Source organism: Bosea sp. Tri-49 (assembly GCF_003952665.1).
Lineage (GTDB): Bacteria > Pseudomonadota > Alphaproteobacteria > Rhizobiales > Beijerinckiaceae > Allobosea.
The window spans coordinates 1,513,088-1,567,176 of the sequence record NZ_CP017946.1 but is presented as its reverse complement, the minus strand read 5'-3'; the positions used below and the strand labels follow the sequence as shown (position 1 = coordinate 1,567,176).

At 63.2% G+C, this 54,089-nt stretch carries 65 protein-coding genes (2 of these 65 running past the window's edge); 43 read left to right on the top strand and 22 right to left on the bottom strand.

What is annotated here, in order from left to right:
- The 4 genes in view from BLM15_RS07675 to BLM15_RS07660 are tightly spaced (each overlapping or abutting the next) and all read left to right on the top strand, a layout consistent with a single transcriptional unit that may run on beyond the window.
- On the top strand, positions 1-989 hold the 3' portion of the coding sequence (locus tag BLM15_RS07675) for a phage portal protein (RefSeq protein WP_126111872.1). It extends 391 nt beyond the left edge of the window; 989 of the gene's 1,380 nt are visible here — the last part of the coding sequence; its start codon lies off the left edge, out of view; the stop codon is at positions 987-989.
- A complete protein-coding gene (locus BLM15_RS07670) occupies positions 964-2,241 on the top strand; it encodes a collagen-like domain-containing protein (RefSeq protein ID WP_126111870.1) in 1,278 nt (425 codons plus the stop codon). The genes BLM15_RS07675 and BLM15_RS07670 overlap by 26 nt, the downstream gene beginning before the upstream one ends.
- Positions 2,241-2,825 carry a head-tail connector protein gene (locus tag BLM15_RS07665; RefSeq protein WP_126111868.1) on the top strand — a complete coding sequence of 195 codons (585 nt, stop codon included), beginning with the start codon at positions 2,241-2,243 and terminating at the stop codon, positions 2,823-2,825. The genes BLM15_RS07670 and BLM15_RS07665 overlap by 1 nt, the downstream gene beginning before the upstream one ends.
- Positions 2,825-3,178 (top strand): head-tail adaptor protein, encoded by a 354-nt coding sequence (locus BLM15_RS07660; protein WP_126111866.1) that lies wholly within the window; start codon positions 2,825-2,827, stop codon positions 3,176-3,178. The genes BLM15_RS07665 and BLM15_RS07660 overlap by 1 nt, the downstream gene beginning before the upstream one ends.
- On the opposite strand, the gene BLM15_RS07655 is transcribed toward BLM15_RS07660, so the two are convergent.
- Complete coding sequence (locus BLM15_RS07655; protein ID WP_126111864.1) at positions 3,179-3,979, bottom strand: putative phage abortive infection protein; 801 nt, start codon at positions 3,977-3,979, stop codon at positions 3,179-3,181.
- Between the two features lie 157 nt (positions 3,980-4,136).
- Between BLM15_RS07655 and BLM15_RS07650 the strand changes: the two genes are divergently transcribed.
- From BLM15_RS07650 to BLM15_RS07625, 7 genes are all read left to right on the top strand, one after another.
- The gene (locus tag BLM15_RS07650) at positions 4,137-4,514 is read left to right on the top strand and encodes an HK97-gp10 family putative phage morphogenesis protein (protein ID WP_126111862.1); all 378 of its coding nucleotides are present in this window, start codon (positions 4,137-4,139) and stop codon (positions 4,512-4,514) included.
- On the top strand, positions 4,507-4,905 hold the full coding sequence (locus BLM15_RS07645) for a DUF3168 domain-containing protein (RefSeq protein ID WP_126111860.1): 399 nt from the start codon (positions 4,507-4,509) through the stop codon (positions 4,903-4,905). The genes BLM15_RS07650 and BLM15_RS07645 overlap by 8 nt, the downstream gene beginning before the upstream one ends.
- Before the next feature lie 40 nt (positions 4,906-4,945).
- Positions 4,946-5,407 (top strand): phage tail tube protein, encoded by a 462-nt coding sequence (locus tag BLM15_RS07640; RefSeq protein ID WP_126111858.1) that lies wholly within the window; start codon positions 4,946-4,948, stop codon positions 5,405-5,407.
- Positions 5,404-5,811 carry a gene transfer agent family protein gene (locus BLM15_RS07635; RefSeq protein ID WP_126111856.1) on the top strand — a complete coding sequence of 136 codons (408 nt, stop codon included), beginning with the start codon at positions 5,404-5,406 and terminating at the stop codon, positions 5,809-5,811. The genes BLM15_RS07640 and BLM15_RS07635 overlap by 4 nt, the downstream gene beginning before the upstream one ends.
- Positions 5,812-5,840: 29 nt before the next feature.
- Positions 5,841-5,981, top strand: coding sequence for a hypothetical protein (locus BLM15_RS31290; RefSeq protein WP_164547425.1), 141 nt, complete (start codon positions 5,841-5,843; stop codon positions 5,979-5,981).
- A 79-nt stretch (positions 5,982-6,060) separates the two neighbouring features.
- The gene (locus BLM15_RS07630) at positions 6,061-6,570 is read left to right on the top strand and encodes a DUF4365 domain-containing protein (protein ID WP_126111854.1); all 510 of its coding nucleotides are present in this window, start codon (positions 6,061-6,063) and stop codon (positions 6,568-6,570) included.
- Complete coding sequence (locus BLM15_RS07625; protein ID WP_126111852.1) at positions 6,567-7,685, top strand: hypothetical protein; 1,119 nt, start codon at positions 6,567-6,569, stop codon at positions 7,683-7,685. The genes BLM15_RS07630 and BLM15_RS07625 overlap by 4 nt, the downstream gene beginning before the upstream one ends.
- A 59-nt stretch (positions 7,686-7,744) precedes the next feature.
- Here the strand turns inward: BLM15_RS07625 and BLM15_RS07620 are convergent, their stop codons facing one another.
- Entirely contained in the window at positions 7,745-8,305 is a 561-nt protein-coding gene (locus tag BLM15_RS07620; RefSeq protein ID WP_126111850.1) for a hypothetical protein, read from the bottom strand.
- 352 nt (positions 8,306-8,657) lie between these two features.
- Positions 8,658-9,047 (bottom strand): ribbon-helix-helix domain-containing protein, encoded by a 390-nt coding sequence (locus tag BLM15_RS07615; RefSeq protein WP_164547339.1) that lies wholly within the window; start codon positions 9,045-9,047, stop codon positions 8,658-8,660.
- Positions 9,048-9,151: 104 nt separating this feature from the next.
- On the opposite strand from BLM15_RS07615, the gene BLM15_RS07610 reads away from it, so the two are divergent.
- The 3 genes from BLM15_RS07610 (at position 9,152) to BLM15_RS07600 (ending at position 10,862) form a co-directional block, all read left to right on the top strand.
- Complete coding sequence (locus BLM15_RS07610) at positions 9,152-9,571, top strand: hypothetical protein (protein WP_126111847.1); 420 nt, start codon at positions 9,152-9,154, stop codon at positions 9,569-9,571.
- A 125-nt stretch (positions 9,572-9,696) separates the two neighbouring features.
- Positions 9,697-10,359, top strand: coding sequence for a hypothetical protein (locus tag BLM15_RS07605; protein WP_126111845.1), 663 nt, complete (start codon positions 9,697-9,699; stop codon positions 10,357-10,359).
- The gene (locus tag BLM15_RS07600; protein WP_126111844.1) at positions 10,356-10,862 is read left to right on the top strand and encodes a hypothetical protein; all 507 of its coding nucleotides are present in this window, start codon (positions 10,356-10,358) and stop codon (positions 10,860-10,862) included. The genes BLM15_RS07605 and BLM15_RS07600 overlap by 4 nt, the downstream gene beginning before the upstream one ends.
- A 246-nt stretch (positions 10,863-11,108) precedes the next feature.
- On the opposite strand, the gene BLM15_RS07595 is transcribed toward BLM15_RS07600, so the two are convergent.
- Complete coding sequence (locus tag BLM15_RS07595) at positions 11,109-11,429, bottom strand: hypothetical protein (protein WP_126111842.1); 321 nt, start codon at positions 11,427-11,429, stop codon at positions 11,109-11,111.
- Positions 11,430-11,449: 20 nt separating this feature from the next.
- On the bottom strand, positions 11,450-11,743 hold the full coding sequence (locus BLM15_RS07590) for a hypothetical protein (protein WP_126111840.1): 294 nt from the start codon (positions 11,741-11,743) through the stop codon (positions 11,450-11,452).
- A gap of 30 nt (positions 11,744-11,773) precedes the next feature.
- Here BLM15_RS07590 and BLM15_RS07585 point away from each other — a divergent pair, with 30 nt between their 5' ends.
- Both BLM15_RS07585 and BLM15_RS07580 read left to right on the top strand, forming a co-directional pair.
- The gene (locus tag BLM15_RS07585; protein ID WP_126111838.1) at positions 11,774-13,723 is read left to right on the top strand and encodes a hypothetical protein; all 1,950 of its coding nucleotides are present in this window, start codon (positions 11,774-11,776) and stop codon (positions 13,721-13,723) included.
- A 2-nt stretch (positions 13,724-13,725) separates the two neighbouring features.
- Entirely contained in the window at positions 13,726-14,100 is a 375-nt protein-coding gene (locus tag BLM15_RS07580) for a hypothetical protein (protein WP_126111836.1), read from the top strand.
- On the opposite strand, the gene BLM15_RS07575 is transcribed toward BLM15_RS07580, so the two are convergent.
- Entirely contained in the window at positions 14,101-14,319 is a 219-nt protein-coding gene (locus BLM15_RS07575) for a hypothetical protein (RefSeq protein ID WP_126111834.1), read from the bottom strand.
- Positions 14,320-14,503: 184 nt separating this feature from the next.
- Here BLM15_RS07575 and BLM15_RS07570 point away from each other — a divergent pair, with 184 nt between their 5' ends.
- A complete protein-coding gene (locus tag BLM15_RS07570) occupies positions 14,504-15,226 on the top strand; it encodes a DUF1833 family protein (RefSeq protein ID WP_126111832.1) in 723 nt (240 codons plus the stop codon).
- 18 nt (positions 15,227-15,244) lie between these two features.
- Here the strand turns inward: BLM15_RS07570 and BLM15_RS07565 are convergent, their stop codons facing one another.
- Positions 15,245-15,511 (bottom strand): hypothetical protein, encoded by a 267-nt coding sequence (locus BLM15_RS07565; protein WP_126111830.1) that lies wholly within the window; start codon positions 15,509-15,511, stop codon positions 15,245-15,247.
- A gap of 39 nt (positions 15,512-15,550) precedes the next feature.
- Here BLM15_RS07565 and BLM15_RS07560 point away from each other — a divergent pair, with 39 nt between their 5' ends.
- The 7 genes from BLM15_RS07560 to BLM15_RS07530 all read left to right on the top strand — a co-directional run bounded on the left by BLM15_RS07560 (position 15,551) and on the right by BLM15_RS07530 (position 22,918).
- A complete protein-coding gene (locus BLM15_RS07560) occupies positions 15,551-15,778 on the top strand; it encodes a hypothetical protein (RefSeq protein ID WP_126111828.1) in 228 nt (75 codons plus the stop codon).
- Positions 15,775-16,179, top strand: a complete 405-nt coding sequence (locus BLM15_RS07555; RefSeq protein ID WP_126111826.1) for a glycoside hydrolase — start codon at positions 15,775-15,777, stop codon at positions 16,177-16,179. Before BLM15_RS07560 ends, BLM15_RS07555 begins: the two co-directional genes overlap by 4 nt.
- A 1-nt stretch (position 16,180) precedes the next feature.
- Positions 16,181-19,492, top strand: coding sequence for a host specificity factor TipJ family phage tail protein (locus BLM15_RS07550; RefSeq protein ID WP_126111824.1), 3,312 nt, complete (start codon positions 16,181-16,183; stop codon positions 19,490-19,492).
- A complete protein-coding gene (locus BLM15_RS07545; RefSeq protein WP_126111822.1) occupies positions 19,492-19,779 on the top strand; it encodes a hypothetical protein in 288 nt (95 codons plus the stop codon). Before BLM15_RS07550 ends, BLM15_RS07545 begins: the two co-directional genes overlap by 1 nt.
- A 38-nt stretch (positions 19,780-19,817) precedes the next feature.
- On the top strand, positions 19,818-20,420 hold the full coding sequence (locus BLM15_RS07540) for a hypothetical protein (RefSeq protein WP_126111820.1): 603 nt from the start codon (positions 19,818-19,820) through the stop codon (positions 20,418-20,420).
- 72 nt (positions 20,421-20,492) lie between these two features.
- The gene (locus BLM15_RS32185; RefSeq protein WP_164547424.1) at positions 20,493-22,115 is read left to right on the top strand and encodes a collagen-like protein; all 1,623 of its coding nucleotides are present in this window, start codon (positions 20,493-20,495) and stop codon (positions 22,113-22,115) included.
- Positions 22,112-22,918: a sialate O-acetylesterase gene (locus tag BLM15_RS07530; protein WP_126111818.1), complete on the top strand. Its 807-nt coding sequence runs from the start codon at positions 22,112-22,114 to the stop codon at positions 22,916-22,918. Before BLM15_RS32185 ends, BLM15_RS07530 begins: the two co-directional genes overlap by 4 nt.
- A 363-nt stretch (positions 22,919-23,281) precedes the next feature.
- Here BLM15_RS07530 and BLM15_RS07525 read toward each other — a convergent pair whose 3' ends face one another.
- Positions 23,282-23,638 (bottom strand): hypothetical protein, encoded by a 357-nt coding sequence (locus BLM15_RS07525; protein WP_126111816.1) that lies wholly within the window; start codon positions 23,636-23,638, stop codon positions 23,282-23,284.
- A gap of 16 nt (positions 23,639-23,654) precedes the next feature.
- Entirely contained in the window at positions 23,655-25,235 is a 1,581-nt protein-coding gene (locus BLM15_RS07520) for a glycosyltransferase family 2 protein (protein WP_206438616.1), read from the bottom strand.
- Positions 25,236-25,325: 90 nt separating this feature from the next.
- On the opposite strand from BLM15_RS07520, the gene BLM15_RS07515 reads away from it, so the two are divergent.
- From BLM15_RS07515 to BLM15_RS07475, 9 genes are all read left to right on the top strand, one after another.
- The gene (locus BLM15_RS07515) at positions 25,326-26,153 is read left to right on the top strand and encodes a peptidoglycan-binding protein (RefSeq protein ID WP_126111812.1); all 828 of its coding nucleotides are present in this window, start codon (positions 25,326-25,328) and stop codon (positions 26,151-26,153) included.
- A 43-nt stretch (positions 26,154-26,196) separates the two neighbouring features.
- The gene (locus tag BLM15_RS07510; RefSeq protein WP_126111810.1) at positions 26,197-26,511 is read left to right on the top strand and encodes a hypothetical protein; all 315 of its coding nucleotides are present in this window, start codon (positions 26,197-26,199) and stop codon (positions 26,509-26,511) included.
- Between the two features lie 187 nt (positions 26,512-26,698).
- Positions 26,699-26,962 carry a Pam3-gp28 family putative phage holin gene (locus BLM15_RS07505; RefSeq protein WP_126111808.1) on the top strand — a complete coding sequence of 88 codons (264 nt, stop codon included), beginning with the start codon at positions 26,699-26,701 and terminating at the stop codon, positions 26,960-26,962.
- Positions 26,963-26,973: 11 nt separating this feature from the next.
- A complete protein-coding gene (locus tag BLM15_RS31600) occupies positions 26,974-27,456 on the top strand; it encodes a hypothetical protein (protein WP_126111806.1) in 483 nt (160 codons plus the stop codon).
- On the top strand, positions 27,443-27,808 hold the full coding sequence (locus BLM15_RS07495) for a hypothetical protein (RefSeq protein ID WP_126111804.1): 366 nt from the start codon (positions 27,443-27,445) through the stop codon (positions 27,806-27,808). The genes BLM15_RS31600 and BLM15_RS07495 overlap by 14 nt, the downstream gene beginning before the upstream one ends.
- Positions 27,809-27,977: 169 nt before the next feature.
- Positions 27,978-28,277 carry a PepSY domain-containing protein gene (locus tag BLM15_RS07490; RefSeq protein ID WP_126111802.1) on the top strand — a complete coding sequence of 100 codons (300 nt, stop codon included), beginning with the start codon at positions 27,978-27,980 and terminating at the stop codon, positions 28,275-28,277.
- A 35-nt stretch (positions 28,278-28,312) separates the two neighbouring features.
- Positions 28,313-28,855: a hypothetical protein gene (locus BLM15_RS07485; RefSeq protein ID WP_126111800.1), complete on the top strand. Its 543-nt coding sequence runs from the start codon at positions 28,313-28,315 to the stop codon at positions 28,853-28,855.
- Between the two features lie 1,015 nt (positions 28,856-29,870).
- The gene (locus tag BLM15_RS07480) at positions 29,871-30,134 is read left to right on the top strand and encodes a DUF6894 family protein (RefSeq protein ID WP_126111798.1); all 264 of its coding nucleotides are present in this window, start codon (positions 29,871-29,873) and stop codon (positions 30,132-30,134) included.
- A 598-nt stretch (positions 30,135-30,732) separates the two neighbouring features.
- Entirely contained in the window at positions 30,733-33,339 is a 2,607-nt protein-coding gene (locus tag BLM15_RS07475) for a hypothetical protein (protein WP_126111796.1), read from the top strand.
- A gap of 12 nt (positions 33,340-33,351) precedes the next feature.
- Here BLM15_RS07475 and BLM15_RS07470 read toward each other — a convergent pair whose 3' ends face one another.
- The 11 genes from BLM15_RS07470 to BLM15_RS07420 all read right to left on the bottom strand — a co-directional run bounded on the left by BLM15_RS07470 (position 33,352) and on the right by BLM15_RS07420 (position 41,454).
- Positions 33,352-33,600 carry a DUF7696 family protein gene (locus tag BLM15_RS07470; protein ID WP_126111794.1) on the bottom strand — a complete coding sequence of 83 codons (249 nt, stop codon included), beginning with the start codon at positions 33,598-33,600 and terminating at the stop codon, positions 33,352-33,354.
- 49 nt (positions 33,601-33,649) lie between these two features.
- Entirely contained in the window at positions 33,650-33,979 is a 330-nt protein-coding gene (locus tag BLM15_RS07465) for a hypothetical protein (RefSeq protein ID WP_126111792.1), read from the bottom strand.
- Positions 33,980-34,023: 44 nt separating this feature from the next.
- Complete coding sequence (locus BLM15_RS07460; RefSeq protein ID WP_126111790.1) at positions 34,024-34,620, bottom strand: hypothetical protein; 597 nt, start codon at positions 34,618-34,620, stop codon at positions 34,024-34,026.
- A complete protein-coding gene (locus tag BLM15_RS07455) occupies positions 34,617-35,588 on the bottom strand; it encodes a DNA cytosine methyltransferase (protein ID WP_126111788.1) in 972 nt (323 codons plus the stop codon). Before BLM15_RS07455 ends, BLM15_RS07460 begins: the two co-directional genes overlap by 4 nt.
- Positions 35,588-35,959, bottom strand: coding sequence for a hypothetical protein (locus BLM15_RS07450; protein ID WP_126111786.1), 372 nt, complete (start codon positions 35,957-35,959; stop codon positions 35,588-35,590). Before BLM15_RS07450 ends, BLM15_RS07455 begins: the two co-directional genes overlap by 1 nt.
- A 95-nt stretch (positions 35,960-36,054) precedes the next feature.
- Positions 36,055-36,558 (bottom strand): DNA N-6-adenine-methyltransferase, encoded by a 504-nt coding sequence (locus tag BLM15_RS07445; RefSeq protein ID WP_126111784.1) that lies wholly within the window; start codon positions 36,556-36,558, stop codon positions 36,055-36,057.
- Between the two features lie 272 nt (positions 36,559-36,830).
- Positions 36,831-37,607: an amino acid ABC transporter ATP-binding protein gene (locus BLM15_RS07440; RefSeq protein WP_126111782.1), complete on the bottom strand. Its 777-nt coding sequence runs from the start codon at positions 37,605-37,607 to the stop codon at positions 36,831-36,833.
- Complete coding sequence (locus BLM15_RS07435) at positions 37,607-38,260, bottom strand: amino acid ABC transporter permease (protein WP_126111780.1); 654 nt, start codon at positions 38,258-38,260, stop codon at positions 37,607-37,609. The genes BLM15_RS07440 and BLM15_RS07435 overlap by 1 nt, the downstream gene beginning before the upstream one ends.
- A 2-nt stretch (positions 38,261-38,262) precedes the next feature.
- On the bottom strand, positions 38,263-38,922 hold the full coding sequence (locus tag BLM15_RS07430) for an amino acid ABC transporter permease (RefSeq protein WP_126111778.1): 660 nt from the start codon (positions 38,920-38,922) through the stop codon (positions 38,263-38,265).
- 18 nt (positions 38,923-38,940) lie between these two features.
- The gene (locus BLM15_RS07425; protein ID WP_126111777.1) at positions 38,941-39,786 is read right to left on the bottom strand and encodes a transporter substrate-binding domain-containing protein; all 846 of its coding nucleotides are present in this window, start codon (positions 39,784-39,786) and stop codon (positions 38,941-38,943) included.
- 126 nt (positions 39,787-39,912) lie between these two features.
- On the bottom strand, positions 39,913-41,454 hold the full coding sequence (locus BLM15_RS07420) for a M81 family metallopeptidase (RefSeq protein WP_236846602.1): 1,542 nt from the start codon (positions 41,452-41,454) through the stop codon (positions 39,913-39,915).
- Between the two features lie 146 nt (positions 41,455-41,600).
- On the opposite strand from BLM15_RS07420, the gene BLM15_RS07415 reads away from it, so the two are divergent.
- The 6 genes from BLM15_RS07415 (at position 41,601) to BLM15_RS07390 (ending at position 49,493) form a co-directional block, all read left to right on the top strand.
- Positions 41,601-43,061, top strand: coding sequence for a M81 family metallopeptidase (locus BLM15_RS07415; protein ID WP_126111776.1), 1,461 nt, complete (start codon positions 41,601-41,603; stop codon positions 43,059-43,061).
- Positions 43,052-44,356 carry an alanine racemase gene (locus BLM15_RS07410; RefSeq protein WP_126111775.1) on the top strand — a complete coding sequence of 435 codons (1,305 nt, stop codon included), beginning with the start codon at positions 43,052-43,054 and terminating at the stop codon, positions 44,354-44,356. The genes BLM15_RS07415 and BLM15_RS07410 overlap by 10 nt, the downstream gene beginning before the upstream one ends.
- Positions 44,357-44,543: 187 nt before the next feature.
- Positions 44,544-46,052 carry a M81 family metallopeptidase gene (locus BLM15_RS07405; RefSeq protein ID WP_236846601.1) on the top strand — a complete coding sequence of 503 codons (1,509 nt, stop codon included), beginning with the start codon at positions 44,544-44,546 and terminating at the stop codon, positions 46,050-46,052.
- A 30-nt stretch (positions 46,053-46,082) separates the two neighbouring features.
- Positions 46,083-47,624 carry an ABC transporter substrate-binding protein gene (locus BLM15_RS07400; protein ID WP_206438615.1) on the top strand — a complete coding sequence of 514 codons (1,542 nt, stop codon included), beginning with the start codon at positions 46,083-46,085 and terminating at the stop codon, positions 47,622-47,624.
- A 46-nt stretch (positions 47,625-47,670) separates the two neighbouring features.
- Positions 47,671-48,549: an ABC transporter permease gene (locus tag BLM15_RS07395; RefSeq protein ID WP_126111772.1), complete on the top strand. Its 879-nt coding sequence runs from the start codon at positions 47,671-47,673 to the stop codon at positions 48,547-48,549.
- Complete coding sequence (locus BLM15_RS07390) at positions 48,546-49,493, top strand: ABC transporter permease (protein WP_126111771.1); 948 nt, start codon at positions 48,546-48,548, stop codon at positions 49,491-49,493. The genes BLM15_RS07395 and BLM15_RS07390 overlap by 4 nt, the downstream gene beginning before the upstream one ends.
- A gap of 8 nt (positions 49,494-49,501) precedes the next feature.
- Here BLM15_RS07390 and BLM15_RS07385 read toward each other — a convergent pair whose 3' ends face one another.
- Positions 49,502-50,284, bottom strand: coding sequence for an IclR family transcriptional regulator (locus BLM15_RS07385; RefSeq protein WP_126111770.1), 783 nt, complete (start codon positions 50,282-50,284; stop codon positions 49,502-49,504).
- Positions 50,285-50,392: 108 nt separating this feature from the next.
- Between BLM15_RS07385 and BLM15_RS07380 the strand changes: the two genes are divergently transcribed.
- Both BLM15_RS07380 and BLM15_RS07375 read left to right on the top strand, forming a co-directional pair.
- Positions 50,393-51,733 carry an aspartate aminotransferase family protein gene (locus BLM15_RS07380; protein WP_236846600.1) on the top strand — a complete coding sequence of 447 codons (1,341 nt, stop codon included), beginning with the start codon at positions 50,393-50,395 and terminating at the stop codon, positions 51,731-51,733.
- A 151-nt stretch (positions 51,734-51,884) separates the two neighbouring features.
- Positions 51,885-52,244: a hypothetical protein gene (locus tag BLM15_RS07375; protein ID WP_126111769.1), complete on the top strand. Its 360-nt coding sequence runs from the start codon at positions 51,885-51,887 to the stop codon at positions 52,242-52,244.
- 66 nt (positions 52,245-52,310) lie between these two features.
- Here BLM15_RS07375 and BLM15_RS07370 read toward each other — a convergent pair whose 3' ends face one another.
- Positions 52,311-52,856, bottom strand: a complete 546-nt coding sequence (locus BLM15_RS07370; protein WP_164547423.1) for a YcbK family protein — start codon at positions 52,854-52,856, stop codon at positions 52,311-52,313.
- Between the two features lie 486 nt (positions 52,857-53,342).
- On the opposite strand from BLM15_RS07370, the gene BLM15_RS07365 reads away from it, so the two are divergent.
- The gene (locus BLM15_RS07365; protein ID WP_126116101.1) at positions 53,343-53,708 is read left to right on the top strand and encodes an NADH-quinone oxidoreductase subunit A; all 366 of its coding nucleotides are present in this window, start codon (positions 53,343-53,345) and stop codon (positions 53,706-53,708) included.
- A 77-nt stretch (positions 53,709-53,785) separates the two neighbouring features.
- Positions 53,786-54,089, top strand: partial view of a NuoB/complex I 20 kDa subunit family protein gene (locus BLM15_RS07360; protein WP_126111765.1) — the 5' portion only. It continues 275 nt past the right edge of the window; the window shows 304 of its 579 coding nt (coding positions 1-304); the start codon lies at positions 53,786-53,788; the stop codon falls past the right edge of the window.

The following is a 54,089-nucleotide window of genomic DNA, read 5'->3' as shown; positions in this document are numbered from 1 at the left end:
GCAATGAGCGCCGCGAGATATCCGAGATCCATCTCATGCGTCACGGCCACGGCCTCGTCGCAGACGATGGCTCGATCTTCTATCGCCTCTCCGGCAATGAGATCGTCGAGCGTCGCTTCGATATCACCGACCCGATCCCGGCACGCGACGTGCTGCATGTTCGGCTCCACACGCCGCGCCATCCGCTGAAGGGCGAGAGCCCGATCCTCGCGACGGTGCTTGAGCGAGCAATGGCAGGGGCCGCCCTCAACCAGCAGGTCGCATTCTACCTCAACCAGTCCCGGCCATCCTGGCTTCTGGAAACCGACCAGAACCTGACGGCGGAACAGACCCGGCAGCTTCGCGAGCGTTGGGAAGAGCAGACCACCGGCGAGAACGCCGGTCGCACGCCGATTTTGACCGCTGGCCTGAAGGCCAAGTCTGCGCCGACGACGTCGCAGGACGGCCATCTCGCCGACATGCTGAAGCTGACCGACCAGGGCATCGCGCTGGCCTTCCGCATCCCGCTTCAGATCCTCGGGATCGGCGGCACGCCCTTCGCGTCGACCGAGGCGCTGATGGCGTCATGGAAAGCCTCAGGTCTCGGCTTCGCGCTGAACCATATCGAGGAGGCCTTCGGGCTCTTGTTCGGGCTGAAAGGCCAACCGGACGAATACCTCGAGCTCAATACAAACGCCCTCATGCGCAGCAACTTCAAGGAGCGCATCGAGGCGCTCGCCCGCGGCGTGATCACGGGGATTTACGCCCCGGATGAAGCCCGCGCCGAAGAGGATTTGCCGGCGGTCGAAGGTGGTCACGGCAAGATGCCGCGCGTTCAGCAGCAGGTCGTCCCGCTGAGCTATGGCACCGAGATGAAGCCGCCTGACCCGAACAAGGCCGCTCTGCCCGCACCTGCGCCTGAACCTGATCGCGAGGAAGACGATGACGCAGGCCGCAGCTTCGATGACTTCACGCGCGACATCGATGCTCGAATTGCGCAACTTCACTGATGCCGCCGCTGATGCAGTCGCGCGGGAGATCGCGACGCTTCGGCGTGAGGCTCAGCGCGAAAGCGAGCTGAGGGCAGCCGAGCATGCTGCCAGGCTGGCGCAGCTCGACGCCCGCATCTCAGCCGCGGCAGAAATCGAGCGGCGGCTGACCGATCGCCTTGCCTCGCTGAAGGACGGCGAGCCGGGCCGCGATGGCAAGGACGGCTCAGACGGTCGCGATGGGCGAGATGGCGAGAATGGCGCGGACGGCCTTTCGATCACCATAGAGGATTGCCAGCCGATCATCGAAGCCGCGGCGGAGCGGGTAGCATCGGCAACCGCTGAGCGCGTTCTCGCCGGCTGGGATCGGCCGCGAGACGGTACGAGCGTCACCGTCGAAGACGTCACGCCTGTGATCGAAGATTTCGTTCAGCGCGCAGTCGCCGCATTGCCCGCGCCGAACGACGGCGCCGATGGCCGCGACGGTCGGGATGGCGCTGACGGGGCAAGCGTTACCATCGCCGATCTCGCTCCGGCCGTGGCCGAGGCTGTCCAGCGCGCCGTCACCGCTCTGCCGGCGCCGCGCGACGGTCTTGACGGCAAGGACGGTCATGACGGCACAGATGGATCGAGCGTCACGCTCGCCGACCTGACACCCGTCGTCGAGGAGGCAGTCCAGCGCGCAGTCGCCGCTTTGCCAGCCGCGAAGGACGGCGTTGACGGCGCCGATGGCAAGGACGGTCGCGATGGCACGGATGGCCGGGACGGTGCAGACGGCAAGGATGGCGCGCCCGGAAAGCTGCCAACGGTCCGGGAGTGGACCGATAGGGTACACTATGAGGGTGACGTCGTTGTTTTCGCCGGGGCGACTTACCAGGCCGCCCGTGACACCGCCAAAGAGCCGCCGCATGACGACTGGACCTGCATTGCGCGGGCGGGCACCGACGGCAAGGACGGTCGGTCGTTCACGATCCGCGGCACATGGGCTGAAGACGCGGAATACCAGGCGCTCGACGTCGTGGCCCTTGGTGGCGCGTCGTTTGCGGCTCGACGCGACCACCCGGGGGCATGCCCCGGCGAAGGTTGGCAGCTGATCGCGGCTCAGGGAAAGCGCGGCAATCCGGGCGAGCGGGGCAGGGAAGGCCAGCGTGGTCTTGCCGGCGTGCAAATCGCTCGGATGGAGGTCAGCGAGGAAGGCCTGCTCACCATCTCGAACGACGATGGATCGCAGATTGAGTGTGACCTCTACCCGGTTCTGTCGAGGCTGGCCTGATGCGTGTCGTCGTCGTCACCCCGCCGCTTCGCATCGTCGCTCTTGCTGCTGCCAAGGCGCATTTGCGCGTCGATGACGATGCGGAGGACACGCTGATCGAGGCTTTCAGCGATGCCGCGCAGGCGCATATCGACGGGCCTGACGGCTGGCTTGGTCGGTCGCTGGGGAAGCAGACGTTGGAGCTTCGCCGCTGCGGCTTCCCGACCTGGATTGAACTGCCGTTCGCCCCCGTCGTGTCGGTTGCCAGCGTCAAGTACATCGACCAAGACGGAGCGGAGCAGACGCTCGATCCGGCAGCCTATGCGGTACATGGCGACATCGTCGCGCGGGCCCACGGCGTTTCGTGGCCGAGCGTGCGGACGGAGCTTGAGAGTGTCCGTATCCGCTACGATGCCGGCTACCCGGACACCGAAGGGGCCGAGCCGAAATCTACTGTGCCGGCGCCTGTCGTTTCGGCCATCAAGCTGATGATCGGCGATCTCTTCGAGAACCGCACGAGCGTCGCCCCAGGCGAGCGCCCGAAGATCGACATGAGCACGACGGTCGAAAACCTGCTCAGCCTCTACAAGGTCTGGCGCGTCTGATGCTGTCCGCCGGTCAGCGTAATCATCGCGTCCGCTTTGAGCGCCGAGTGCCGGGCGGGGACGATGGGTTCGGCAACCCGCTCCCGGAAAGCTGGACGCCGCAGGCGACAGTCTGGGCGGGGTTCCGACCCAAGTTCGGCCGGGAACAGCTTGAAGCCGGCCGGCTGGAGAGTTCGATGCAGGGCACGCTGACGGTGCTCAGCTCGGCCGCCACGCGCGTGATCGCCGCCGACAGCCGGGTCGTGTTCGTAAGCGGTCCGTACAAGGACAAGGCCTGCCAGATCCGGTCAATCGTGCCGACGGGCGACGGCGCCGAGATCGAGTTCATCCTGGAAGAGGGCAAGGCCACCTAACTAGTCAGATTCTCTGAAGGTATTGGGCGGGTACATACGCACGAGAAGATCTCTTAGCGGGCCCATTGGCATGTATTTTATGAGTCCGTATTTTACGATTAGTTCCTTAAAACGATCAGAGGAATCGGCCCCTATCATGCCAAAAATAACGTACTCAGACGTGTTCTGAGTTGCGCGTAGAAGATAAACAAAGTCGCTTTTCTCTGCGTCTGATAAGAATATATCATCGTCAATCTTAATCAAAAAATACCTTAAAACCCTTAGATATGGCCCGAAGATATCATAATATTTCTTTGAAATAATCTTACATTCTAAAAACGCCAATCTTGATACTTCTTCATTATTTGAGTCTTTCAAATTGTATTTTTCTGCGGCAGTTTGGAGTTGCCTCGCGACGTAACCCCAAGCTTCTGGACCGATATAATTTCCATCAACTTTAACACGTGAGCGTATATCGGTTAATTGCTTCAATAATTCAAAAAAGGTGGTTTCAAAACGTTGAATGTGCTCGCCTGCTTGCTGCTGCTTTATCTCTTGCTGTTGTAGATCGAGCGCTATCTGTTGGTGTTGAAGGGTTTTTGATTGCGACCAAAGCGTGAGGGCGACTGCACAAAAGCCCAACGAACTAATTAGCGCGTTGAATGCGCCGAATGAGTCGCCCCACTGACCAGCTTTGTCGATGCTTCGCTCGCCGGTCGCCCAGTTCGCCATCTCGATTCCGAAGAATCCCCAGGCGATCCACGCGCCTGCGAACATCAACGACAGAAGCACTGCCGTGACCAATAACAATCCCGGTCTCATTGTTACGCCCCCGGCCGTCAAATGCCCCGCGTGACATTCCTCCGCGACTTCGACTGTCCCTGCAAGCCTGGCGTGTACATCGCGTACAAGCCTGGCGGCCCGAAGCTGATCCCGACGGCCCACGCGAAGCTGGCCCGCGCTGCTGGAGTTCTTGCCGATGGCGAAGGGAGCGAAGGCGCTGCAGCGCCGGCTGGACAAGATCCCGATGGACGTTCGGGCAGCGGCGGCAACCGAGGCTCTGCTCGGAGCGCTCGGTCTCGCTGAGGCGATGAAGCAGGTTGTTCCCGTCGACACCGGGAAGACCAAGGGCACGATCCGGGTCGAGCGCGGCAAGCGCGGCGACCGCTTCTATGTGAAGGCCGGTGGCCCGGCCACGACAGACGGCGGCTTCGACACTGCGACCGCCTCGGAATGGGGCACGCAGAAGGAAAAGGCCAAGCCCTGGTTCTATCCGACTTGGCGCCGGAACAAGAAGCAGATTCGGGCCGGCCTCGACCACGAGATCAAGAAGGCGGTTCGGAAATCCAATGGCTGATCCGTCGCTGGCGCTGCAGGGCGCGATCAACACCCGGCTGCGGGCACAGGTCACGGCGGTCGGGAACCGCGTCTTCGATCGTGTCCCGGCCGATGTCGCCTTCCCCTACATCGAGCTCGGCGAGTTCCAGACGCTGGACGACGGCGCGCAATGCCACGACGGGCAGGAGGTCTTCGTGACCTTGCATGTTTGGTCGCGCGCCGTAGGGCAAGTCGAGGCGAAGACGATCGCCGGGGTGGTGCGCGGCGCACTTCATGAAGCCGAGCTATCCCTCGGCATCGCATGGCAGTTTCTCGAAATCGCGCATCAGGACACGCGATACCTCAAAGACCCTGATGGCCTGACCAGCCATGCCGTCCTGACTTTCCGCGCTCTGGTCGCCGCGGCCTGACCACCGTTCCTCATCACCGGCTCACTCAACGGAGGCCATCATGGCGCAGCCGACCGTCCTCTCTTTCGGAAAGGGCCTCGTCTATCTCGGCGATGGCGCCGATCCCGAGGTTTTCACGAAGCTCTGCGGGTTCAACTCGATCCAGTTGGCGATCGAAAAGGACACGAACGACGTCACGATTCCGGACTGTGACGATCCCGACGCGGCGGCCTGGACCGCAACCGACGTGCTGGCGCTCAGCTGGTCGGCCGAGTTCGAGGGAATCCTCGCCAAGGAAGCCGAGCCGCTGCTCTGGGCCGCCGTCAACGGCAGCGAGGCACGCAACATTCGCATCCGCCTGCTCGGCTTCGGTACCGGCGGCGCCACTCCTGACCTGCAGTTCTCCGGCGCCGCCCATATCGCGGCGACGATCAGCGGCACGCGCGGCGAGAAGTATCAGGTTGCTGTGACGGCAACCGGCGACGGTGCCCTGACCCGCGCAGCCGTGGCGGCGCTGGCATGAGCCTTTGCGCAATCGATCTCGAATGGGGCGACGGTACCTATACCTTCGCCCTTCCGATCGCGCAGCTCGAGGAGCTGCAGCGCATCTGCGACGCCGGGCCGATGGTTATCGCCGAGCGCCTTCGGCATGGCATCTGGAAGATCGAGGACGTGCACGCGACCATGCGGCTTGGCCTTATCGGCGGCGGCATGGCTCCGGTCGATGCGATGCGCCTGGTCAAGACTTACGTGCACGATCGCCCTTGGGGCGAGAGCGCGTTGCCGGCCTTGGCGGTTATCAGCGCGGCCCTCTTCGGAAAGCCCGATGAACCGGTGGGAAAATCGCCGGCGGACGGGGAGGAGAGCGTCCCGCCCGCCCAAACGGAAAGCTCGACTTCCGAGACTTCTACGGCCTCGGCTGCGTGATGGGATTCTCGCCGCGGGAGGTCGGGGCGATGTCGGTCTGGCAGTTCATGGCCTGCGCTGATGGCTATGCCTGCGCGAATTCGCCGGAGGCGGCGAAGCGGACGAATGACGAGCCTGACTTCGAGGATCTCAGTGCCATGGTCGATGCGGCGCCGACCTATCAGCATTGACGCCTAGGGAGCTCGATACACGCCTAAGTAATTGCTCGTTATCAAACGTCTGCCATAGTCCTGCCAGGGCTGGGCCGGCATGATGATAACGACAGCGCACTCGCAGCAAAGGTTGTCGTTTGCGCATTTATATGCGGTCACCGCCCAGGCAGGCATCAACATATCGCGCCCGGAGGATGATTACGGAGTCGACGCATTCCTTCGACCGGTTCAGATAGTTCGCGGTCGGATGTCGGATAGCCCCTTTGGCATCGATGTGCAGCTTAAGGCATCAGTCGGTTGGACGATGACCCCTCAAGTTGTGAAGTATGATTTGGACGCTGCCGCCTACAATCGGATGGTGGACCGAGTTGTCGGCGAAATTCCGCTGTACGTCTTTCTCCTGTGCCTCCCGTTCTTCCAGGCTGAATGGATCACCCTGTCCGAAGAAGAGACGGTTCTTCGAAACTGCTGTTATTGGTATCGCGCAACAGGTGCGCCGACACCGAACAAGACGACCATCTCAGTTGAGATTCCACGCACTAACCTCGTGACCGCCGATGCACTTAACTGGCTGATCAAGCAGGCTCGCAAGGAGCTGGTGCTATGACGGACACGCGGATCACCCTGCCGTCGCCCGGCCTTTTGCGACGATATCTGAAGGCGCACGGATGGGTCGCCTCGAAGCTCCGATCTCCTGATCTGAAAATCTTTCGAAGGGAAATGGAGGGTGAGGGCACTCTGGAAGTGATCGTCCCGGAAACGGTCGCTGTGGCCCAGGGTGAGCGTCGTATACGGCACGCTGTCGAAACACTGGCTGTGCTTGAGGACCGCCCGCTGTCGGAAGTAGTGTCAGCGATCAATGGAATTGGTTACGATACTATTAGAGAGCGGCTTCCCACCGATTTCCGAAATTCTATCACGCTACCTGTCGCAGAGCGTGTCATCGTCCGGAACCGGCGACTGCTCTCATTCGCAGCGGTCGCGGAATATGCGCGATCAGATCGGAGCGGAGCTCAGTCGGCGGCGGACGCGTTCGTGGAACGATGCCGGTTTGGGCACACCTTCCATGGGAGCTTCGGATTTACGATCCATTCGCCGGTCGGGGGAAGGCCAGAAGAGGATTTTCTCGAAGCTCCTCCGCCCGTTCCGGCCGAGAGGCAGGTCATTCAGCGCGTGATGCGGGGGCTCTCGGCGGTTGCGGATGAAGCCCCAGCTTATCAGCCGGCCGTCCTCGCTGACCCGGCCGTTGGTTTTGATGCGGACATGTTGGAGAGCCTGGCGGCTCTGCTCGAGGGCAGCCGATCCGAGGAACTCACGTTTGAGTTCAATTTGTCGCCGGAATGGCAGCCTGACGAAGATCTGTCGTTGCAGACCCAATACGTTGTGAACGCCAGAGTAGCCGAACTCGCTAGAGATATCGCCGCTACGCTACGCAACGCGAGCGTGCCGAGCGACAGTCGAATAAGCGGATACGTAACAAAGCTGGCGACCAAAGAAAATCCTGCCGACCTTGAAAATCTTAAGGGGTCGCGGGAGGTCACCGTGGAGTGGTTAACTGGGCAAAAGGCTCTTTCAGTGCGAGTTCTGCTAGAGCCGTCGGATTACCGCGTCGCTTGGCGCGCTCACGGTGAGCATTTCCCGATTGAGGTCGAAGGAAATATTGAGCGAGCCGGACGCGGATTTATCGTGCGGAAGGCTCGTCTTATCTCTCCAAGAGGTTAGTTCGCATCTTCCGGTCTTCTCAATGGGGCGAGAGGCATCGCCCGCCTGCAATGCAGTGCCTAAACACCGCTCGCGGGGCCGGATTTGAGGATGATATCCGCAAGCTCATAGACCTGAGCATCGGTCAGTTCGACCACGCCATACCAGTCTAAGAATTTTCGAGGCTCGAACCCGGCGCGGAAAACACCTGGCCAATTTTTGAGCAGACGACACCCCCAATAATCATTGCTGTGCTTTAGGGTATTTGCCAGTTGGCGAGCGGCTTCCAGTCGGTGATGCGCAGGATAGCCCCGTTCAGCAACAGCTTTCACGAGATCTTCGTGATCTTTTGGCGGCTTCTGATCTGGTTTCCGGAGCTCAAGTATCCAAAGTTGAGCTGAACGCTCCCACTGGTGGTAGAGAGACAGTGCGAATGCCTTACGGAGAGCCATCGCTGCTTCGTCGAGCATTTCAATCTGCGTCTCTAACTCGCGCTCGCGGTCCCATAGAAGGACGCCGTCGTCCCATTCTCCGATTGGCGGCTCGCCTGCTTTGAGGCCGCGCAGATAGGCGGCTAGCTCGAAAGCCGCTTGTTTTCGCTCACTGGCAAGCGCTTTTGATGATGATTCGAAGCTCATCATCAGGTGCCGCACGGCAACATCGAAAGCCCACCCGTGCGCATCAAATTTTAGACAAACCATAACGATTTCTCCGGTGGAAGCCTGTATTCAGGATCGTCGGGCTCAATTCGCCCCCTCCGGATCCTCGCGATGGGGCAGGAGGCCGATTACCAGTCTCCCAGCTTTATACGGCCACGCGTGCTATTGAGCCTAAGCGCGAGCGCTTCAGCTTCGCCGTAGGAACTCCCCTCTGGGAGGGTAAGCGTAAGTTGCTTCCCCTCAAAGCCGACGTCCTCATCGGCCTCGAAAAGAACGAAGACGCGACCATCTGGCAGCTCCTTCACCGTCGCGACAAAGTTGCGTTCGCCACTGTTCATTTCGCCTTCTTGCCCTTTCCTCGCGCCTTGCCGACCAGGGCAGGCTCGTCTGTCAGTTCTCGGCGTCGTGTCGCCTTTTGTTCCTTCGTAGCGTCCATGCCGATCATGGCATTGTCGGCCGCATCGGCGGCTTCCGACCTAACCTTGTCGGCGCTTGCGCTCATCTGATCGTCTGTCATTCCGATTTCCGAAGGCGAGGGCAGGAGGCCTTGGCCGATAGCCCAGTCTCGAAAGGCATGTCGCAGTGCTTCCGGCCTGCTCATGTCCGGCTTCTGCTCGGCGATGAAGCGGTCGAGCGCAGTCAGGAGTTCAGGCTGAAGGCGAACGCCGACGAGTGTGCCTTTGCCGGTAGGGGCGGGGCCGCGTCTCTTTTTCTGTGTTAACACGGATTGACGCCTCATCAAAAACTGTGTTAACACAGTTGAAGTCGGGCCGGAAGAGCGTTGGAGCGCTCAACCAGCCCTAACCCCAACGATCGGTGAGGATCGTCATGGCTGCTGCTGAATATCACGCCGGGCAGGCGCCCGGTAGCGTCACATCTCGGGAAATGGTGACGGATCGTCCCATCACGCGCCGGCTTTTCGTGGCTGGCATCGCGGCATTCTCAGCCGCGCCGACGACGGCTCTGGCGGGCGCGGCGCACTCGCCGAGCAACGCGTTGACGCTGACTGAAGAAGAGATCGCGAGGGGCAACGAGATCGCCCGCTGCTCATACATGATGCGGTATCTCGACGAGCGAGGCGCCACATACGAAGCCTGCGGGCAAGCGGGTTGGTACCAGGCCCGCTGGAGTGACCCTGCGGTTATGGAAGAACCGATCCGCTGGGCGGCGAGCGTCGACGCCAATGACTTCGATCACCTCTATGCGCGAGCTTTCAGGGCCCGCGTCGAGGGCATCGAGAACTTCTGACACGAAGATCCGCCTCGGCAGGGCGGTTAGAGACGCGGAATTCGAGAGCTTCATCAGCGCTCGGTTTCGCGAGAGCGAACCTGTGCGTCTCAGGCCTGCCGGGCCGGGCGCTGATGGAGATGAAAATGGCACTGAAGAAGACAGGAGAGGTCGGCATCGAACTGCCCGCCCTCGACATCGGCATCATGGAAGTGACGATTGTAGGCGACAGCCCGCTCATCGTTCACGCTTGGTCGGTGAAAGCGAAGAAGGAGATGCTGGACAAGCAGCAGAAGAAGGCGAAGGGCGCACGCGAGGCCAAAGACCCGCGGGCCGACTTCGAGGCCTCGCTCTATCGTCTCGACGACGGTGGGTTCGGCTTCCCTTCCGTCGCCTTTAAGAACGCTGCGGTCACGGCAGGGACTTCGGTGGCCGGCATCACGAAAGTCGCAGCGAGACAGGCGTTCCATGTGCTCGGCGAGGATGCGGACGTGGTCGGCGCGTTTGACGGGTGTCGATCCCGCGCCAATCTGGTGCGAATTATGGGCAGCGCACCGAACATGCGCGAGGACATGGTGAGGGTTGGCATGGGTACCGCCGACCTGCGCTATCGGGGCGAGTTCACCGACTGGCACGCCAAGATACTGATCCGTTACAACGCGAACGTCCTCTCGGAGAGCCAGATCCTGAACCTGCTCAACACCGCAGGCTTCGCTGTCGGCGTCGGCGAGTGGCGGCCTGAAAAGGACGGCATGAACGGCATGTACCATGTCGCCACCGAGCGCGATCTCGAAAGGCTGGCGGCATGAAGATCGCGGGCTTTGAATTCGCGGAGGGAGCCCGATTCCAGAAAGGGGCGGTGCAGAACGCATCCCTGGTTGGCCAGCACATCGAAATGCTGCGCCAGCAGAAGAAGGGGGAGCTGACGCCTGAGGACGTCCTCGCCGATGCAAGGCACGGCAACAGCCCGCTGCATTCGTTCTTCGAGTGGGACGACAGCGCCGCCGCCGAGCAACATCGGTTGCATCAAGCGAGGGGTCTGATCCGGTCGGTGGTCGCGATCTACACTTCGGAGGACAAGCCGGCGGTTCGCCAGCGGGCCTATGTGCATATTGCCGAGGGGCATACCTCGCATTACCGCGAGGCCGGCCATGCGTTGTCGCAGAGCCGGACGCGCAAGATCGTGCTGCAGCGTGCCTTTGCTGAGCTCGCTGCATGGCGGCAGAGGTACAAGGATCTAAAAGAGTTCGCCGACTTATTCGAAGTCGTCGATGAGACGCTGAAGCATCTACCTAAGGCGACGCATCAGTGAGAGTCGGGGTTACGGCGCGGGTTCCCCAATCAACTGCGCGGCCTTCGGGCAACATGGCAGGCGTGTTCAGGCAAGGTATGGTCTGGCGTGTCGAGGGAGGCGGGGCAGGCAAGGCAAGCCATTGTAAGGATAGGCAAGGCGAGGCCGGGCAAGGCAGGCAAGGCTAGGCTTGGCGGGCCAAGGAGCGGTGCGGCAGGCGAGAAAGAGGGCAACCCGGCTAACTCGGGTTGCCCTTCGCCAGCACAATCAGGTTTTGCAGCGGCCTTCATAGGTGATCTTCGCCACCGTTCCGAAGAGGCCCTGTGTCTCGACCAGCACGCGCCTGTTGGTGATCACGTAGTCCGATGGGCATAACGAGTTTTGACGTAGCCAATCCTGAAGCACGCCCTGGTGATATTCCTCGCCGTCGCGGGTGTCGTGAGGATGAATGGCATCGGCCTGGGCGACATAGACGAACGATCTGCCGTCCTTCCCGATATCGAACGTCGTGAACTTCAGGCGGTTGACCGTAGCCGGAGAGGCGCAGGCTGATAGCAGCAGAGCCGTCAAAACCAAGACCGATTTCATTGAAGCAGTTCTCTCGTTCGTTACCGTGTCCCGCGGCTTTTCCACGTCACCTCCTGCTCTTTTGAAGGTTGTGGTTGCGCTACCGCCACGGATGCTCCCGCTAAGATGCGCGCATCCTCGACAGGAAATTTCGCGCGAAGATGCAGAAGGATGGTGTCGAGCAAGTCGGCGATGGTCCCCAGCGCTAAGACGACCGCTCCAAGCCCGATTCCAGTTGCAGCAAGAATTTCGTGAAGGGCACTCGACGCGACGAGTAATACACCGCCGCCGACAAGCATCATCAGAATGCCCAGAAGCTTCAAAAATCCGCTCAAGACCCAACTCCTCCCCGAAGGCTAGATACAATGGCAGGTCAGGACCTGATCGTTTCGGTTGGCGCCAACATCCAGCAATTGGAGCGTCAGCTCAAGGCGTCTGCTCGGCTTGCTGAGGAGGCTGCCGACGACATCGAGGCGAAATTTCGCAAGGCAAACCCGACGCTCGGCGGCGATTTTGGCCTCGGTGCGCTCAAGGGCGCCATCGCTGCGTTCTCGATCGACAGAATCATCAAGAGCTTCGCAGACGCAAATGCGGAGATTGCGTCCTTTGGCGAAACCTCTCGCCGTGTGGGCGTAGACCTTCAGCGTTTCCAGGAACTGCGCCTGGCTGCTCAGAGCAAGGGGGTAGCCGGCAAGGAATTTGACGCCGGGATTGAAGGGCTGGCGAAGAAGCTCAATGAGGCTAGAACCGAAGAGACGGAGCTGTCGCGTCTCTTCGAAGCGAACAATCTCAAGCTGAAATCGCGCACCGGCGAGGTCATCAATACCAACACTGCCCTTTCGGTCGCAGCCGATCTGATTAGTCGCGCTGCGACCGAAATGGATAAGGTTGAGATCGCCGAAAAATTCGGCCTGCCGAAGGATTTTATCCCGCTGCTTGAGCGGGGCGCTGGTGCGCTGAATGACCTCGCTCGAGAAGCGGGTCAGGCCGGATCAGTTCTCGACAGCGACGTCATTGCAAAGGCCAAACAATTTGACGACGCCTGGAATAGCGCTTGGGCCTCTTTCGCTTCGAATAGCAAGGCGGCGATCATTGGTGCTGCCCAAGGACTGTCCGGGCTACTGTCCCAGGTCGGCACCTATCTCGAAAAGGTAGACGAGGCGAACCGAAAGAATTCGCAATCTGCTGATCGGGCTGCGATGCGCGATCGAGCGCGGGACATGGCGCTGGGCAACTCCGGTGGTCGAGATGTGATCGACCAGGCTAGAACGGCCGCGGCTCGTGAGGCGAGGGCGCTTTTCGTCGCGAGCGAAAAGGATCGCTCGGTTACGACGGCGCTACCCCCGTCTCGGCCGACCAGAAACTATATGGGTTCCGATGTTACTCGGAACCCGGGAAAGCCCTCCGGCGGCGGGTCCGGCGGCGGCAAGTCCGAAGAGGAACAGCGCACCGAGCAGGTCCAGCGCTATATCGAAGCTCTTGAGCGCACCAACCGCGTTCTCGCGGCGGAAGAGGCGACGCTCGGCAGGAGCAAAGCTGAGCGCGCTGCAGCGATCGAACTAGCTCGCATCGGCACCGTCACCGACGAGGCGCAGAAGCAGAAGATCATCGAGATCGTTGGAGCAAACGAGCGCTACCGCGAGAGCATCGAGCGGACCAAGCAAGCGCAAAAAGATCTGAATGAAGCCGGGAAGTACTTCGGCTCGGCTGCTGTGGACGCTCTGGAAGATCTCGTCATCAACGGCGGCCGCGCCGGAGACGTAATGAAGCGGTTGATCGCCTCATTGGCCAAGGCTGCAATCCAAGCGGCGCTGCTCGGCGAGGGGCCGCTCGCCGGCATCTTCGGCACTAAGGGCGTCGGCGGCAGTTTGGGCGGCTTGTTCGGACTCTTCGGCGGCGGCGTCAAGGCGGCCTCCGGCGGCTATATCTCCGGGCCTGGCACCGGCCGCAGCGACTCGATCTCCGCGCGTCTCTCCAACGGCGAGTATGTCATCAATGCCCGCGCCACGAAGCAGAACCGAGCTCTGCTGGATGCGATCAATTCCGGCAAGATCCCCAGATTCGCCGATGGCGGGCTGGTGGGGCGCGTTCCGACGATCCCTGCCGCTTCGCGCACCCAGGGCGGGATGCGGGTGGTCGTCAACAACACGGTATCGGATCAGGTGCAGGCGACGCCACAGCAGAACCGGGACGGATCGATGCAGATCATCATCGAGGCCATCAAGGGCGACATCGCCAACGATCTCGTCACTGGGCGCGGGGCGATCAGCCAAGCCTTCGGGGCGGTGCGCTCCGGCCGGCAGCTGAGGGGCTGAGCATGATCGCCGCCTGGCCGTCTCAGGTGCCGTTCCGCTCGCCCGTCAACGGCATTGTTGCGGGACAGTCCTACAGCGCGCCGCGCCAGAGCCAGACCGAGGACGGACCGGCCATCCTGCGCCCGCAGCCCGGCCCGCGGGCGACTGAGCTGCCTTGGCGCAGCCCGTTGCTGTCGCTCGCCGAGTGGGAGGCCTTCGAGCAGTTTGCCCGGAGAACGCTTCGTCAGGGGACGTTGCCGTTCAAGATGCCGGTCTGGCGACCGAACGGCTACTATGTCGATCGCGTCTGCCAGATCAAGGATGGCGCGTTCTCGACCGATTTTTCGGTCGCAAGCCGGGTCGTCGTCTCCTTCACGCTGATCGTCTGGAACTGGTAGTCAATCGGGGAGATCAGGCGGTGAAACAGGCACCTTCGCGCGTGTCTCGCGCTGAATCTGCGTCAGCATGTTCATCAGGAACATTGCGTTCGGCAGATCCATCGTCAGCTGGAAGAGTGATCCACTACGGTCGTTGCACTGCAGCTCGACCTGGCTTTGAGTCGTCAGTATCGCACCGCGAATTGACGTTTGACCGAGATCTCGAACTCCGTTCGGCATCATTCCCTCCGGTTGTGGGCCGGCGAACCGAGGCCGGCATTGTTTATGGCCGTTTCGACCTCAAAGTTTGATAGGCACAGATCTCATGCTTTCCCGCATAGCCAAGCGAGCGTGTTCGAGAAGCTCCCGCGCGTTCTGCAATCGCTCGGGATCGTTTGTGCGAACGACCTGAACAGAGCTGAGCGTGGTGATCGCTGATTTCATCATGCGTTCCATCTCGAACTCGGACAGCGCGCTTTTCTCAATAAGCGTGGCGATCAGCGCGTTCAGCTGCGCGTGCGTTGCCCAATACGGCAGCGCCCGTAACGTCGGCCTCATCATTCATTCGAACCCCTCCCGTCCCCGGGGGTTAGCCAAGCACGCTGCGGTTGCAGTGTCGAATCTGGAGGTTCTCGTGGCCCTCTCTGTTGCGCTTCAGGAAGCTTATGCGGCCGTCGACGTTTCCGGAGACATCCTCCACACGCTGGAGTTCAACCACCCGACTTTCGATGAGCCCCAGCGCTTCGTGCAGGGCACCCGCATTGCCGGCGAGTACGAGGCTGTCTCGCTGCCGGTGCCGGGCAATCTTGCGGCCGTGTTCAAGATCGTGGACTTCGGCTTCACGCTGCCCAGCCAGGAAGAGGGCGGCGTCTCAAAGGCGAAGATCCGGATCGACAACGTCTCGGGTCAGCTGCAGGACGCGCTTCGAGGCGCAATCTCATCGGATTACCCCTTCACGCTGGTCTATCGCACCTACTCGACCAACGACCTCAACAACCCCGAGGTCTATTTCGGCCTCAACCTGCGCAAGGTCTCGCTCAACGCCTACTCGGCCGAGGGAGAGCTTTCATATGAGGAGGTCGAGATGCAGGCGTTCCCCGGCCTGACTTATGACCTCGATCTGTATCCTGCGCTCTATGGGCAGTGATCGCGCCGCCGGCGCGATTCACGGCAGGTGCGGTGGTACTCGGATCGATGCGAAGAACCGGCTCACATAGCCGGACGCCGCCTCGCGCACGTACTCGGTAGTTAGCTCATCAGCCTGGGTGCTCAGTTGCTCCAAATTCTTGACGGTCGCCTCTTCTAGCGCCTGCGCCATTTGGCGGAAGTCAGCTTTGCTGCCGGCATTCATCAAGGCTCCGTAGATGGTCTGCATGAGCGAAGCCATCGCGATCCGATGCGCCACGGCATCAGCACGTTCTCTGTCGTCCAAGTCGTCCTCCCATCGTTCCTGTTCCATAGGAGAGCCGAAGTGCTTCGTCGTCAATTTCTCGCGCTGCTCGGCGCCGCGCCTGCTGCAGCGGTGATCCCCACTGTCGCCGCGGCCAAATCCTCAGAGTTGACAGCTATCGACGCCGATCTCGGGTCGATTGTCGCCGGCTCGATCAATATCGGTTCGCGCTTAGTAATCGGTGCCGACGGCACCATGAGGGTCTTCGACGCTAACGGCGTGCTGCGGGTCTGCATGGGGCGGTGGTGAGCGTCGAGAGCTTTCTCGCTGCCCACATCGGCAAGCCCTACGATCGTACCGGCCTGCACTGCTGGGAGCTGACCCGGCTCAGTCAGGCGCAGATCTTCGGCCGCCCGCTGCCGATCGTGCTGAGCGTGCCGGAGAGCAAGCGCGAGCTCATCGCCTTGATGGCGGGTCGCGACGAGGCAGGCGACTGGCGCCAGGTCGCTGAGCCGGAGCACGGCGCCGTCGTCTTCATGACCCGTCGCGGCCACGGCCCGAGCCGCGCCGCGGTTCACTGCGGCACCTGGCTCGCCCTCGATGGCGGCGGGGTGCTGCACACTGACGAAGAGCACGGCGTCGTCTTCGACAGCCTGCTCGAACTCTCCGCCCGCAACTGGGCCAGCCCGAGCTTCTACGTACCCGCCTGACATGACAGCAATCCTCTTCCAGCGCTGCGACGGCCAGAAGGCCGGCGACGGCATCATCACGCCGCGTGGCCGGCGCCGACTGTCGACGCTGGTGCGACGGCATGCGGACCGCTCGCGCCCGCATATCGTCAGCCTGCACCGCAAGGGGCAGCCGCTGGCGGTGACGGATTTCTCCGTTCGTCTGCGCAAGCAGTGGCGCCACACGACCGTTGGGCCGCAAGACACCGTCGTCATCGTCTATTTGCCTCAGGGTGGCGGCGGTGGCGGGCAGACGGGCCGCGGCGGCGGCAAGCAGATGGGCGCAGCAATCGGCCTGGTCGTCGCCACCATCGCGCTGGCGGCGGTCGGGCAGTTCTGGGCAATTGGCGCGCTCAATGGGGCACTCGGCCTTGCCGCATCGAGTGCTGTTGGTGGCACGATCTGGGCGGCCGGGTCGGCTGCGTTGCTGGCTGGTGCCGGATACCTGCTGTCGAAGGCGACGCAGGCGAAAGCCAACAAGGAAGCCGAGAACCGCCCGGTCTATGGCGTTTCCGGCGGCGGCAACCTGCCGCGCTCGGGCGACCGCATTCCAGTTCTCTATGGCCGCTGCTGGAACTCGCCGGATCTCTCGCAGCCGGATTACGCCGTCTACGATGGCGACGACCAGGTGCTCTACAAGCGCCTGACGATCGGCTGCGGCAAATATGCGATCAAGTCGATCCGCGTCGGCGGCATCACCATGTGGACGGATAGCGGTGGTCTGACGCCACCGTTCACCGGCGCGAACTTCGAGGTGATCCAGCCCGGCGGCACGTCCTCGCTGGTGCCGGGCGCCGTTGCAACCGTGCAAGCCGTCTCCGGCAACGAACTGCCGCGCGCAACCGACTTCCCGAACTGGGCCGGGCCGTTCGACTTCGGGGTCGATGCGCCGGATCAGAGCCGCATTCAGCTCGACTTCTCGCTGCCGCAGGGCGTCTATGCCGTCCCGCAGTCCGGAAAGTTCGAGGGGAAGCAGTTCCCGACCGATTGGGGCGTGCTCTTCGAATACGCGCCCTGCGATGAAGACGGCAATGTCATCGGCGCTTGGTCGACGCTCTTCAGCGATGGCGGAAACACGCTGACGACGCGCCCGATGCGGTTTACCAGCTTCGTCAATATCACGGCCGGCCGATACACCTACCGCGCCCGCAACACCGGGGCGGCTGCGGAGGTGGAGCATCCCGGAGGCTTCACTGCCGACATCACGAACGCCGTGGTGTGGGAGGGCCTGCGCGCCCATGTACCGGAGGCGATAGTCCGCCCTGGCGTGACCGAACTTGCCATGGTGATCCGCTCCGGCAAGGCGCTGGGCGTGACCTCCTTCGGCGAGGTCGAAGTCGAGAGCAGCCGCATCCTGCCGGTCTGGTATGGCGGTGTCACAGGTTGGGTCGAGGAAGAGACCGACAAGTGCGTCTGGGCCGCGGCAGACATCTTGCGCAACCAGCTGCACGGCGCCGGCATCGCCGACGGCTCGATCGATCTCGCGCGCCTGAAGCACTACTTCGACACGCTGACCGAGTACGACGCGTTCTCTGGCGTCATCCGCGGACCGATCTCCGTCTATGAGGCGCTCTCGACCGTACTTGGCACGATGCGGGCGTCGCCGCTGCGGCTCGGGTCGATCTGGACGATCGTCCGCGACGAGGCGAAGTCGGTCCGCAAGCACGTCATTTCCCGGCGCCAGATCCTGCGGGATTCGAGCGCGCAGGAATTCACGCTCGATCTCTCGGATGGCTCGGCTGATGTCATCGTCGAATGGCTCGCCGGCGGCGATCCGAAACGTCGGCGCGAGAAGCGCGTCACCTTCGGCACGTTGACCACGACGCCGCGCCGGATGGCGGCCACGGGCGTCACCGATGCGGCCCATGCGATCCATCTCGCTACCTGGGCGGCAGCGACGGCCTATTATCGGCGCGAGCGGCGCAGCGTTGCGACGGAGCTCGCCGGCCGGCTGCTGCTGCCGAACGATTCAGCCAGCATTGACAGCTGGTACTTCGACGCTCTCCAGACGGGCGGTATCCTCGCGCGCGACGGCTTTCGTATTGAGATCGACAGCGACCTCGATCTGCCCGCCAGCCCATACGCCATTCTTCGGGCGAGGGACGGTAAGGAATGGGGCCCGATCGCAGTCACGCGAGACGGCTCTTCGCTGGTCCTCAATGCCGACGATGTTGCGCAGGCTTTCCTGCTGACCGGCCTGACGCTCGATCAGGTTTTGAACACCGCCACGCAGCAGTTCACCACGATCGTCATCGGCACGCTTTCGACGGTACAGGACGCTTGGCTGATCCGGTCGATCCGCTTCAGCGGCGAGACGCGGGTCGATGTCGAGGCGGTCTATGACGCGCCTGAGGTCTGGAGCGCACTGGGCGAGTCGATCACGCCGCCCCCGCCACCGCCATCCTCAGGGCTGGAGACGCCGGATAGCCTCGTCATCCCCTATGTCCGCGCCAATGCCGTCCAGAAGAACGGCGCGATGTTCATGGACTGGACCTGCGGCAGGGTTCGCCAAGCAGCCGCCTATGTCGTGCTGGTCTCCTACGACAATTGGGAGACCTCCGAGAATGCTCACTACGGCGAGGCCTCCTCCGGCTCATACCCGCTACGGGAATACACCGGCATCATCTACGTCCGGGCCTTTGTGGTTTCGCAGGCCGGCACGCGCAGCGCGATCGTCTCGACGCAGTTCTTAGTGAAGCCGGCTGTTCTCAACCTTGAGAATGCCATTCACGGTTCGCTGCGGCTCGAGGCTTTCACCGATGGGATCGAGCCGGTCGGCCTGACCGACGGCTTGCCCGATCCGGTCGGCTACACCGGGCCGAAGCTGATCGCCAACCTCGAAGGCAGCGACCTCAAGCTCTACAAATACGAGAATGGCGTTTGGGTTGCGGCGGTCAACACCGATGACCTCGTCGGCGTCATCTCCGAAACTCAGATCGCGCCTGACTCAATCTCGACGCCGAAGCTGAAGGCCAATGCGGTCACGACAGCCAAGCTCGCCGCCGGTGCCGTTACGGCTAACGAGATCGCCGCCAACGCGGTGATCGCCGCGAAAATCCAGGCCGGCGCCGTTAGCGCTGACAAGATCAACGTCACCAAGCTCGACGCGATTTCGGCGGATCTCGGCTCAATCCTCGCCGGCGCGCTCAACATCAACAATCGCTTCTTCGTCGCTGCGGATGGCACGGTGACGATCCTGTCGGCCGCCACCGGCGCGCGGCTGGTTATCAGCGCCAGCCAGATCTTGGTCTATGACGCGAGCGAGGTGCTGCGCGTGCGTCTCGGGGTTTGGTAGTGCCGGCTGGGTTTGAGGTCTTTGACCAATTCGGCAACAAGAAGATCGATGGCACCGACCGGATCCCCAGGTTCCTTGGCATCTTCTTCTTTCCCGCGGGCGCGGCCGGCACGATCACGATCGATGGGTTGCTGACTGGCGCACCGTTTTTCTCAGCGACACCTCACGGCAGCGCGCTCGGATTCGGAGCAAACAATGAAACGGTCCCGTCCATCATCTTCGACGGAAACCTGATGCATTTTTCGAGTTTTCTCTGTGACCAGCGCATTATCGTTTGGGTGTACTAATGACAGGGGGTCTATACATCCTTAACGATTTCGGTTCAGTGCAAATCGACGAAAACTGGAAGAATTATGGGTTCAAACAGCTAATCCCGTTGAGCGTCCATGTCGCAGCAGGCTCAAATTTCACCGCCAACACTTATTCGGTCTCGGTCGCCGGCGAAGCGATCTTGATCGCGCCTGTCACATCAAATCTTGCCGTGACCGTACTGAGAACGGAATATGTCGGCGGCGTTTGGACTTTCTATCTGCTGATCATGAGGCAGTTCATCTTGTCGTTCGACGAGTTCGAAACTGCTCAGATTTATGTTTTTGACATCATTCCTCCTGCGCCTTTCAGTAACGTTGGCTTAGAAGTCTTTAATGCTCTCGGTGAGCGGACATTCCATTCCGACATGAATCCGCTGAAGGCCCGCGCAGTTTTGCCCGGCAGTGTCGGCTTCGGCGGCCCCTCGGATAGAGTGTATGCGCCTCTGGCTCTAACCCACACTCGCCACTTCGATCCGATCAGCGGAATTCAATATTGGGGGCTGCGCCGTTCAGGCTCCACCATCTTCCCAACGCAGTACAACATTCCCGGCGGCGGCTTCTTCGGGGTCAGCGTCAATGATGGCCTGTATGCCGCGGTCGACGTGACCGGGCTCTAGTAGAGCCACAAGCAATACTTCTTCAACCTACCAAAAGCCGCCTCCGGGTGGCTCTTCTGCGTGGACATCGCCATGACCGAAAAGACGATCGCGATCTTCCAGATCTCGACGGAAGAAGACCTGCGGTTTCAGCTCGACTTTGTCGGTCTCGTCCTGACGGGGCGGACGCTCAAGGTCAACGTGCGAGAGCGGTCTTCCAATTCGCTGAAGGTCGCGCTGGTGGCGCCCAACCTCGCATTGCTGGGGCCAAGCAGCATTACCGCCGGCTACTCAAAGACGGAGATGGCGGCGTGGGCAGTCGGGGAATACGAGGCCGACCTTATTGACGAGACTGGTGGCTCGTTCACTCGGCTCATGGCGGTCCGTTTCGTCTACGATCACCCAGGCAATCTCGTCTACGGTGTCCGCGGTAACAAGGCGACCATCACATGGTCGGGCAACCAGGCGGTCGTAACCGCGATCGGTGGTGTCGGGCCGCCGGGGCCCGCAAATACGCTAACGATCGGCACTGTTGAGACGCTTGATACCGGCGAGGAGGCGACGGCCGAGGTCACCGGACTAGCTCCCAATCAGGAGCTGAATCTGGGGTTGCCGCGAGGCGCTCAGGGTATCCAAGGCATCCAGGGTATCCAGGGCATTCAGGGGCCGCAGGGCAACACCGGCCCCCAAGGAGCTACCGGCGCTCAGGGACCGCAGGGTACCCAGGGCGTCCAAGGCGCAACCGGACCAGAAGGCCCGGAGGGAGATCAAGGCCCGCAAGGAGTGCAGGGGGAGACCGGCGCCCAGGGCCCAGCAGGCACGGTTGAGGGGGCAGGGCGTCTAACCCTTAGCTCGGGGGTAGCTGTTCCGGAGGCCGACCTGACCGGACAGACGACCATCTATTTCATGCCGGTACAGGGCGACTATCTCGCGATTTGGAACGGCTCGAGTCTCGTCAATCGTCCGTTTTCCCAGCGCACCTTTCTGCTGAGCTCGACCTATCATGTGTCCGGGTCGATCTACGACCTCTTCGTCGGCTGGAACGGCACAGTTCTGTACATGGGCTCCGGTCCCGCCTGGTCGTCGAACACGGCGCGTGCCGAGGTGGTCGAACGGGCCAACGGCATTTGGGCGAACGAAACCAGCCTGGACATTCGTTACGGGACCGGTGCCTTGGACGTCATCAACGTGGCCGCCCATCAGGCGCGCTATGTCGGCAGCTTTTACGCCACGGCAAACGGACAGGCGACTGATAGCCGTCTAAAGCGACTGTTGTTCAATGCAGAAAACCAGGCCGCGCGCCCGCTCTATGTGGATGAATCGGCCAGCAACTGGAACTATTCAACAAACTTGTTCCGTCAAGCGAACGCGAACGCCAACAACAAGGTTGAGATCCTTAACGGCCTCGGCGGATTGAGGACGACGCTCCGCGCGCGGGGGATGGTCAAAAACTCGACCACAACCGCCCGCGCAAGCATGGTCGGAATCGGCATCGACAGTACGACGGTCAATTCTGCGAAGCTCCTCGTCCCGGCGTACTGCACCGACGCAATATTTGCCGGGCCGACTGCAGAGTATGTCGATCAGGTCGGGTTCGGCTATCACACGCTCAACTGGCTCGAACGAGGTGACACTGCCGATACCCAAACATGGTGGGGGTCAAACGCTGGCTCATTCCCATGGCGCACCGGATTGGTCGGTGAGTTCATCGGATGAGATTCATCGCATCTGCACCTGATCCCTTCGCGATGCCTGAAAGCAGCAACACGGCGGGCCGGGGCGGGAATTGGAACCCCACCGGCAAGACAGTCGTCGATCCTCGCCCGGTGCCCGGTGAAAATGCTGGCGTCTTCATCGTGTGGGGCCAATCGTCTGCAACGAACGCCGCTGCGGGAACTTATGTCCCCACAAACGCGGCACATCTGTTCAACCTCAATCCCTACGATGGCGGGATATATCGGGCCTCCGGCTCTCTCTTGGGCTGCGACTACGCCGATAACCTGACGAACGTCGACAACATGTTCACTCGGGCTGGCGACAAGCTGCTGACCGATGACGTGTTTGACCGGGTGATCCTGGCGCCATGCGGCATGGGCGGTACGTTCATCGCGCAGTGGGAGGCCTCCCTCTACCAGCGCATCATAGCGACGTGGAAGCGATGTCTCGCTCAAGGCTATGACGTGACGGCCATCCTCCAGCAACACGGAGAATGGGACAACAACTTCGGGACGACGCAGGCGGCCTATCGAGCTTCGGGAAATGCCGTCATTGCCAAGGTGCGTGCCGCCGGGTGCAGTGCGCCGTGGTTCATCGCCAAGTCCACCTATTACAGTAATCCGGGAGCAGCGATCAGAGCCGCTATCGACCAGATCGTGAGTGACACCGCGAACGTTTTTGCCGGCCCCGATACAGATGTGATCCTTACCCCAGCAGGACGCTATGACGCTGTCCACTGGAATGCGACGGGAGCGGATCAAGCAGCCGGTCTATGGCGGGATGTACTGGCCGGGGATTTCTAACCGCGGGCGATCAGGGTCTTGCGGGCGACTTAGGCCAATCCAGTAAAACCAGAGATGGAACGCCACAAATGCGGCGCCCACCAGCATTCCAATTGTCGCCACTTGCTTATCCGTCATAGGCGCATTTTACCTCGTCGCCATCTATCCCGCTAGCCGCTTGCTCTGTCACTTTCAGTTACAGATCGTCGTGTAGCCGATTGTATTGCAAACAACTGGTCCGGAATTCGCGGCTATGGCCGCCGCACGCCGGTTGCGCTCTCCGTCGTCGCGTTCAAGGGGACGGGCCTCGGCACGTTGCTCATCCTGGCCGACGGGCGGGTGATTGCAAATGACTGGCCGTTGGCGGGTTCAACTCGTTTAACGTCACATTCCCCGTGGTGGATGATGACTGGTCGACGTCTGATCTTTGACGACGGCGTTCTTCTCGGCCAGGGTCGCGACGATGCGCTCTACGCTGCCCTTCATGAAGGTAAGATCGGGCAAGCGGGCAACGGCCGCATCTCGCTCGCGGGTGAGCGCTCTGTTGAGGGCCGAAGAAGCTTCGATGCGCTCGTTCAGGCGTCGAATCTCTTGGTCGCAATAGTCGCGGATTTCCGCTTCCGCGGCCAAGCGCCGGGCTTCGCTTTGCTCAACGCGCCGCAGCGCTTCGATGCGTTCGGCGTCCAGTCGGGCTATCGTGGCGTATAGCCTGCCGAGCATCGGCAGCTTCCTCAAGATCATCGATAGACTCCTGCTGTCAGGTATCTTCTTGTTCGCCGCGAAGACGGGATGCAAGCTTTTTAAGTTGAATAACGTGCTCTTTATGCTGGTATAGTTCGTCAGAAGCGCAGACATCAGCCAGAATATTCTCTACGCCCGTGATCTGTTTGCTCTTGTCAAAGGCAGTGGAGCTGTCATCTGCTCTGACGATCGTCAGAGCTCGGCTGATCCCCATGATACCGTGCGCGGATGCAATGTGCAGCCACAGGACCACGTCCTCGCCGATCCGGATGTGCTCGGGGAAGGAGAACCCTTCGTCGATCAGGGATCGCGCTACCATCACTGTCGGGGTTGCTACGCTGCAACTGCCTATGATGTCGGGGAAGGCATTCGCAGACCCGCTTTCCTGCAGGGTGATGTCACCGTGGCGCGCCCGCGCGTAGCTGGTATGGCTGAACGCGGCGCCGGCACCGGCCATGGCTATCAGCTGCTCGGAGATTTTGGTCGGGAGAAACAGGTCGTCCGCGTCGAGGAACGCGACATAGTCGCCCTTGGCGGCGCGCCAGCCATTGTTGCGAGCAGCGGCGGGGCCGGCGTTGCGCTGGCTTATCAGCCGCGCATTCGGATGTCCCGCCAAGGCCGCCCGAACGCCAGACAGGTCTTCTTTGCAACCGTCATCAACGACAATGATCTCTATGCGTCGATGCGTCTGTTCCTTGACGCTCTCGATCGCGCTGACCGCCATGTCGACCCGATCGAACAGGGGGATGACGACGGACACCAGCACGCCGTCAATGACGGTCTTCACGCGCCTCTTGGCTTCGCTGGCAGCTTCGACCAGTTTGTTTTCACCCAGGAATTTGGACATCCCCACCAGGAAGGCGGCCTCCGAACCTTCCCATTTGACCTTTTCGGCCGGGGTTATCCCGTTGATGACGCGCATCCAGAAACGGGTCGCTTCGATCGTGTGATCGATCTTCTTCGAGCCCTGCTCGTCGTGCCAGCGGCTCTCGATCAGGACGTCTGCCATGTGGACGAAAGGGAAGGTGCGGAACGACCGGAACCAGAGATCGTAGTCTTGAGTGGTCGGGAGATTGATGTCGAAATTGCCGACGCGGTCGAAGAGCGCTCGCGGCACGAAGACACTGCACCCGTGGATGCAGCCCCTCAAAAGGGCGTAACTCGGTTTCTTCGTCAGGAGTTCATGGTCGAGACGAACGTCGGTGATCGTCTCGCCCGTCTCATTGATCAACCTGTAGTCACTGATCAAGACGGCGTCGGGGCGTCCAAGAGATTCCCAATGCTCGACTTGGCGGGCCGTCTTCTCAGGCAAATGCCGGTCATCATGCGAGAGCCAGCAAAACACGTCGCCGGTCATCGCCTCGATACCGGCGTTCAAGGCCGATGCGACCCCGCCGTTCGGTTTGGAAATGTACTTGATCCGCTCGCCATAGGACCGAGCGATGCGATCGGTTTCCCCAGCGTCGTTTGAGCCGTCATTCACGACGATGATTTCGGTGTTGGGCCATGTTTGGGCCAACGCGGAATCGATCGCATCCCGCATGTAATTGGCCCCGTTGTAGACCGGGACGATGATTGAAACACGCAGGGCTCGCATATCGGGGCTCATACAAGACGCCAGCCCGGCGCGCTAGCCCACTTTTCACCAGCCGCCTCCGGGCGGCCTTTCTACACCCGGAGCAATCAGATGATCCCCAACGAGGTGCAAGCCGCGCTGGTCGCGCTCGGCTATTCGGTCGCGGTCGACGGCGTGCTCGGACTGAAGTCGCGAGAGGCGATCAAGGACTTCCAGGGGCGGCATGGGCTGAAGATCGACGGCGTCGCCGGGCCGCTGACGATCGCCAAGCTGCACGAGATGCTGGCCCGCGAGACAGCCCAGGACCGGCCCGGCATCCTGACGCCGACGATCATCAAGACGGTGGCGCCAAAGGCACGGGCAGATATCGTCGAGGCCCTCGCGGGGTCTGTGGCGCCGTTCGCCTCGGTCGGGATCGTCACCAAGCTGCGGACGGCGCATTTTCTTGCGCAGATTGCGACAGAGACAGGCGGCCTCACGGCGCTCGAGGAGAGCCTGAACTACTCGATCGAAGGGCTGCTCAAGACCTTTTCGCGCAAGCGGATTGCGAAGGCCCAAGCCGAGGCGCTCGGACGCAAGCCAGGGCGGGCTGCCGATCAGGAGGCGATCGCGAATGTCCTGTACGGGGGCGCCTGGGGCGAGGCGAACCTCGGAAACACCAAGCCGGACGACGGCTGGCGCTATCGCGGCGGCGGACTGATGCAGACCACCGGCCGGGCGAACTACCGCCGCGCCGGCTACGAGGCCAATCCGGAGGCGCTCCGCACGCCCCGCGGTGGCCTCGCGGCGGCGCTGACGTTCTGGTCTAACAACGATCTCAATCGCGTCGCCGATCGCGACGACATCACCGCACTGCGCAAGGTCGTCAACGGCGGAACAAATGGCCTGCCTGAGGCCAAAGCCTATCTCGCCAAGGCCAAGAAGGCGCTCGGCATCTGACCCCGCTGGCGGCCGGCTGCCGTCCACCTCCAGGAGCACACCCATGAAGAACCGCATCCTCTTTGCGGGCGCTGTCGCTTGCGCGCTCGCCCTCGGCGGCTGCCTCACATCAATCGACGCCGAGATCGCCAAGATCAGCGACCGGCTCGCGGCGCGCTGTGTCGAACTCCAGACGGCAGTGACCGCCGTCGATTTGTTGGCCCCGGAGAAGGTCCGCGCTGCCACTGCTGATGCGCGCGGTGTCTTCGACCGCTTCTGCGCCAAGCCGCCGCGGACCTCGGCTGAACTGCTTATCGCGATCGCCGACGTGATCCGCGCGAAGCAAGCTGTCGACGCCGCCAAGCGCGCTTCGACTTAACGCATTGCCCGCTCAGAGTATCGGCAGCGCGATAGCAGTCCCGATCGCTATCACTAGCGCCACCCTGAGCCACATCGCGCGCAGGTTACTGGCCATCAACTTTTCCATCACGACCGCAACGTCCTCACCACGCACCACCGGCGAGCGTAGCGGCGAATTTTCGTTTCGTCATCTCCAGGGGAATCTCATGAACGAACAGGTCCTCAGCTTCATCCGCACCCTCGTCCAGTCCGGCGCCGCCGCACTGGCTGCGAAGGGCATCATCGACGAACAGGGCGCGACGGTTCTCGTCGCTTTTATCATGTGGGCAATCCCGACCGCCTGGGGGCTGTGGGTGCGCCGCAGGGCCGGTCTCGTCGCTTCCGCCGCAGCGCTGCCGGAGGTCAAGACGATCGTCACGACACCGGCGATGGCGGCCAAGGTCGATGATCCTTCCGTCACGGCTCGATAGGGCAGGGCGTGATGCCCCATCGCGACAAGCCGCTCCCGGTCAGGCTCTATCTCGGCATCCACGACCATTTCCCGGCGAGGCGGTCGGAATGGGTGTTGGCCGGGATTTTGATCGCTTGGGGCTGGATACTCCTTAAGCCAACCGAGAGCTTCGGCGGGAATCCGGCGTGGGCTCAAATGGCTGCGATGATGAGCGAGGACGCGTGGGGCAAGCTCGCCATTGCGATCGGCACCTTTCGCCTGCTGGCGCTGATCATCAACGGCACCTTCGCCCGCACCTGGTATGGCCGCTGGTCACCGCATGTCCGGGCGCTGGCGAGTTTTCTCACCTGCTTTCTCTGGTTCCAGATCAGCTTTGGCTTGTTCAACTCCGATGCGGCGACGACTGGCCTTGCTGTGTATCCCGGCCTGCTTGTGCTCGACGCGATGAACATCGTCGCTGCGACGCGAGACGCCGCGAGCATGGACAAGGCTGTGGCCGATGACGGATCCTAGCGCGCTCTCGACTGAGAACATCATCGGCACGCTGATCGCCGGCATCGGCATCGGCATCTACGCCCTTCGTGAGTACTTCAAGACCCGCAAAGCGCCAGCCTCGACGCAGAACGGCGACCGGATGATCCCTGGGATCACGATCGCCGACATGCAGCCTATCCGCGATCTCAAGGACGAGCAGGCGAAGACGACTGCAGCCGTTGTCCGTGTGGCAGACGCGCTGGAGGGCTTGCTCGAGCTCACCCGCGAACGGGCCGCGGACGAAGAGATCATGCGACGCGCCGAGATTCTGGCTCAGCAGATGCTCAAGCAGCTGCCAGGCGCGAAAGGCGCGACGCGCTCGTCGCGCTGAACATTCGGAACCGACGGCCTACTCGCGCGTTTCCGAAGCCTCCTTTGACCAAGCCACCTCGGCCCCGCTGGCACCCGCCGGCGGGGCTTTTTTCGTTCAGGGAACAAGTTTGCTTTGCAGTCGTTTCCTCAGGCAGTGGCCTAACCTGCTCTAGATTAAGGAGATTCCCATGCGCAACGTGCTTGTCACGTCGATCTTGTGCGCCTTCGTTTCAACTGCCGCGCTCGCGCAAACATCGACAACTTCGCCGACACCTTCGCCAAACGCGCCGGCCGACGCCAACGCCCCGCTGCCGGGCGCCAACAGTTTCACCGAAGGTCAGGCCAAGAGCCGCCTCGAAGCCAACGGCTACACGAACGTCACCGACCTGAAGAAGGACGACAACGGCGTCTGGAAGGGCAAGGCCACCAATGCCGGCGCCCAGGTGAACGTCTCGGTCGATTACCGCGGCAACATCGTCAAGAACTGATCGTTCCCTGTCCGCCACGATTTTTGGAGAACTCCATGACCCGCACCATCACCCGTTCTTACGACGACTACGACACCGCCCGTTCGGTGGTCGAGCAGCTTGAGGCCTCCGGGGTTTCGAGCAGCAACGTCAGCCTAATGGGTCGCAACGGCGATACGGACGAATCCAACGCCGGCGAGGGCGCCGGAATCGGCGCTGGCGTCGGCGGTGCAGCCGGCCTGCTCGCTGGTCTCGGCCTGCTCGCCATTCCGGGTGTGGGACCCGTAGTCGCCGCTGGTTGGCTGGCCGCTACTGCAGCCGGCGCCGTCGCTGGCGCCGCGGCTGGCGGTTTGGTTGGCTCTTTTATCAAGGAGGGCCACGACGAGGACGAGGCAAATTACTATGCCGAGACGGTCCGGCGGGGCGGTTCGGTGGTCTCGGTTCGCGCCGAACCAGCGCAGGAGGCCGAAGTCGAGGCCATCCTTGATGGCGCGACCCCGATCGATCGCCACACCCGCATGGCGCAGTATCGCCAGGAGGGCTGGACGCGCTTCGACGAAAAGGCCGATCCGTACCTGCGCGGGCAGGCCGGCATCTGACTTAGTTTCCGCTTACAGGCCTCCGGAGTTCGCTCCGGGGGCCATTTTTCTGAGGTTACGAGCGCTTTTCGCTTCAGTCTCGAGCGTTTGGAACCGGCCTCGCCTTCGTGCGTTTGATCAACTTCCGAAAGCCAACTCTCGGCCCTTCTGGCATTCGCTGGGAGGGCTTTTTTTGAGCTACCGACCCAGTGTCGCCGCTTCCATGATGATGCAACAACCAAGTGCAACAGCAGCGAGCGCGATGAGGTAAAGCCAGCTCTCTCCCGGCAGCCTCCTCATGACATATTTCCAGTGATAAGTGCGCCTATGGTCCCGAACGATGCCGTTTTCATCGCTCCACGACCCTGACGTTCTCGCCCGCGCCCTGCGCCTCTGAGGCCGCTTGGGCGGAAATCGAACAGCGGGGACTTTGTTCCGACGATGCGGAACGCGACCGGACGTGGTTGGCTTACCTGGTAACCAACCACCTGCGCGATAGCGACGATGAGAGCGACTTGGGCCAGAGGGCCGTTGCTCGGTTCGCCGAAGAGGTGCGGAACCGCGGGTAGCCTGCTAGCTTGACGCTGGCGCTTCGACTGCCGGCGCCATGTCTTTCGCCGTTGGTCAGCAACCCCAGCCGCCCCAAGCGGTCCATCGGCGAGGCAGAAATTCAAACAGCGCCCCGTCGGCTCGCGCCGGCGGGGTCTCTTTGTGCCTCTTGCCCAAGGTTCGAATAGTTCTAATGATTCCGAGCTTGGGCTTTTCGGGGGAAAGGGATGCCATTCTCATCACTGACGGATCCAGTGAAACTGGCTTGGGCTGGCGCGGCACTGAAGGCCGCATGGGAAGAGGTCAGGACAACGCTGCCAGATCAACGTGATGAGCGTGAACGAACTCGATTGGCCTATATCGTGGCCAGCTTGGTGACGCTCGCAGTGAACGAGGACGACCTCGCTCGGCGCGCTATCGAGCGTTTCCTGGCGAGATAGCGGAACTTGATTGGATGCGGCGCATTCCTCGCTAGAGGAGCCGCGCTATGCCTAAATACCGGGTGACGACAAAGGATCCTGGCGGTTCAGCCCGCCAGTCAATGGACTTCCCAAGCGAGCAAGCCGCGACCGATGACGCACAGCGTGCGCTGGTCGACATGGCGAAGGAAACTCTTCCGAACGGCGAGCGAGCTCGCTTCAAGGTACGGGTTCAAGATCAGGCCGGTGATGAGGTCTATCGCGCTTCGCTCGACTTCAAAGGTCGCGGCCGAAGAAAAACCGGAGGACCAGAGGAACCGGCCGACGACTAGCCAGTTCAATGCTCGGCGCTGGTTGGTCCCTCGCGCCACGCCTCTCGCCGACGGTCAGCCCCCCCGTTCCTCATCGGCGAGAGGCAGTCCGCTCAGATCCTCTTGCTCGTCTTGCACCGGCGGCGGTTCAGGACACCTTGCGCCCCGAGGAGTTCTTGTCTGAATAATCGCCTTGCTTTACGCGCCGATCGTCGGCGTCTTGAACGGGCGCCTCTTTGGGTCGCTTCTTCGGCGACGTGCTCTTTTGGGAGCCAGCTTTCGGCGCGCTCGTGCTGCGGCTTGTTTCCTTACTCACGTCGACCTCCAGACTTGTCCTGACTGTTCGAAGCTCAACTGTCGGGCCGCAGGAGCGTTCCGCGTGGCGGTGTAGCCTTCTGATTCCTATGCCCGGCTTGTGTCCAACTTGTCGGCGATCGCCTAGCCGCGTGACCGGCTGCCCCTTTGGGCGTTCCGTTCCTCGACTGGCCCGACGTCGCGCGCGCGGTCCGGGCGTTTTCGTGTTTGTAGGATCGCCGGCATTCGATGATCCCTATTGACCTGGCGATTGCTGGAGCTAGCACTTTGAAGACACCAACTTCGCCAGCGGGATGACCGGATTTTGAGCTACGCATTCTCAGACGGCAATCCCGTTCGGGAACTCATAGTATTCCTGGCGGTGGTTACTTTCGGCGTCTGCTTCATAAAGCTCTTGCGCCTTGCCGGAGCTGCCGAATCACGCGTACTTACGTCTGCAGCGAGCTTTCTGCGAAAAAGGCGAGCGTTCGCAGAGCATGATTTTACTTCAGAATTTGCGAAAGTTGATCTCGCTCGGATCGCGGTCGGCCTCCTGGCTACTATCCGATATGGCGAAATCTTCTTCAGCGGCTGGGTTATTGGAAGCGCTGAAACCATGGCGCTGGCCGGCGCTATGGTGTTGATGGCGCTGTGGGTGCTGGTCGGATTTATGACGCCGCTTGCAGTCTTCGTGCTCATGGCGACGTCGAATATTCTCGTCGATAACCTCCTCGGTGCATCCACGCTCGGCACGATGGTCATGTCGATCGTCCTGCTCCTGCTCCTGCTCGCGCCGGCTGGCCGGCGTCTATCGGCGGATAGCTTACTCGTCGCGCGGCACGGATTACTCGCCAGGACTGTCTTATTGCAATGGCGGATTACAGGCGATCCAAGCAGTGACCGCCTCGTCATTGCAAAAGCTGCTGCGCTTTTTGCGTATTACTGCGTCTGCATCTATTCGGTCACGTGGCATCTTCAAGACGAGGCTTGGCTTTCAGGCATGGTCATTGCCTGGGTCATGCTCTCGCCTATGTCCAATCCGCAGCTGCACGAGCAAGTATGGAGCTTATATCAAGCCAGTCCGTGGCTCGTCGTGACGCTGAGCCGCATTTCTATCTATGGCATGTTCGCGTGGTATATTTTGGTCCTGCCCGGATTAATCATGGGCAAGGTGGTCCGCGCATTCGTGATCTGGTGGGGGCTCGCCTTTTTTCTGATCAGTACATTCGTTCTACCGCTTAGATTCTTGGGTTGGTACGAACTCGTTTTCTGGTTTGTGCTCTTCTTCCCTGCTCGATGGCTTGTCAGAGGGGTCACTGCTCGCCAGTCACTTCCGACGGCCGATCAAGCTCGAGCATGGCCAGTCATGGTATCGAGCCTGCTGGTGGCGTTGGCGGCTCTGTCGCTGGCGTTCTTCGTGCGGCTTCCGGTGACCGGTTCCGACGACAATTCGAGTTCATTGTCGCGCCTCTCCCAGGCGACGATAGGTGCGGCCCCGCTGGGTTTCGGCGTCGGCAAGATCAACGTGTTCAACGAAGGCGATCTGCGCCTGTTCCGCACGAGCATGTCGTTTCGGTTCAAAGATTCTGATAAGCGCACTATCGACGTTCCCGAAGATATAACGTCCATAAGCGCCTGGACTGATCGGGAATACTATCAGGCGGTCGCATATCTACGGGCAATGTCACGGACAAATATCGGCTGCGACGCTTCGTATATCGCCAAGCTGGGCGATATATTCAAGGAGGCTGTGTTCGCCGATGTGGCCGGGTTCAATGCCGAGTTCGCGGTTGTATCGTTCACTCTTGATCCGTGGCCCAGCAGCGATGATCTCGCCAACTACAGACCAGTGGCTACCGATAAGAAATTGTTGTGCAAGAGCGTGTTCGAATTGCCAACAGGCAATCTGCTTTCTCTCAAATTCGCTCAGGTGGGTTTGGACGAAGCATTAAAGAGATCTGATCTGCCTCGGATATTTTCTGCTTCCGGGATGTCGTTGGCGTTGTCCTATCCGTGCCGCGCTGATTCTGCATGGATTAATACATTGGTTGAGACGAATCGGCGCTTCGTGACGAACAGGGCGCTGGTGGCTGCAGCTCTTGATCTCATCCCGGAACGCTATGGCGAGTTCGAACTCTCTTGTGCAGCGCGCGTCTTTGCCGTGACGGAACGCGAGCCGCGGCTTGCCGATCCGACCGTACTACTAGGCAACCCGGCGAGCTGCGCGGCTGGTCTTGTGCTCCTGCGGGAGTTCCAAAGGATCGATGCTGGACTGGGCAGTCTTAAGCCCGAGATCGATGCAACCCTCGCTGTGGCGGAGGGAGCAGAGGCCGCAGGGAATTGGGCAACCTGCGTTGCGGCTGCCGCGACCGGACGGGAGCGTGTATGGGCGGCGATGCTGACCGCACAGGCGGTGACTGGCCGTCCGTCACCTCTCGAAATGGCCCAGGCGGATATGGACGAAGCACTGAAGAAGACGAATCTGCCGCGCGTCTTTTCCGCGTCCGGCGTTCGTTTGGCGCTTTCCTATCCGTGTCGGGCTGATACCGCTTGGATCAATACGCTCGTCGAGACGGATCAGCGCTTCGTGACGAATAAGGCGCTGGCGGCCGCGGCGCTCGATCTCATACCGGAAGGGCAGGGCGAGTTCGATCTCGCTTGCGCTGCGCGCGTCTTTGCTGTGGTCGAACGTGAGCCGCGGCTTGCTGATCCCGCCGTGCTGATGGGCAACCCTGCGAGTTGTAGAGCCGGCCTTGCACTCCTGCGGGAATTCCAGGGGATCGATGCCGGACTAGGCAAGCTTAAGTCCGAACTCGATGCAAATCTCTCCGCGGCGGAAGGCGCTGAGGCCGCTGGGAATTGGTCGACGTGCGTAGCGGCTGCCGCGACCGGACGCTCGCGCTTGTGGGCAACGATGCGGGCCGCCCATTGATGCCGATCATCTTCAGTTCGTCCGCCCGCGCAGGATCTGCTCCATCCGCTCCAGATCAGCCTTCAAGGCGTCCGCACCAGCCTGACCGCGAATAGCGGAGAGCGGCCGGCCATCACGGCCATCCTCTGGCCTGCCCGAGCCGTTGAGGAAGCGAAGCCGCTGACCTGCCGGCATGGCGAGCAAAGTGTCGACCTCGCATTGTCGCGCCCATTCGCTCGACCAGGTCGAGACTTCGCGACCGGCGAGGTGGGAGTAGGCCATCGGATGGTTGTCGAGGTCTCGTGTCGTCAAAGTCCGCACTGGTTGAGCCTCAGTACCGCTTGGCCTTCGCCCGCGCGTCAACGAGCTCCACGTGCTTGATCCATTGCAGCCATCTGTCATCGCCAATCGCCGGGCGATACTTATCCCAAGCCGATCGGAACGCCTTCGCGGCATTCTCGCGGGAATCCGCCAAGCCATGTTTGGCAACACCAGGCGAAGGGTACTGTACCGTCACCGACCATTGCCACATCGGCTTTGGCATGGTGCCCTGGTAGACAATGGACCCAACGTAGACGCCCTCGCTCGTCACCGTCCAGAAGTACTCGCGGTTCTTCTCGTCCTCATCGTCAGGGTAGGTGCGGGAGAGGATCAGGCTCATGCCGCCAGTCTATGGCCTCTCTGCGGAGAGGGGAACGGCCTGTCCTATTTGCCGGCATCCCGCAGGTTCTGCTTCTTCTCCTCGTCTGTGAATGCGCGCCCGTGCCTGACTAAATTGGCGGCTACAGCGAGCGCGATCCGAGATTGCGGGAAACGGGAATAAGGACTTTCCTTGGCCATCTCCTCGACTAGTTTTGCGAGGCGCTCGCTACCAGGCCTCTTTTGCAGCGCCTCCACCGCCTGCGCGAGCTTGGCTTCTGCGGCGCGGCGGGCCTCCTGAGCCTCGATGTAGTCCGCGATCACAGGAAGTCGCCGCGCCTCGTCTCTCTCTCGCTCGACCCTCTCGATGGTGGCGCGCTGGGATTCGATCAGGGCGAGCAGTCCGGAGACGCCGGACGGGGAGCAGCGGGCGATCCAGTTGGCGATTGCCTGCTGTGTCAGCATCTCCCGTTCGGCGTTCGGCTCTGAGCGCGCGATGGTCGTCAGCTCGACCACTGACTGCCATGCCGGTTCCGGATAATCAGAGACGACCTGAAAGCCGAACCGGCTCGGCCGCCAAGGCCCCGGCGTCACGCCTTCCATAGCCTCGCGCCATTCCGCGACCACCTTCTCTGCCTCGGTGGGGGTGGCGGACGTGGTCATGCTGCGGCCCTCTCGATGTCTAGGAACGCGCCGATCACTTGGGCTGCCGGCCTCGGGTCGATGGCGTTTCCGAGGGCGCGCAACTTAGCCACTCGGGCGGGAATCCGAGTTCCCAGCCAGCGAACTCGGGGTGGAGGGAGCCGGCGCCATCTTCCATCGGGGCATTCGACATATTGGCCGCCGCCGACACTTGCGACGGCGGCGGTGAACCCCCGGCTCCGAAACTCATGTTCGGTCCACCCTTCGCCCCATCCGAGGCTCGCAGGGTGCTCCACAGAGCGAGGTTCACGATCTGCGTCGTCAGGCTCTCCTGCGAACCCTTCTTGCCGCGGCTCCGATCTTGGTAGCCTTGCCGGGCCTCCGACGACACGACCGTCTTGTAGAGGGCGAGGACGATCTTCCTGATCGCAACCTGGCCCGCTGAATTCCCGGCCTCGTTCTGCCCGTTCTTTGCTGGGGCATTGGAGGTCATAGTCGGCCACAAACCAAAAACGATCTCGGAAATGGTCCGCACCCGCGCTCGCGGCTTCCATCGGGATTGCCCCCACGGCGTAACCCATGGCGTCCAGATCACTTCGCACGCTGGCGAGCCATTCAGCCGCTCCCGCAACCTGTTCTCCAAACACTGTTGGAGGTAGTCGCTTCTCGATAAGCCGCCCGAATTCTGGCCAAAGGTGGCGGGTGTCATCGAAGCCCTTGCGCGACCCCGCGACGCTGAACGGCTGACAGGGGCAAGAGCCCGTCCAAAGAGGTCGGTCGTCGGGCCAGCCGGCAATGCGCAAGGCGAGAGGCCAGCCGCCGAGTCCGGCGAAGAAGTGGCAGCGGGTGTAACCCTTGAGGTCGTCGGGGTGGACATCGGCAATGCTTCTCCGGTCAACGTCGCCAGGCGGCAGGAGCCCTTCCGCGATCAGGTTCTCGATCCACTCTGCGGCGTAAGGCTCGATCTCGTTGTGGTAGTCGCGAGCCATCACCGCGCCTCCCCTGTGCCGGGGGCGGGGGTGGGCGGAGGCAACAATTTCGTCTCTTCGAAGCGCTGGATGACGGTTCGGCCGTCGTGCGTGACCATATGAGCGAGAAACACGGCCTCGACCGGCATCAGGCCGCATTCGACGGCAGTGACTTGGCCCTTCACCCAATCGCGTAGGATCGAGTTGACGGCCACGAGCCCTTGGTCGAGCGCAGCAGCCTCGTGTTGCGGCTTCGTCCGCTTCATGCGGCTATTCCAGGGGTTCTCTTTCAAGAACCACGCCGCCCAGCCGCGAGCTGAAGCCTCAAACTGGATCTGGCGCCCGCGATGCTCGAAGGCCAGCAGGATCGACTTGTCCTGAAAGCGCTCCATGAAGCCGACGCTCTCGCAGCCCATGCGGCGTAGGAGCTTCGTGATCTCCTCGCGAGCTGCCGCGCCGGAGGTTGCGCTGGCGTACGGGACAGCGCTCATAGCCCCTCCCTCCGGTCTGAGGGGGCGAACGCGACGCCAAGGCCGAAATCTTGTGCCTGGTAGAGCGCAGCGACAGCCTCGCTACCGAGCGCCATCAGCGTGGTCCCGTTACCGGGTTGCTCGCCGATGCTGCCGTCAGGGCGCTCGAACTCGATCTTGGGCGAGACGAACAGAAGCAAGTCCATCTGCGGAGCGGCCCATTGCCACCAAGGCGCCGATGTCCGATCCGGCATGAGGGCGATGCCGTTGCCGTGCTGAATGAACTTGGTCATCCAAGCGATCTTCGACCGCTGGTGCCCGTAAGGTGGGTTCATCCAGACGAAGCCGACCCAATCGGCCTCAAGGCCACGCGACGAAAGCCAGCGGCTTGTCGGCACGTAACGCGGCCCTTCGATGGGCGCCGCCACGTCCAGATCGAACCGCACGCCAAGCGCCTCGAATACGTGCGCGGGCGTGAACCAGTCGTCGCTCTTGTCGACGATGTTGCCATGTTCTCCCATCGGCTCAGCCCTCCACCGGGGGAGAAGGGAGAAGCGACGGCGTTACAACTCGCGTCGGAAACGAGCCTGTTACGGCATCAGAATTTGTAACGGAGCATTGGCGGAATTGGCCGTGCTCCGGCCTGTCACGCCGGAGGTCGCGGGTTCGAGCCCCGTCGCCCGCGCCATTTCAAACGATTTCCCAGAACCTTGCATCGATTGTTTCGCATGCGCCGAAGGTATTCGGCGCGACGTCTTTGACATGCAGATGACATGGCCCGCCGGCCGCCGCGTCAATGTCGCGTGGTTCGCAGGAACTCGGCGAGGCGCGCGTTCTTCGGCGCGCCGAATATCTGGGCGGGTGGCCCGTCCTCGACGATGCGCCCTTGCTCCATGAAGACGACGCGGCTGGAGACGTCGCGGGCAAAGCGCATCTCGTGCGTCACAATCAGCAAGGTCGCGCCGTCGTCGGCGATCCCTTTCACCGTGTTCAGGACCTCCTGCACGAGCTCGGGATCCAGCGCCGAGGTGACCTCGTCGAGGAGCACAAGCTTGGGATTCATGGCGAGCGCCCGCGCGATGGCGACGCGCTGCTGCTGGCCTCCGGAGAGCTGGCTCGGATAATGGTCGGCGCGCGCGGCGAGGCCGACGCGGGCGAGCCAGTTTTCGGCGATGGCGCGCGCTTCGGCCTTCGGCAGCCGCAAGACCTTGCGCAAGCCGAGCATGACGTTCCCGGCGGCGCTCAGATGCGGAAACAGGTTGAAGCTCTGGAAAACCATGCCGGTCATCGCGCGCTGGCGCGACAGCTCCCGGTCGCCCAGCCGCTGGCGCCGGCCATTGCCCGCGCGATAGCCGATCGTCTCGCCATCGAGAACGATGTCGCCGCCCTGATACTCCTCGAGCAGGTTGACGCAGCGCAGCAGCGTCGTCTTGCCCGAACCGCTGGAGCCGATGATCGAGACGACATCGCCCTGGCTCAGCTCGAGGTCGACGCCCTTGAGCACTTCGGTTGCGCCGAATTGCTTCTTAAGGCCGCGGATAGCGAGGAGGGAGGGCTGCTTGTCATTCATCAGGGCTGCCCCACGCGTCTTTCGACGGCCTTGCCGAGTTGGTCCAGGACGATGTTGATCGCGAGGTAGAGGATCCCGGCGAAGACATAGAACTGGATGGTCATGAAGTTGCGGCCGATGACCTCCTGCGTCTTGAGCAGGAGTTCGCCGACGCCGATGATGGAGAGCAAGCTGGAGCCCTTGATCAGCTCGACACCGGTGTTGATCCAGGGCGGCAAGGCCGAGCGAACCGCCTGCGGCAGCAGCACATAGGCGAGGAGCTGAGGATAGGTCAGGCCGATGCTGCGCCCCGCCTCGGCCTGGCCCGGCGGGATCGCCTGTAGCGAACCGCGCATCAGCTCGCCGATATGGGCGCCGGCGAAGAGCGCTAGTGCCAGGATGCCCGCCTGCGTCGGGCCGAGGCTAAGGCCTGCGACTGCCGGGATGTAGTAGGCGGCGAGAATCAGCACGAGCACGGGCGTGCCGCGCATGATGTCGACATAGACGCGGAACGGCAGCCGCAGCCACCACGGCGCATAGGCGAGCTGAATCCCGACGATGACGCCGAGCAGCGTGCCGAGCAGGATCGAGGCGGCTGCGCTCCCGATTGTCAGCAGCAGGCCGTCCCAGAGGGGCCAGCGGGCGATCCAGAGCTGATCGAGGAAAGCTTGCATGGTCAGAACTTCGGGAAACGTCGTTCGAGACCGCGGAGAAGCGCCGCTATGACCACGCAGGCGGCGATGTAGAGTCCGCTCGCCACCGTCCAGGTTTCGATTACGCGGAAGGTGTCGACATTGATCTTGCGCGCCTCGAAGGTCAGCTCCGGCACGGCGATGGCGGCGGCGATCGAACTGTCCTTGAACATCCCGATGAAGGTATTGCCGAGCGAGGGCAGGGCGTTGCGCAACATGATCGGCGCCACGACCGAGGTGTTCGTCTGCAGCCGCGTCAGGCCGATCGCCCGCGCCGCCTCGATCACGCCCTTGGGTACCGAGACTAGCCCGGCCCGGAACACCTCGGTGAGATAGGCTCCGGAATAGAGCGCGAGCGCACCGGCAAAACTTTGATACTTGTCGAGCGTGATACCAGCCTGGGGCAGGGCGAAATAGGCCAGCAATACCAGCACGAGCAGCGGCAGGTTGCGGATCAGCGCGACGTAAGTAGCCGCGAGGCCACGCAGCACACGATAGGGGCCGACGCTCGCGAAGGCTGCCAGCAGGCCCAGCACCGTGCCGATCGCGACCGCAACGACGGCAAGCCCGAGGCCGATGGCCAGCCCCGACAAAAGCTTGTCGAAGCTGGCCCAGACGGCGCCGAAATGCAGCGAATACTCCACCGGGAGACTGCTCCCGGCTCAGCGGAATTCCTGCGGGAAGCCGATCTTGGGCTCCGGCGGCGTCTCGCCGAACCAGCGCTCATAGGCCGCCTTGTAGACTGGGAAAGTCGTCCCGGTCATCGACTCGCGCAGCGCGATATTGACGAAGTTGAGCCAGTCCGGGTCGCCCTGCTTGACGATGCAGGAATAGGTCTGCGGGTTCCAGCTATAGCCGGAATCCACATAGCGGCTCGGATTCTGCTTCATGTAGTAGCGCAGCGACGAGGAATCGGTGGCAGCAGCCTGGGCACGGCCCGAGTTCAAGGCCTGGTACATCAGGTCGACGCTCTCGAACTGGTCGACCTTGGCCTCCGGCAGTGCATCCTTGACCATCTTCTCGGCGAAGACGTTCTGCAGCACCGAGACGGTGACCTTGCTGCCGGCCGCCTTCATCGCCGCGTAGTCGGCATAGGGGCCGCCAGCGACGAGCATCAGGCTGACGCCCTCGCGGTAATACGGAACGGTGAAGGCGACCTGCTGGGCGCGGGCGGCCGTCACGGTCACGAACTGGCAGGCGATGTCGACCTTGCCGGTGACAATGTTCGGAATGCGGGCGTCGGAGGCCTGGTTGACGAACTCGATCTTGTTGGGATCGTCGAAAAGGCCCTGCGCGACGATCCTGGCGATCTCGATGTCGAAGCCGACGAGCTCGCCCTTCTCGTTGCGGAAATGCCAGGGCGGGTTGGTGCTGCCGGTGCCGACGACGAGCTTGCCGCGGCTCAGCACCTCCTTGAGCTTGCCCTGAGCCGATGCGTCGGTCGCGGGAAGCAGGGTGCAGGCGACCACGCCGAGCCCGGCGGCGATCTTCATCAGATTTTGAAACATGGCATCCCCTCCGCCTGTCGTTGGAAACCGCTCGATGGCAGGCGCTGCGACAAGCAGACGACGCATCGCCTTCCTCGAACAAGATGCGCCTGTTCCGCGAGAGGAAACAGGGCTTGCGAGCTGCACCTAGGCGCGGCTCGCCTCAGCGTGGATCGGAAAGACCGGCCGGCGCAAACGCGTATAAGGCAACCCGGCGATCTTGCTGGTGCAAGGGCCCGGCGTCGCCACGGTGAAGCTGCCCTTGGCGATCTTGTCATAAGCGCGCCGATGCGCCACGGCGGCCTTCACGCCGATGGCCTTCAGGCTTTCCGGTTCTATGCCCTGTGAGCGGAGCTGCCCGAGATCGAAGGGCGGCGTCTTGCGGCTGGTCAGCAGCGCCGTGACGCCGGCAAACTTGACCACCACGCTCGGCCCCATGCTGAAGCGCGAGCCCTGCGAGGCGGCAAGATGGCTGTTGAGGTCCTCGAGCACGAACTCGCCATCGCTTGCGCTGACGAAGACCGCATCAGCCTCGACCGGCCCTTCGGCGATGGCGCTGCCCTTGCCGCCGATGGAGAGGCTGCGTACCTCGCCGGGCCGCGCTCCAGACATCGCAGCGACCGCTGCCGGGTCGGCGATGGCGACGGCGCAGTTCTCGACGCCATGACGCAGGAAGGCGCGCAGGACCGAAGTGCCGTCGCCGGGCGCACCGCCGCCGATATTGTCGGCCGGCTCGACGACGATGTATGGGCCGCCCGATGATCGCAGGATTTCGGCGATAGCCTCATCGAGATCCCATTCCGCCGGCAGGCCGAGCTCGCGCAGCTCCGTCGCGGTCTGGGTCAGGCGGTCGAGCGCGTCTCTGGCGGTGGAGTCGGGCCCGGTAAACGCGACGGCGAAGGCGACGCCGGCCTCAGGCACATCCGAGAAGGAATAGCCACCGACGACGTTCGCGACCCAGATCGCAGGGTCCTCCTGCTCGATCCGGCGCGCCAGTGCTTCCAGGTCCTTCATCGGCCGGTCGGCCGTGCCGGTTCCGGTTGGTGGCCACATCACCGGCGCATTGCATGAGAGCATGCGCGGCAGCTCGCCTTCGTTCAGGGTGCGTGCCAGCAATCGCGCCGAACGCACTGCGGAGTCTCGCGCATCGATGTGCGGGTTCTCGCGATAGGCGACCAACGCGTTGGCATGCTGCGCCATGGCGGCGGTGAAGTTGGCGTGCAGGTCGAAGACGCCGAAGACCGGCAGAGTCTGGCAGCCGGGCACCGAGCGGATATGGGCGAGCAGCGCGCCCTCCGGATCGGGGTTCGCGCTCGTGACCATTGCGCCGTGCAGCGCCAGCCAGATGCCGTCGAGGCCGCCCGCGGCGAGTGCGCCTTTCAGCCCTGCATCGAACTCAATAAGGAAGCGCGCGAAGACGGCGTGATCGACGGTGCCAGCGGGCAGGGCGGTGTAGTCGACTGTAGGCACGACCTCCCAGCCTTCCGCCTCCGCGACTTCGAGGAAGCCGTCCGCGGTCGAGCCGTCACCGCGCCGCTGCAGCAACTCTTCACCCTGGCGGATGGTGAAATCGGTGAGGCCGGTGATCTCGTCGACGAAGCTGTGCGTCTCGTGGAAGAGCGCTCCGAGCAGGATGCGGCGGCGTTGCGACATGGTCTCGGCGGCTCCCTGCAGGCGAAGCAAGAGCATCTCGGCGGCTCGCCTGTTCCGGATCAAGCCTGCATTGTTCCACTCCAGGGAACGCAGGTCCTTTGACAGGGCAGGCGCGATCCCGGTTTCATGACCGCGCCGGCGAACGAAGGGCGGGCGTTGGCGCTGCTCTGGAACGGACCCGCATGCGCGTCTTCACTGCGTCGCTGGCGACGGAAACCAACACCTTCGCACCGCTCTATGTCGACCGCAGCGCTTTCGAGAGCGCCTTCTACTGCCCGCCCGGCACCCACCCCGATACGCCGACGCTGTGCTCGGCGCCGATCGTCGCGGCGCGCCACCGCGCCGCCAGCGAGGGCTATGAGCTTGTCGAGGGCACCGCGACCTGGGCTGAGCCGGCCGGGCTCGTCTCGCGCGACGGCTATGAGAGCCTGCGTGACGAGATTTTGGGTCAGCTGCAAACCGCCTTGCCGATCGATATCGTGCTGCTTGGCCTGCACGGCGCGATGGTGGCGCAGGGCTACGATGATTGCGAAGGCGATCTGATCGCTAGGGTGCGGGCGCTCGCCGGGCCGGACTGCGTCATAGGCGTCGAGCTCGACATGCATTGTCATCTCAGCGCGCAGATGGTCGACGGCGCCGACATCATCATCGCCTTCAAGGAGTTCCCGCACACCGATTTCCTGGCGCGGGCTGAGGATCTGCTGGAACTCTGCCTCAGGACGGCGCGCGGCGAGGTGACCCCGGCGAGTGCCGTCTTCGATTGCCGTGGGCTCGCCGCCTTCATGACCAGCCGTGAACCCGGCCGCAGCTTCGTCGATCGGATCATGGCGATGGAGGGCCGGGACGGCATCCTTAGCATCTCTGTCGCGCACGGCTTCCAGGCAGCCGATGTCGCCGATGTCGGCAGCAAGGTGCTGGTCATCACCGATGGCGACCGGGACAAGGCCGCGGCGCTGGCCAAGCGGCTGGGGCTCGAGATCCTCGGCTGGGGGCAGGGCGGTTCGCCCAAACACTACAAGCCGGACGAGGGCATCGCTGCGGCGCTGGCCTCGGCCGAGCCGGGCAGGCCCGTCATTCTCGCCGATCGCTGGGATAATCCCGGCGGCGGCGTCGCCGGCGATTCCTCCGTGATGGTCGAGGCGCTGCTGCGCCATCCCGATATCCCGGCGGCGATCGGGGCGCTCTGGGACCCCATCGCGGTGAACCTGTGTCGTGCTGCCGGTGCCGGCGCGGAGATCCCGCTGCGCTTCGCCGGCAAGGCGGCGCCGACCTCCGGCCGGCCGATCGACGCGATCGTGCAGATCATCGGGACGACCGCGGACCTGCTGATCCCATTCGAGCAGAGCTGGGTCTCGCTCGGTCCTGCCGCGGCGATCCGGGTCGGCAAGCTCGACATCGTGCTGGCCTCGACCCGTGCCCAGACTTTCAGCCCACCGGTCTTTACCGATCTCGGCGTCGATCTAACGGCGAAGACGCTGGTCGTGGTGAAGTCCTCGAACCATTTCCACGCCGCCTTCGCGCCGATCGCCGCGAGCGTGCTCTATCTCGACAGTGGCGGGCCCTATCCGCCCGACGCCAGCAAGATCCCCTACACCAAGGTCAAACGCCCTTTTTCTCCACTGGATCCGAACCCATGGCTGTAGACTCTCATGCCGCCCTGCCGCGCCTGTCGCTTGGCGAGATAGAAGATCAGCACATCGATGGGACCATCAAGGGCGTGCCGCCCGGAGTGTCCTTGCGGCTCGGTGATATCGGGCGTCAGGGCTGGAACCTCCTCGCCAACGACATGCCGATGCCGCTCGCCGTCATTCGCGAGAGCGTGCTGAAGGCCAACAGCGCCTGGATGGCTGCCTTTACTGCCGCCAACGACCTGCTGATCGCCCCACACGGCAAGACGACGATGGCACCGCAGCTCTTCGACCTCCAGATCGCCGACGGCGCCTGGGCGATCACGGTTGCGACCGTACAGCAGCTCGCAGTCTGCCGCCGTTTCGGCGTCAAACGGGTCATCCTCGCCAACCAGCCGGTCGGCCGGCAGGAGATCGCCGCCTGTTTCGATGCCCTGCGGGAGCCGGGTTTCGAGCTCTACTGCCTTGCCGACAGCATCGCCGGCGTCGAGCTGCTGGCGGAAGTGGCCGCGGGGCATCGCAACGCCAACCCGCTGCGCATCCTCGTCGAGATCGGCTTCATGGGTGGGCGCACCGGCGCGCGCAGCCGCGAAGAAGCTCTGGCGGTGGCGCGCGCCGTTGCAGCCTCGCCGGGGCTGCGGCTTGCCGGCTTCGAATGCTTCGAAGGCCTGCTCAGCGAACTGAAGGCTGCCGATCGGTTGCTCGACGAAGTGGTCTCGGCGGCCGCGGCGGCCGAAGCCGAAGGGCTGCTCGGCCCTGAACCGATGGTGCTGAGCGCCGGTGGGACCTCGCTGTTCGACCGCGCCGGTGAGCGCTTCAACGCCGCGTCCTTCAAGCGGTCGATCCTCAAGCTGCTGCGCTCCGGCTGCTATCTCACTCATGATTCAACGACCTACACGGCCTCGTTCCGCCGGATCACCATGGAGACCAGCCTCGCCCTGCCGCCGGGTGGGCTGGAGCCGGCGCTGGAGGTCTGGGCCTATGTCCAGTCGCGGCCCGAGCGCGGGCGCAGCCTGCTCACCGTCGGCAAGCGCGACATCAGCTACGATTCCGGGCTGCCGGTGCCGCTGCGCTGGTATCGGCCGGGCGGCGCGATGGCGCGCCCGGAGCCGATGCCGGCCGGGCACACCGTGCTCGCGCTCAACGACCAGCATTGCCATCTCGGCACGCCGCTTGAGAGCCCGCTGCAGGTCGGCGACATGGTCGCCTTCGGCATCGGCCATCCCTGCACGACCTTCGACAAATGGGGGCTGCTGATGCTGGTCGACGACGCCTATCACGTGACGGGGGCGATCCGGACCTTCTTCTGATCGCGTGTTTCTTGACGTGAAACCGTCGATCCTTGACGTGAAATAACTGCGGCAACTACGCTTTTGATCAGGTTGCGAGCCTCCCGTCTCGGCGAATGGGCCTTGCCAAAGCGAGACTTGAGAGGTTGCGGACCACCGCATGCGATCGGCGGTCCGGCGGTGGTTGGCGGATGTCCGGGAGGTCGATGTGCGTCTGGCCCTGATCCACATTGTGCAGGAGACGAACGACTTCAATCCGGTGCTGACGACGCTCGCCGATTTCCAGGCCTTCGGGCTCTATGAGGGCGAGGACATCGCCCGGCATTTCGGCGATATCGGCCAGATCGGCGGTCACTACGCCGCCATCCGGGAGTCGGGGCTCGCAGTCGAGACCATCCCGATCATCCGCGCCTGGGCGGTCGCCGGCGGGCGGATTTCGCGGGAGGCCTTCGACTTCTTCCAGGAGAAGATCCGTATCGGCCTCGAAGCGATCGGGCCGATCGACGGGCTCATCCTGCATCTGCATGGCGCCTGCGCCGCCGAGGGCGTGGACGATGTCGAGGGCGAGCAGGCCGAGCTCTGCCGGCAGGTCCTTGGCCCCGATGTCCCGATCCTGCTCGGGCTCGATCACCACGCCAACGTCACGCACAAGATAATCGCCAATTGCACGGCCATCGTCGGCCACCGCACCCAGCCGCATGATGTCTTCGACACCGGTAAGGTCGGCACGCAGGTTCTGCTGCGCATCCTGACCGGCAAGCTGAAACCGGTCATGGCCTGGCGCAAGATCCCGCTGCTCTCGCATCAGGAGCAGTTCCTGACCTCCAAGGGCCCGATGAAGCGCTGGTTCGACCAAGCGAGGGCGTTCGAAGCCGATCCGCGCGTCTTGCAGGCCTCGAACTATCCGATGCAGCCCTGGCTCGACGTCGCCGAAGGCGGCTGGTCGACCATCGTCGTCACCGATGGCGACCAGGCCCTGGCCGAGCGGTTGGCAGACGAGCTCGCCGATCTCGCCTGGTCGATGCGCGACGATTTCCAGATCCGGGAGGCGGTCTCGGTCGACGCCGCCGTGCGCGGAGCGGACGCCGCCGAGCGCGGCATGGTCGTGCTCAGCGACACCGGCGACACGGTCTTCGGCGGCGCAGCCGGCGACAGCAACCTGCTCCTTGAGTCGATGCTGCGGCAAGACATCAAGAGCCGCGCCCTGATCCCGCTGATCTCGCCGCAAGCGGTCGCGACATTGGTCGCGGCGGGCGAGGGCGCCGAAGTGACCTTGCCCCTCGGCGGCCACGCCGCGATCGCGTTCTTCAAGCCGTTGATGGTGACCGGTCGGGTGCGGCGGGTCGGCGGCGGGCCGGTCCGGCTGGATTATAATCACCAGCCGGAGGTCGACATGGGCCGCGTCGTGATCTTCGACGTCGGACCTGTGACCTTGCTGATCAGCGAACTCCGCGGCGTCGCCGGCAATGTGCCGGGTGTCTACGAGGCCTTCGGCATCGATCTCGCCGACTACAAGATGGCGGTGCTCAAGACGGCCTCGAACTTCCAGTACTTCGCTCCGATCACCTCGCAGGTGATCCGCGCCGACACGCGTGGACCGGGGCAGTCTGATGTCTTCACTTTGCCGTGGCAGCGCATTCCACGACCTGTCTACCCACTGGAAACGATAAGCGACTGGCGGGCGCATTCGTCCCAGCCGGGAGCGGGAACGGGCTGATTGTCGACCTAACAAAAAGAGGGGAGAGCGATGATGAAGCTGTCGCGACGTCAATTCTGCATGACCGGTCTCGCCCTTGCGGGAGCCGCGCCGCTGCTGGCGGCCGGCCCGGCCTTCGCCCAGCAGCTCAAGGGCGGCGCGTTACGCGTTGGGGTGCTCAGCGAGCTCGCCAATTTCGACCCGCAGCAGCTCTCGACGGTCAATTTCCACGTCATCAAGAACCTCTATGACAGCCTGATCGAGTACACGCCGGACGGAAAGCCGCAGCCCAGCCTCGCAACCGAGTGGAAAATCGCACCCGACAAGACCTCGGTCAGCCTGACGCTGCGCGACGGCGTCACCTTCCACAGCGGCGCGCCGTTCAAGTCGGATTCCGTGCTGGCGACGTTGCAGAAGGGCGCCGATCCCAAGCGCGGCAAGAACGTCTTCTCGACCATGTCGATCGTCAAGGACTGGTCGGCGCCGGACGAGCGCTCGGTGGTGATCAACTTCAAGGCGCCGGCGCCCGAGCGCCAGATCCTCGACCTCCTGCAGTTCCTGATCCCGATCGAGGCCAAGGGCATCGATACGGTCGAGACCGTGCCGGCCGGCACCGGGCCCTTCACGCTGGTCAGCCGCGCTGTCGGCCAGGGGCTGACGCTCAAGGCCAATCCGAAATACTGGCGCGAGAAGCAGCCGATCGCACAGGACCTCGTCTTCACCGTGTTCAGCGAGGATGCCGCCGCCACCGCCGCGCTGGAATCGGGCGCGGTCGACATCGTCTATAACGGCTCCTCGCGCAGTGCCGTCAGGTTGAAGGGCGCCGGCTATCAGGTCTTCGCCGGGCCGGGTCCGCTGGTGCAGGTCTTCCGCATCAACTCGACGCGCGGCCCCTTCCGCAACAAGTCGTTCCGGCAGGCCTTCAACCATCTGATGGACCGCGCTAGCATCCTGCGTGTCGGCTATGCCGGCATGGGCAAGGTCGTGGCGCTGCCCTGGGCGCCGGCGAGCCCGGCCTTCGACGACAATTACACCAAGACCTACGCCTATGACCTTGAAAAGGCGAAGAAGCTGATCACAGCCTCCGGCCTGTCCGCCGATGAAATGAAGGGCTGGAAACTGCTGGTGAACGGCAGCGACGAGGCCTCCGTGGCGATCAGCCAGATCGTGCAGGGCTCGTTGCAGAAGGTCGGCGTGCCCATCGAACTCGATATGCGCCAGGGCGCCGAATACGTCACCGCGCTGCTCGGCGGCGACTTCGCCGCAACCTTCGGCGCGGTCGGCAATGTCCAGAAATTCCCGTCGCGGGTCACGACCAACTCGATCTATCGCACCTCCGGCAACCCGATCCTCAAGGATCCGCACCCGCATCCGGACTATGTCGCGGCGATCGCCAAGGTCGACGCCGCCGCTGGCGGCGAGGCGGAGGTGAAGGCGGCCTATGACAACCTCAACCGCGTGATGGTCGAGGAGGCCTTCGGGATTCCGACCAATTCCTACGATGTCGGCCTGGTCGTCGCCTCCGAGAAGATCGGCGGTATCACGCTCGATATCGACAACCTCTTCATCGCCCGTACCATCGGATTCAAATGAGGTGGTGGAGCGCCGCACCGCCAGCTGACAGCCTGCGCGGCGCGCGATGACAGAGATGTTGGCGGCCGCGATGAACCTGCTGCGCCGGCTGCTCGCCCGGCGCGGCCCTGCGCTGAGTCTTGCCTTCCTGACCCTGGTTGCGCTGACAGCAACCTTCGCCGGCCTCCTGCCGCTCGACCCGCTGGCGCAGAGCATCGCGGATTCGCTGAAGCCGCCCTCGGCCGAGGCCTGGTTCGGCACCGACGAGCTCGGCCGCGATATCCTCGCCCGCGTCGTCTACGGCGCCCGCACCTCGCTGCTCACCGCTTTCGGCGCCGTCCTGATCGCGGCGCTGATCGGCATTCCGGTCGGGCTGGTCGCGGGATTCTATGGAGACTGGCGCGACTCGCTGCTGATGCGCTGCATCGACGTTCTGCTCGCGCTGCCGAACATCCTCTTCGCCATGGCGCTGATCGCGGTGCTCGGGCGCAGTCAGGGCGCGGCGCTGATCGCCGTCGGCATCGCCGGCATCCCTGGCTTCGCCCGCATCGCGCGGGCGCAGGTGATGGCGCTGCGCCAGCTCGATTTCGTCATGGCGGTGCGCAGCTTCGGCGGCGGTCCCGGCTACATCATGGTCCGGACCTTGCTGCCCAACATCCTCAGCCCGCTTGTGGTCCAGGCGATCGTGCTGGCCTCGATCGCGATCCTGCTCGAGGCCGCGCTCGCCTTCCTCGGCGTCGGCGTGCCGCCGCCGACGCCAAGCTGGGGTGAGATGCTGCGTACCGGCAAATCCTATCTCTATGAGGCGCCGAGCTATGCGGTGCTTCCCGGCCTTGTCCTGACGCTCACCATCCTCTCCTTCGATACGATCGGCCGGGCGCTGACCGCGATCCTCGACCGGGACGAGACCGATGCCTCCGGCGCGACGATCGGGGGCCGGCGATGACGTCTTACGTCCTGCGTCGCCTCGCCCAGATGCTGCCGGTGCTACTGATCGCCTCCTTCGCGATCTTCGCGATGATCTATGCCGTGCCGGGCGGGCCGGTCGCGGTCATCGCCGGCGAGAACGCCACGGCGGAGGAGATCGCCGAGGTGACCCGGCGCTTCGGCTTCGACCGGCCGATGGTGGTGCAATATGCCGACTGGCTCGGGCGGGCGCTCACCGGCGATTTCGGCCTGTCGCTGCACAGCCGCCAATCGGTGCTGCAACTGATCGGCGAGCGCCTGCCAGCAACGCTGCAGCTTGCGCTCTGCGCCATCCTTGTCGCGCTCGTGATCGGCATCCCCGTCGCGATCGCCAGCGCGGTCAGGCCGAGTTCCTGGCTCGACCGCGTGCTCAGCGGCTGGAGCGCGCTGGCGCTCGGCGTGCCGACCTTCTGGCTCGGCATCCTGCTGATCCTGCTCTTCGCCGTCGAATTGCGCTGGCTGCCCTCGGCCTCGCGCTATGTCCCGCTCTGGCAATCGCCGCTCGATGCCCTGCGCAGCCTGGCTCTGCCGGCGCTGACGCTCGGCGTTTATGTCTCAGGGGTGCTCGGGCGCTTCCTGCGCGCGTCGCTGATCGGCGAGGCGCGGGCGGACTATGTCCGCACCGCCCGCGCCAAGGGCGTGCCGGAGAAGCGCGTCGTCGGCCTGCACATCATGCGCAACGCGCTGCTGCCCTTCGTTACCATCGTCGGGCTGATGATGGCGCATTTCATCGGCGGCGCCGTGGTGACCGAGGCGGTCTTCACCTATCCCGGCCTCGGACGCTTGTTGATCCAGGCGATCACCACCCGCGACTATCCGCTGATCCAGGGCTGCATCCTGGTGATCCTGATCGCCTACATGCTGATCAACCTCGCGGTCGACATGCTCTACGCCTGGATCGACCCGCGGATCGAATACCGATGAGCGCGGCTTCAAACCGCCGGCTGCGAGCCGAGATGTGCCGAGATGCCGGCCGCGATTTCGCGCAGTCGCGCCCCAGCCTTGGCCGCGAGCGAATGCGGCATCCGCATCAATGGCGCCGAGATCGAGAGCGCCGCGACGGGATACCCATGCTCGTCGAGGATCGGCGCGCCGATGCACATGGCACCATCCTCGTTCTCGCCCATCTCGGTGGCATAGCCGGTCCGCGCCACCTGTCGCAGCTGCCGCTCGATCTCCTCGCGTTCGAGCAGGGTTCGGCCGGTGCGCTCGGTCAACGGCAGGTCGAGCTGGCGTTGCCGTTCCGCCTCGGGCAGGAAGGCGAGAATCGCCTTGCCGAGCGCGGTGGAGTGCATCGGATGGCTGTCGCCGATGCGGGCTTGCATCCTGAGCGAGCGATTGGCCTCGATCAGGTCGATATAAACGATCGTGCCGTTGCCCTTGACCGCCAGGTTCACCGTCTCGTTGAACTCGTGCATCAGCTCGGTCATCGCCGGGCGGGCGAGGGTGCGGATCTTGCTGACGCTGGCATCGGCGCGGGCGATGGCGCGCATCTGCGGGCCGAGCGTGTAGCGATCGGTCGCCCGGTTGTGGTCGAGGAACTTGGCGGCCGTCAGCGTCTGCAGATAGCGGAAGGTCGTCGTCTTCGGGATCCGCAATTCCTTGCTGACGGCGGTGAGCGCGATCTCATGGCCGTGGCGAGCGACGAGCTCAAGCACCCTCAGCGCCTTCATCACCGGCTGCACGACGTAAGGATTCTCGCTCGCCTTCGGCATGGCCGCTCCGGTCGTTTCCCGAACGATGAGCCGGCATAGCCAGCGCCATTGAATTCCGCAACACGAAACCGGCGTTCCTTTACGCGGACGAGGCGGTTTGATCTGCTCGTGCAGATTGCAGCGGAGGCGGTGGACGTGGCAGCGAACGGCACCCAGCAGGCGGGAACATTGCGTTTCGAGGAATCGGCCCGGCAGATCACCGAGAATGCGCGTTTCATTGCAGGCGGCGTGAACAGCAATTTCCGCCTCGGCATGGCGCCGGGACCGCTGGTCTTCGAGCGCGGCGAGGGCGCCTATCTGATCGACGTCGATGGCAACCGGATCATCGACTATTACTGCGGCATGGGCGCGACCGTGCTCGGCCATACGCCTGCGCCGGTGCTGGAAGCGGTCAGGAAACAGGCGGAAAAAGGCATTCTCTTCGCCGGTCAGGCGCCGATCGAATACGAGGCGGCAAAGCTGATCTGCGAGCGCGTGCCTTCGGCCGAGCGGCTGCGCTTCGGCTCATCTGGTTCGGAGGTGGCGCAGGCGGCGATCCGGCTCGCCCGCGCCGCCACCGGTCGGCGGACCATCGTGAAGTTCGAGGGGCACTATCACGGCTGGTTCGACAACATCCTCTGGTCCACCGCGCCGGGGCTGAATGCGGCCGGGCCGGAGGATGTGCCGACCCCCGTGATCGGCAGCAAGGGCCAGGACCCGGAGGCGGGCGAGGGGCTCTCCATTCTCGGCTGGAACGATCTTGCAGCGCTGGAGGCGCGCCTCGCCAGGGGCGACGTCGCCGCGGTGCTGATGGAGCCGGCGATGTGCAATCAAGGCGCCATCGCCCCGGCTCCCGGCTATCTCGAAGGCGCGCTCGTCGCCTGCCGCAAGCACGGCGCGCTCCTGATCTTTGACGAGGTCATCACCGGCTTCCGGCTAGGCCGCGGCGGTGCACAGGAACGTTTCGGCGTCACGCCCGATCTCACCCTCATGGCCAAGGCGATCGCCAACGGCTTTCCGGTCGCGGCGATCGCCGGCCGAGCCGATCTCGTCGATATGTTCGCCGATGGGGTGTTGCACGGCGGCACGTTCAACGCCCAGCCGATCGCGATGGCGGCGATGGTCGCGACGCAGAAGCTGCTGACGCCCGAGCACTATGAGCGCAGCTCCGCCCATGGCCAGCGCCTGCAGGACGGCATCCGCACGATCCTGGCGGACACTGGCATCAAGGCGCAGGTCGTCGGCTTCCCGCTGGTCTTCCATGTCGCCTTCGGACTCGACGCGCCGGCGCGGAACTACCGGGACGTCGCCCGCTCCGACAAGGTCGCCTACAGCCGCTTCGCCCATGCGCTGCTCAGGCGTGGCGTGCGCGTGCTGGAGCGCGGCGCCTGGTTCGTGTCCTCGGAACATGACGCGGCGGTCGTCGACGCCACGCTTGAAGCGGTGCGGCAGGCAGCCAGGGAAGTCTAGTCGTCCCGTCGCGTGCCTGTAGGCAAATTTGTTCATTCGGGTTCTGTTCAGCCAGACACAATCAAGGTGTTGTCCGGGCTTATGGGAACAATTCCTGTTCGCGGCGGTTGCTGTCGAGGCTCGGTCTGCCCGGGCATTTGGAGGTAACAGGATGCGCAAACGGACTTTCATCGCGGTCATGATTGGCGCTTTGGCTTTGTCGGGCCCGCTTCTGGCGTCGCCCGCTCACGAATCCGCGCCGGCCGGTGAGGCTGCGATCGCCCGTGCGCTCGACGGTCTCGACGTCGCGTTCACGCGCCATACGCGCGAGCACCGGATGTGGGAAATCCAACGGAATCTCGAGCGGCAGAATCGCGGCCGCGGCTATGGCGGGCGCGGCTACGATCGTGACTATGGCTATGGGCGTGGACGCGGCTACGATCGTGGTTATGGCAATAGGCGCGGCTACGATGGCTATGGCGGGAGAGGTTATATCCGCGGAGGCGATCCCTACCGCGGCAGCACCTACTGAAGCGTCGCCGTCCTCGGACAGCATCGGACTGAAGTAGGTATCGCCTCTTTCAGTCCGATGCCTTGCCTACCAAGGCCGGCGCGGGCCGGTGTCGATATGGATCAGCCCGTTCCAATAGACCTTGTGGCCGCCGACCTCGGGCAGGTTGCGGGCCCATTCCAGGACAGTGCGCGGCCTGACGCCGGGCACCCGGAAGTCCATCGCCTCGCAGCGCTTGTGATAGGAGCCGCGCCGCGCCCGCCAGGGCGGACGCCAGGTCGAGGTCACCTTCACTGCTCCATATTTGTCCGAGATCTTGCCGAGAATGGTCTTCAGGACGGACGGCAGGCAGACGATCGAGGTTCCGGGATCGGTCGAGATGCCTGGTCTGTCAGGTTTTTCGTTGGGGTCGAAGGGCGGCTCCTCCGCGGTCTGTCCCGGCGTGCGCTGCGGCCACTCCGGTCCCTCATCGTCATCGGGCTCGGGCTGGGCGAGCGTGGGCGCCGGCCCCGGCGTCGTTGCCAGGCTGGCTTCGATCGGAGGGGCCGGGACAACCACGATCGGTGGCGCGCCCGGCTTGATCTGCAGGTCGAGATCGAAGGGGCGTTCGGGCGGCAGGGGGGCGAGCATCATCTGCGCTGCGGCCGGTCCGCTGAACGCCATCCCGGCGAAACAGGTGCCAGCCAGCACGACTCTCCGCATGGCAATCACGAGGCGCGGGATGCCGGTGGCGGGAAAGCGGCCACGATGCCGCGATCACGATGCGTTGTTGGCCTCGGCATTCCCGCAGCGGTGCTCCTGACGCGTCGGCAGCACTCGCCGACGAATCGTGCCGGCGCCGAAGACTGACGTTACGTCCCCGTTTGCCACGCTTCGACGCGCCGCGACAACCGCCTTACGTCAGGCGTGATCGGTCGTGAGGATCGCGGTCGAAACGCCCGAGAATCGTGACACTTTCCCGAGCCGGGCCGACATATGCGGCAAAGACATGGCGATAGCCGCGTTGTGCGGCGCGGCGAACCCTTGCGTGATTCTAAAGCAGGGTCTAATCGACTGGCGAGATTGAGGGCGCCGCCTCGGCGCCAGGTTGAAGCGGGGTGACAGATGCAAGCTCTTCCTGTGCAGTCCCTGCTGTCGGACTACCTGCCCCTGGTCATCTTCATCGGCCTGTCGATCGTGATTGGCCTGGCGCTTCTGATCGCGCCGTTCGCCGTTGCCTATTCCAAGCCCGATGCCGAGAAGCTCTCGGCCTATGAATGCGGCTTCAACGCTTTCGACGATGCGCGCATGAAGTTCGACGTGCGCTTCTATCTCGTCGCCATCCTCTTCATCATCTTCGATCTCGAGGTCGCCTTCCTCTTCCCGTGGGCGGTCGCCTTCGGTGGCCTCGGCTGGTTCGGCTTCTGGTCGATGATGATCTTCCTCGGCGTGCTGACCGTCGGCTTCGTCTACGAGTGGCGCAAGGGCGCGCTCGAGTGGGACTGACCATTTGTCGCGCAGCCTGATACCGTCCTGTCACCGTTCTTACATTCGACGAAAGCTAAAGGTTCGAACTGATGGCCATGACAGCGATCGATCGCGGTGATCCGCTCGTCGCGCCGGCGCCCAGGGGCCTGCTTGGCCCGGACGGCAAGCCGGTCGGCACGCGCGACCCCTTCTTCGTCGAGATCAACAACGAGCTGGCTGACAAGGGCTTTCTGGTCACGGCGACCGACGACCTGATCAACTGGTCGCGCACCGGCTCGCTGATGTGGATGACCTTCGGCCTCGCCTGCTGCGCGGTCGAGATGATGCAGCTCTCCATGCCGCGCTACGATGTCGAGCGCTTCGGCTTCGCGCCGCGCGCCTCGCCGCGCCAATCCGACG

Coding starts and splice junctions, on each gene's coding strand:
- BLM15_RS07670 (WP_126111870.1), top strand. CDS start 964: ATGCTCGAATTGCGCAACTTCACTGATGCCGCCGCTGATGCAGTCGCG.
- BLM15_RS07665 (WP_126111868.1), top strand. CDS start 2,241: ATGCGTGTCGTCGTCGTCACCCCGCCGCTTCGCATCGTCGCTCTTGCT.
- BLM15_RS07660 (WP_126111866.1), top strand. CDS start 2,825: ATGCTGTCCGCCGGTCAGCGTAATCATCGCGTCCGCTTTGAGCGCCGA.
- BLM15_RS07655 (WP_126111864.1), bottom strand. CDS start 3,979: ATGAGACCGGGATTGTTATTGGTCACGGCAGTGCTTCTGTCGTTGATG.
- BLM15_RS07650 (WP_126111862.1), top strand. CDS start 4,137: ATGGCGAAGGGAGCGAAGGCGCTGCAGCGCCGGCTGGACAAGATCCCG.
- BLM15_RS07645 (WP_126111860.1), top strand. CDS start 4,507: ATGGCTGATCCGTCGCTGGCGCTGCAGGGCGCGATCAACACCCGGCTG.
- BLM15_RS07640 (WP_126111858.1), top strand. CDS start 4,946: ATGGCGCAGCCGACCGTCCTCTCTTTCGGAAAGGGCCTCGTCTATCTC.
- BLM15_RS07635 (WP_126111856.1), top strand. CDS start 5,404: ATGAGCCTTTGCGCAATCGATCTCGAATGGGGCGACGGTACCTATACC.
- BLM15_RS31290 (WP_164547425.1), top strand. CDS start 5,841: ATGTCGGTCTGGCAGTTCATGGCCTGCGCTGATGGCTATGCCTGCGCG.
- BLM15_RS07630 (WP_126111854.1), top strand. CDS start 6,061: ATGATGATAACGACAGCGCACTCGCAGCAAAGGTTGTCGTTTGCGCAT.
- BLM15_RS07625 (WP_126111852.1), top strand. CDS start 6,567: ATGACGGACACGCGGATCACCCTGCCGTCGCCCGGCCTTTTGCGACGA.
- BLM15_RS07620 (WP_126111850.1), bottom strand. CDS start 8,305: ATGATGAGCTTCGAATCATCATCAAAAGCGCTTGCCAGTGAGCGAAAA.
- BLM15_RS07610 (WP_126111847.1), top strand. CDS start 9,152: ATGGCTGCTGCTGAATATCACGCCGGGCAGGCGCCCGGTAGCGTCACA.
- BLM15_RS07605 (WP_126111845.1), top strand. CDS start 9,697: ATGGCACTGAAGAAGACAGGAGAGGTCGGCATCGAACTGCCCGCCCTC.
- BLM15_RS07600 (WP_126111844.1), top strand. CDS start 10,356: ATGAAGATCGCGGGCTTTGAATTCGCGGAGGGAGCCCGATTCCAGAAA.
- BLM15_RS07595 (WP_126111842.1), bottom strand. CDS start 11,429: ATGAAATCGGTCTTGGTTTTGACGGCTCTGCTGCTATCAGCCTGCGCC.
- BLM15_RS07585 (WP_126111838.1), top strand. CDS start 11,774: ATGGCAGGTCAGGACCTGATCGTTTCGGTTGGCGCCAACATCCAGCAA.
- BLM15_RS07580 (WP_126111836.1), top strand. CDS start 13,726: ATGATCGCCGCCTGGCCGTCTCAGGTGCCGTTCCGCTCGCCCGTCAAC.
- BLM15_RS07575 (WP_126111834.1), bottom strand. CDS start 14,319: ATGCCGAACGGAGTTCGAGATCTCGGTCAAACGTCAATTCGCGGTGCG.
- BLM15_RS07550 (WP_126111824.1), top strand. CDS start 16,181: ATGACAGCAATCCTCTTCCAGCGCTGCGACGGCCAGAAGGCCGGCGAC.
- BLM15_RS32185 (WP_164547424.1), top strand. CDS start 20,493: ATGACCGAAAAGACGATCGCGATCTTCCAGATCTCGACGGAAGAAGAC.
- BLM15_RS07530 (WP_126111818.1), top strand. CDS start 22,112: ATGAGATTCATCGCATCTGCACCTGATCCCTTCGCGATGCCTGAAAGC.
- BLM15_RS07525 (WP_126111816.1), bottom strand. CDS start 23,638: ATGATCTTGAGGAAGCTGCCGATGCTCGGCAGGCTATACGCCACGATA.
- BLM15_RS07520 (WP_206438616.1), bottom strand. CDS start 25,235: ATGCGAGCCCTGCGTGTTTCAATCATCGTCCCGGTCTACAACGGGGCC.
- BLM15_RS07515 (WP_126111812.1), top strand. CDS start 25,326: ATGATCCCCAACGAGGTGCAAGCCGCGCTGGTCGCGCTCGGCTATTCG.
- BLM15_RS07510 (WP_126111810.1), top strand. CDS start 26,197: ATGAAGAACCGCATCCTCTTTGCGGGCGCTGTCGCTTGCGCGCTCGCC.
- BLM15_RS07505 (WP_126111808.1), top strand. CDS start 26,699: ATGAACGAACAGGTCCTCAGCTTCATCCGCACCCTCGTCCAGTCCGGC.
- BLM15_RS31600 (WP_126111806.1), top strand. CDS start 26,974: ATGCCCCATCGCGACAAGCCGCTCCCGGTCAGGCTCTATCTCGGCATC.
- BLM15_RS07495 (WP_126111804.1), top strand. CDS start 27,443: ATGACGGATCCTAGCGCGCTCTCGACTGAGAACATCATCGGCACGCTG.
- BLM15_RS07490 (WP_126111802.1), top strand. CDS start 27,978: ATGCGCAACGTGCTTGTCACGTCGATCTTGTGCGCCTTCGTTTCAACT.
- BLM15_RS07485 (WP_126111800.1), top strand. CDS start 28,313: ATGACCCGCACCATCACCCGTTCTTACGACGACTACGACACCGCCCGT.
- BLM15_RS07480 (WP_126111798.1), top strand. CDS start 29,871: ATGCCTAAATACCGGGTGACGACAAAGGATCCTGGCGGTTCAGCCCGC.
- BLM15_RS07470 (WP_126111794.1), bottom strand. CDS start 33,600: ATGGCCTACTCCCACCTCGCCGGTCGCGAAGTCTCGACCTGGTCGAGC.
- BLM15_RS07465 (WP_126111792.1), bottom strand. CDS start 33,979: ATGAGCCTGATCCTCTCCCGCACCTACCCTGACGATGAGGACGAGAAG.
- BLM15_RS07460 (WP_126111790.1), bottom strand. CDS start 34,620: ATGACCACGTCCGCCACCCCCACCGAGGCAGAGAAGGTGGTCGCGGAA.
- BLM15_RS07455 (WP_126111788.1), bottom strand. CDS start 35,588: ATGGCTCGCGACTACCACAACGAGATCGAGCCTTACGCCGCAGAGTGG.
- BLM15_RS07450 (WP_126111786.1), bottom strand. CDS start 35,959: ATGGAGCGCTTTCAGGACAAGTCGATCCTGCTGGCCTTCGAGCATCGC.
- BLM15_RS07445 (WP_126111784.1), bottom strand. CDS start 36,558: ATGGGAGAACATGGCAACATCGTCGACAAGAGCGACGACTGGTTCACG.
- BLM15_RS07440 (WP_126111782.1), bottom strand. CDS start 37,607: ATGAATGACAAGCAGCCCTCCCTCCTCGCTATCCGCGGCCTTAAGAAG.
- BLM15_RS07435 (WP_126111780.1), bottom strand. CDS start 38,260: ATGCAAGCTTTCCTCGATCAGCTCTGGATCGCCCGCTGGCCCCTCTGG.
- BLM15_RS07425 (WP_126111777.1), bottom strand. CDS start 39,786: ATGTTTCAAAATCTGATGAAGATCGCCGCCGGGCTCGGCGTGGTCGCC.
- BLM15_RS07420 (WP_236846602.1), bottom strand. CDS start 41,454: ATGCTCTTGCTTCGCCTGCAGGGAGCCGCCGAGACCATGTCGCAACGC.
- BLM15_RS07415 (WP_126111776.1), top strand. CDS start 41,601: ATGCGCGTCTTCACTGCGTCGCTGGCGACGGAAACCAACACCTTCGCA.
- BLM15_RS07410 (WP_126111775.1), top strand. CDS start 43,052: ATGGCTGTAGACTCTCATGCCGCCCTGCCGCGCCTGTCGCTTGGCGAG.
- BLM15_RS07400 (WP_206438615.1), top strand. CDS start 46,083: ATGATGAAGCTGTCGCGACGTCAATTCTGCATGACCGGTCTCGCCCTT.
- BLM15_RS07395 (WP_126111772.1), top strand. CDS start 47,671: ATGACAGAGATGTTGGCGGCCGCGATGAACCTGCTGCGCCGGCTGCTC.
- BLM15_RS07390 (WP_126111771.1), top strand. CDS start 48,546: ATGACGTCTTACGTCCTGCGTCGCCTCGCCCAGATGCTGCCGGTGCTA.
- BLM15_RS07385 (WP_126111770.1), bottom strand. CDS start 50,284: ATGCCGAAGGCGAGCGAGAATCCTTACGTCGTGCAGCCGGTGATGAAG.
- BLM15_RS07375 (WP_126111769.1), top strand. CDS start 51,885: ATGCGCAAACGGACTTTCATCGCGGTCATGATTGGCGCTTTGGCTTTG.
- BLM15_RS07370 (WP_164547423.1), bottom strand. CDS start 52,856: ATGATGCTCGCCCCCCTGCCGCCCGAACGCCCCTTCGATCTCGACCTG.